Genomic DNA, 57,671 nt, shown 5'->3' with positions numbered 1-57,671 from the left:
ACGCACACCGGCACGCCGCGTGCGTGGCACGGTCATCAATCGGTCGATGGCTGAGAGAAACGCAGCCAATGTTTTGCCGGAACCGGTAGGGGCGATGACCAAGACATTGCGACCGGAATGGATTGCCGGCCATGTCTGAGCCTGTGCCTCGGTCGGCTGACCGAAGGCATGCTCGAACCACATCTTGGTGGGTTCGGAAAACAGGCTCAGGCTTTCGTACATATGTACGATTATAGGTCAGCTGAAGTAGGCGATGACTTCTTCGGCGGTACCGTAGGCACTTTGGGCACCAAGCTTGGTGGCCGCATAGGCGGAGACGTAGGAGCCGATTTGCGCGGATTGCAGCAGCGTATGACCGGCGGCCAAGCCAGCCAGCACGGTCCCCATGAACGAGTCGCCGCAACCGGTGGTGTCCACTGCATTGACTTGCGCGGCGGATACGCGATGCCAACGTCCGTTCTCGATCACCACCGATCCCGACGCACCAAGCGTCACTATCGCCCGGTCGAATCCGTAATCGGTGAATCGTTCGGCGACCTCATACCAGTCGAGTGATTCCACGTCATCATCCGGCAGGCCCAGCAGTTGAGCCACTTCATGCTGGTTGACCAGCAGAATATCCGTGGCTTCCACCAGTTCGTGAGGCAGCTCGTCCATAAATGGCGAGTCGTTGAGCAGCACGGTCACGCCAGCGTCATGCGCGGTCTGCGCGGCGGCGATAACGGTGGCAATCGGGCTCTCCAGACACAGTCCCAATACCGCGTATTCGGCGATGGTCGTGCGATGTGATTGCACATAGCCGGCACTTGCCTTGGCATTGGAACCCGGCGAATAGACGATGGTGTTCTCGCCCTCAGCGCTCACGGTGATTACCGTGGCGCCGCTGGGGCCTTCGACATGCAGGATATCGGCGGTGTCGACGCCGGCCTCATCCAGCTTGCTTAATAGGAAGTCCGCGTTGGAGTCCTCGCCCACCGCGCCCAGCAACTGGACATTGACACCGAGACGAGCGGCGGCAGACGCCTGATTCGCGCCCTTGCCGCCCGGCAGCACTTTCATGGCACCACCATTGACGGTTTCACCTGGCTTGGGTAGTCGTTTAGTGGTTACGGTGTAATCGGCGTTCATCGAGCCGACCACGATTACCGAGCCCGGCGCATCCTTCAGCGCTTCCAATCGTTCCCGTACGGGCTCGGGCATCTGTTCATGTTCTTCTTCACTTATCACCATGGGCTCCAAGCATAGTAGGCGTCGGGCCCAAATGCGCATATGATCAGCCGCGCAACTTGCGAAGACGCTCGTGCATGGCCACCATCAGCACCAAGAGCACCAGCAAATACCACGGGTAGAGACTGATTGTCACATATTGCGCGATGATGCCGAACAGTGGCGGCATGAGCAGTGAGCCCACATAGGCGCAGGCCATCTGCACGCCGACGATGGCCTGCGATTTGTCTTCGCCGAAGTAGGCCGGCGTCGAGTGGATGACGCACGGATAAATCGGCGCGCACCCGAAGCCGATGACCACCAGCCCAACGACCACGCCAAGGTGGTGAGGCAATGGCACGAACATGGTGAGGATGCCGGCGAACACCAGCACTTGGCCGAGGCGAATCATGACCGGGTCCTTGAATCGCATGGTCAGGAAGCCGGAAAGCGCACGGCCCACGGTGATGCCTACGTAGAATAGGCTGGCCCAGCTGGCGGCGGTGATCTTGTCGATGCCGCTGTGCATCACCATATAGCTGGAGGCCCACAGGCCCGCCGTAGATTCGACGGCGCAGTAGCAGAAGAACATCACGAGGATTTCCTTGGCACCGCGAATGGCGAGCACGCCGGCCACGCCGAGCGGTTTGCGTTCGGCAACAGACACCCCTTCAGCAGTGCCAAATCTCTCGGCATTGCCGTCAGATGATGCGGTGTCATCGGTCGATTCGCCGACCGCAATTGCGCCACGTTTCTTCCACAGCGGCAGGCTCAGCACCAGGATGACGGTCAGCATCACCTGCAGGATCGCGATGTACCGATAGCCCCACGGCCAACCTTGGCCTTGAGAGAGCGCATAGCCCATGATGTAGGGGCCGACCGATGCGCCGACGCCCCACATGCAGTGCAGCCAGCTCATATGCCGGCTTTCGTAGTGAATGGCTACGTAGTTATTGAGCGCCGCATCCACTCCGCCCGCGCCAAGGCCGTATGGTATGGCGATGGCCAACAGCACCCAGTAATTCGAGGTAACGGAGAAACCGGCCAAGGCCGCCGCAGTCAACGCCACCGAAACGGCGGTGACCTTGCCTGCCCCGAATTTCAATGTCATTCGGTCCGAAAGCAGCGCCGAGACGATCGTGAACATGGAAATCACCGCGGAGATGCCGCCGGCCCACGCCACCGGCACGTTCAGATCCTGGCTCATGGTGGGCCATGCGGATCCGAGTAGCGAATCCGGCAATCCCAGACTGATAAACGCCACATAGATGACGGCAAGCAACAGACTGGCCATGTCCCATCTCCCATTCACAGTACGGCACCGGTTGTGATAACGATGTCATCAGTCTATCGAATGACTCATGGGCAACACGCATAAAACATATGACAACGTGCTCACCTCAAACGCCAATTACGGAAATTCTCGGTAAGCACGATGTCATTATCAGCGACGTCTTCGATCAGGTATCGATCTTGGAGCGGTCGAAATCGTCGGCGTTGTCGACGATGAACTGCTTGCGCGGCGGCACGTCGTCGCCCATCAGCAGGCTGAAGATCTCGGATGCCTGGGCGGCGTCCTCCATGCGGATGCGGCGCAGCATACGCGTGCGCGGGTCCATGGTGGTGTCCGCCAGCTGGTCGGCATCCATCTCGCCCAGACCCTTGTATCGCTGGATGTCGTCGTTGTAACCGATGTGCTTCTTGTCGAGGTCGGCCAGTTTGCCGGCCAGCTCGTCATCGGAATACGTGTAGATGTATTCGCCCTTGTGCGAGCCGGTCAACGCGATGCGGTGCAGCGGCGGCACTGCGGCATACACGTAGCCGTGTTCGATAAGCGGCCGCATGTACCGGTAGAACAGCGTCAGCAACAGGATACGGATGTGCGCGCCGTCCACATCGGCATCGGTCATCATGATGATCTTGTGGTAGCGCGACTGTTCGATGTCAAAGCTCTGGCCTGAGCCGGCGCCCACCACCTGGATGATGGCCGCGCATTCCTTGTTGGAGAGCATCTGCGTAATCGACGCCTTCTGCACGTTCAGAATCTTGCCTCGAATCGGCAGCAGCGCTTGGAAACCGGCGTTGCGGGCGGCCTTGGCGGTACCGAGTGCGGAATCACCCTCGACGATGAACAGTTCGGCCACGTCGTCATTGCCCGGCTGGCAGTCGGAGAGTTTGGCCGGCATCGAGGCGGATTCGAGCGCGTTCTTGCGGCGCGTGACCTCCTTGGCCTTGCGCGACTGGATGCGTGCGTGCATTTCGCCGACGATCTTCTCCAGCACGCGGCCGGATTGTTCCTTGTATCCGCGTTTGGAGCCGGTGATCATCTCGCCGAATTGCTTGTCGGTGAGCCGGGTGACGATCGGCTTGACCTGCGCGGTGCCAAGCACGTCCTTGGTCTGGCCTTGGAACTGAGGTTCGGCCACGCGTGCGGTGACCACGGCCACGAGTCCGGCTTGGATGTCGTCGCGCTCCACCTTCATGGCGGAGTCCTTCATGTTCACCTTGAGCTTGCGGGCGTTGTCTTCCACCGCCTTGCGAATCTGCTTGGTGATGGCGTTCATGAAACCGTCCACGTGAGTACCGCCGCCGGGCGTCTCCACGATGTTCACGAAGCTCATGATTGTGGTGTCGTAGCCGTTGACCCATCGCAGGGCGATGTCCACGCCGCAGGTGCGTTCGATTTCCTGGGCGTGCAGTTCACCGCCTTCGCCCACGGCCTGGGTCTCCTCCTTATAGGTGCCCTCGCCTTGGATGCGCCAGATGTCGGAGATCGGCTCGCCTTTGGATAGGAAGTCGACGAAGTCCTTGACGCCGCCGGTGTGCAGGAATTCCACGACGCGCGGGTGCGCGGGCTGCTCGCCGAACGCGCCATCGACGACCTGGTCGCCGGCCGTCAGCGAGAAGTCCTCCTCGGACAGGCTCTCGGTACTGTCGGCTTGAGCCTCGGTGGAGTCGTCGAAGAGTTCGGCATCGTTGGACGAGACGTCCAAAGCCGGGGCCTGGTCTTGCGCAGGTTCGACTGCGTCGGCATCAATGGCTTCGGCGGTGTCAGTCGCCGTTTCCGGTACGTTTTCGTCAACAATGGTGATTTTGAGGCCGGGCACCAGGAAGCTGGTCTGGCGCACGCGGTCGATGAGCTGTTCGTATGAGAATTCGGCGGTTTTGTTGAAAATCTCCGGATCATACCAGTAGCGAATACGGGTACCAGTGGTTTTGGGAGATACCTTGCCGATGATTTCCAGCTCGGTGGGTCGGTTCTTGCGAGTGCGCTTGAACGGGGAATCGGGAGACGGATTGGCCGGGTCGGCATCCGTGTATACGCCAGGGTGACCTTGGTGGAAGGTCATGTGGTGCGTCTTGCCGTCACGATCCACTTCGACGTCCAGTCGGGAGCTCAGGGCATTGACCACGGAGGAGCCCACGCCGTGCAGGCCACCGACGGCGTTATAAGACGAGTTGCCGAACTTGGCACCGGCATGCAGTTTGGTCAGTACGACCTCCACGCCGGACAGGCCGGTTTTCGGTTCCTTATCCACCGGAATGCCTCGGCCATTGTCCGCGACTTCCACGGAACCGTCGGTGTGCAGGGTGACCACGATATCGTTGCAGAAGCCGGCCAAGGCCTCATCCACAGAGTTATCGATGATCTCCCACAGGCAGTGCATAAGACCCTGCGAGTCGGTGGTGCCGATGTACATGCCCGGACGCTTGCGCACCGCATCCAAGCCCTCAAGAACAGCTAGGTCCTTGGCGCCGTATTCTTCTTTGGGCATACAGTCCTATTTTTCTCTTCAAATGCTTGGCTCCCCTCACAGAGGGGAGCCAGATGATCATTGATCCAGGAAGTCGCGCAGGGTCTGCGAACGGGACGGGTGGCGCAGCTTGGACATGGTCTTGGACTCGATCTGACGGATGCGTTCACGGGTCACGCCATACACACGGCCGATGTCGTCCAGCGTCTTCGGCTGGCCGTCTTCAAGGCCATAGCGCATCTTGATGACGCCGGCCTCACGCGGAGACAGGGTTTCCAGCACCTGCTTGAACTGTTCCTGCAGCAGGGAGAAGGCCACGGCGTCGGACGGAGCGATGGCGTCGGTATCCTCAATGAGGTCACCGAACTCGGAATCGCCATCCTCGCCAAGCGGGGTGTGCAGGGAAATCGGCTCGCGGCCGTACTTCTGCACTTCCTGCACCTTCTCAACCGGCATATCCAGCTCGCGGGCCAGCTCGTCCGGCGTAGGTTCACGCCCCAGATCCTGCAGCATCTGGCGCTGTACACGGGACAGCTTGTTAATCACTTCGACCATGTGCACAGGCACGCGAATGGTGCGGGCCTGATCGGCCATGGCACGGGTGATGGCCTGACGAATCCACCACGTGGCGTAGGTGGAGAACTTGAAGCCCTTCTTCCAGTCGAACTTCTCGACGGCACGAATCAGACCAAGGTTGCCTTCCTGGATCAAATCAAGGAAGAGCATGCCGCGACCCGTGTAGCGCTTGGCGAGCGAGACCACAAGTCGTAGGTTGGCTTCCAGCAGATGGTCCTTAGCCTTCTTGCCGTCGGCGGCGGCCCACTTGAGTTCACGCTTGCGCTTGAACTCCATGCCTTCGCTTTCGGTGTCGAGCAGGTGCTGGGCGTACAGGCCGGCCTCGATGCGCTCGGACAGGTCGACTTCCTGCTCGGCATTCAGCAGGCTCACACGGCCGATCTGCTTCAGGTAGTCCTTGACCGGGTCGGCGGTTGCGCCGGCCGCAATCACACGACGCTTCGGATTGCCCGAGGGGATGATGTTCTCTTCCTCATCATCCGTGTCGGAGACCACGTAGGCACCCTTTTCCTTGGGCTGCTCGGGTGCCTTGGACTTGGCTTCTTCCTCGTCCTCGTCGTCTTCCACATCATCGTCGTCGGCATCGTCCTCATCGAGGTCTTCGTCGTCGGCATCGTCTTCGTCAACGTCGTCAAGATCCTCGTCGAGGTCGTCAACGTCCAAATCGTCGTCGTTGACCTCGGCATCGTCATCAAGCTCGTCATCGACCTGAGTGTCCTCGTCTTTGACGAGCTCATCGTCCTTGGCCTTCTTCGCGGTTTTCTTCGCAGCGGACTTGCGCGTGGTCTTTTTCGAGGGCTCTGCGGACTTGGACTTCTTGGCGGAAGTCTTGCGTGCGGTGGTCGTAGAGCTGGCCTTCTTCTTGGTCTCGGTCTCCTCGCTGGACTCGGCTGTCTGCTTGGTTGCCGTCGTTTCCTTCGTGGCCAAAACTGCTCCTCCTGATCTCTCGCCGTGAAGTGCATATACCACATGGGCCCACTTCTGGCAAGGGCAAATCGTCAACTATGTGAGTAAACCACCCTCCACGGACGATTATTCCCACATCGTTGCCCGACGTGTTGCCGATCACCACACGCTTTCCTTCCGCGCATCGCGCGTAAAACCTCGGAAATCCGCCGTTTCTGTTCACTCAGCCCGAGCACCATGCCGGTGCCACGCCTCGATCGGCGGCTGAGAATATCATCGCCGCCAGCGAACAATCCTCATCGAGCAGCAGGCATCGCAAGGCGAACACCATTGCTCGCGGATCGCCCAGCCACCATAAGGTGTAGGCGATTACGGCCAATGGCTGTATGCAGTACGGCACCGGTGAGGCTTCGGCGATATCGAGCAACATACCGATGCCGGCATGGCAACGCTCCTTATCCGGCATCATGCCTTCATCCTCGAATGCGCAAGTCAGCAGCTCGCCCATTCGTGTTCTCGTACGCGCCAGATGCGGTCGCGCCGCGAATTCCATAAGCCATGACTTGGGGCAACGGCTTTCATCAATAACCAACGAGAGAATCAGCGCATCACGAATCGATAAGGTCTCACGCATGCCCACCGCAAACGCGGCCATCGTCTCTCGGCCTAGGTCGGTGTTCCCGGCATCAAGACAAGACAGCCATTCGTCCAATGGTTCGGCCACCCAGTCGGCATTAGCCTGTTGCGCGCCTCGAAGTCGTCGATCATTGCGAAATTCCTGTGATCTCGTCTCCAACTCGTCAAAGCCAAAGGGCTCCGTCTGCTCGGCGGCGTGCCGTTTGGCGTGTCGGCTCTTACGCGGCTTGTGCGGCGTGTTGTTGTTCATCATGTCCTCCTTGACTAATGGTGTGCAATCTATTGGTGTTGTGGTGCGCGCCGAGCCGGATAGCTCATGCGCCGAGGGGGTGTGTGCCCACTATGGCTGAAAACGCCGTATGACGCAGGAAAAAACGACCATTGTGGTTCTAGCTTCAAAACCCTTGATTCCCAACGTTCTTGTGTTCTTCAAACCCTGTGGATAAGTTATTAGGCATGTGCACAACTGCTAACAACCGCGAAATCATCGAGCCACGCATCATTCAGTTGGTGCGGGAACTGACTGCCGCCCCCGCCACCGACGAGGTTGCCGACGCCCTGAAACCGGTGATGGAACAGGTTGTGGACCAAGCCGCCTCCTCCAGCCAAGGAGGCAAACGACTGCGTGCGCTGCTCGCATTGGACGCCTTCGATATTCTTGCCGGCGACGTGACGCCTGATCGGCGTGACGCCATGATCGACCTGGCCTGCGCCATTGAAGTGTTTCAGACGGCCGCACTGGTGCATGACGACATCATCGACGAATCCGATCTGCGCCGGGGCAAGCCTTCCGCACATCATGCCTTGGAACAGGCCGTACACAGCGGTGCCATAGGCCGTGGCTTGGGCCTGATGCTCGGCGACATTCTGGCCACCGCCTGCATTGAAATCACACGCCGATCCGCCAGCCGTCTTCCCAACACCGATGCCCTGAACGAGGCGTTTCTTACCATGCAACGCGAGGTGGAAATCGGCCAGGTACTGGACTTGGCCGTCGAGATGACCCCACTGTCCAATCCCGAAGCTCTGGCGAACGCCTCATTGAACGTATTCCGCTGGAAGACAGCCAGTTACACCACCATCGCTCCACTGCTGCTTGCACTGCTGGCCGCAGGAGAGAGCCCGGATCAGGCCAGGCATTGCGCGTTGGCCGTCGGCCGGCCGCTCGGACTGGCGTTCCAACTGGCGGATGACCTGTTGGATGTCGTCGGATCAAGCCGCAATACCGGAAAACCAGTTGGCGGAGACATCCGAGAAGGCAAACGCACAGTGCTGTTGGCTGATGCTCTGTCTGCGGCAGATACGGCGGATAAGGCCGATCTGATTGCCATCTTCGAAGAAGATTGTCGCAATGACAACCAGGTGGCCCGCACCATTGAACTGTTCACGTCGACCGGTGCTCTTGATCGATCCCGCGAGCGCATCGCTGCCCTATGGGGTGAGTCCCGTAAGGCGATTGCCGGTCTTGAGCTGAATTCCGAAGCGCAACGCCGTCTGACCGAGGCTTGTGCGCGATTCGTCCCCGAATCCTTGCGATAGTCCACAATGCGAGCCGCCGGACCATGAGACCATGAACACCGGTGAAAACCCGTGAAAACTATGCGCTGATGCTCCGGCCGCGTAACCGGGGCCATGTACACTGAACATGTTTAGTCGTGATTAAAGGAACCGTACGATACAACATGAGTGAGAACGAGCCCGCACAGATGATTGAGGGACGCTACCGCATCGTGCGCAATATCGCCGAGGGTGGTATGGCCACCGTGTATGAGGCCATCGATGAGCGTCTGGGGCGCACCGTGGCGATTAAGGTCATGCACACACAACTCGCCAAAGGCCCGCATCGGGAGCAGTTCGTCGAACGGTTCCGCCGCGAGGCCAATTCGGCCGCGTCCATCGCCAACCCGCACATCGTTCAGGTGTATGACACCGGCGAGTTCAATGGACTTGATTTTCTGGTCATGGAATATGTGCATGGCGTCAATCTGCGGCATGAGATGAACGCCCAAGGCACATTCTCCGTACGTGAGACGCTGCGCGTGGTCGCGGAGACGCTGGATGGTCTGGCTTCCGCACATCGCGCCGGCGTGGTTCACCGTGACATCAAGCCCGAGAACATTTTGATCAATGATCGCGGCCATGTGCAGATCACTGATTTCGGTCTGGCCAAGGCCGCCAGCCAGGCCACATTGAGCTCCACCGGCATGCTATTGGGCACCGCCGCTTATCTGGCTCCCGAAATGATCGAGAACAATCAGGCCACCGCGCAAGGCGACCTGTATTCGGTGGGCATCATGGCATGGGAGATGCTGACCGGCAAGGTGCCGTTCGATTCGGATAATCCGGTGACGCTTGTTTTCAAGCATGTTCATGAGGACGTGCCGTCCGTGGCCACGGTCTGTCAGGGCATTGATCCGTCCGTGGCGGCGTTCATCGCCCATCTGACCGCGCGTCAGGTGGATGCTCGCCCCGCCGATGGCGCGGCAGCAGCTGAGGAATTGAGCCAGTTGGCCGCCAAATTGCCGCTGGAGGCGTGGCAATACCGTTTGCATGCCGAACCCATCGGAGGTGATCATACCGATGCCACCGCTGCAGCGCTGGTAGGCAATATCGCCGAGCAGGCCCCGCTGACCGGCGTACCTGCCGGTGCAGCAACGTTCAAGCCGTCCGTACCAGCGTTTTTGGCCGATGATGTCGCAAGCAATACCGTCGATACCGGTGGCGCCGCAGACGTCAATCCTCCGGCTCCTCCGGTCGCCCCCACCACGGCACTTGATTCGTCGACGCCAGCCGATGCTTCGGCTCCCCATAAGACGCAAATCATGGCACAGTCCGGCAGCGAGACACAAGTGCTGCCTCAGGCCGGCGATGCCTTCACCCGAGCGCTTGCCTTTTCCGATGAGCCGGACGTCGCTTCCAACGGCACCGGGCCAAAGAAGCAGCGCAGCAAAAAACCGCTCATCATCGTACTGGTGATCGTGCTGGTACTGGCTGCAATCGGCGGAACCGCCGGCTGGTGGTGGTTTGCCGGACCGGGCAGCTATTGGAGTGTGCCCAAGCCGGATGACGTGACCTGCGATGCGAATGCAAGCACCGAATGCTCGTTGGCCGGCGCGGATTGGGCCACGTATGAGAGCACGTTGAAGGCTCTCGGCATCCCCTACAAGACGCACAAGGAATACAGCGACGACGTGGCGGAAGGCAAGATCATCTCTTCTTCCGTGAACAAGACCAAGGCCGTTGTGAACAGCCGCATAAGCAAGCGAGCCAATCAGGAGCTTACGGTGGTGGTGTCCAAGGGCGTGCGGATGACCACCATCCCGAAGGATATTCTCGACGCGAATTCGGCCAATGGCAAGGACCCGTTGAACGCGCTCAAGAAGGCCGGCTTCGATAATGTCAAGCATGACGAGTCGAAGGATGAGTATTCGATGGACACGCCGCAGGGTGTGGCATTGACGATCTCCCCTGATCCCGGTACCACGGCCAAGCACAACGATGAGGTGACGGTTACTTTGAGCAAGGGACCGATGCCGGTGACCATGCCTAACATCGTCGGTAAGACCCAGGATGAGATGCAAGCCGCGCTCGGCGAGTTGAAACTCACGGCCAATGTCACCGAACAGTACGATGACAAGGTCGAGGCCGGTCAAGTCATTTCCGCGTCTCAGGAAGCCGGAGCCCAGCTGAAGTGGGGCGATAGCGTGGACGTGGTGATTTCCAAGGGTCCGGAGATGGCGACGATACCGTCCGGCCTTGTCGGCAAACAGGAAAGCGCCGTAACCAAGACACTTGAAGGTCTCGGGTTCGAGGTGAAAACCGACAAGGTGCTCGGTGGCCTGTTCGGCACGGTACGTACCGTGAAAAGCGGCGATACGGACCTATCCAACGGCGGCAAGATTCGCTTGCGCGACGCCAACGGCAACCCCACCGTCATCACCCTCACCATCGTGTGAGATTTGAATGAGGCTCCCTCTGTCTTCAGATGAGGGAGCCTCATTTGTTAATTACTTTTCGGCTTCTTCAGCGGCCTGCTGGGCCTTGAGCTCGGCCTTGACCTTCTGGGCGTATTCGTTCACGAATTCCTGACCGCTCATTTTCTGGATTGCGGTGGAAACACGATCGGTCAGCGAACGCAAATCATCATGTGTAATTTCATCAGCCGGCTTCTTCGCAACCTCAATCGGCTTGCCATACAACACCTTGGTCTTGCCCTTCTTGGGAATCGACGTGCCAATCGGCTGCAGCTTGTCCGAGCCGATGATGGCGGTCGGAACAATCGGGCAACCGGTCTCGAGCGCAAGTCGTGCGGCACCGGTGTGTCCCTTGTACAGTCGACCGTCTGGGCTGCGCGTGCCTTCAATGTGGATACCGAACAGGTGCCCATCCTCGATAATCTCGCGTGCATGCTCGAGTGCGCCAAGCGACTTGCTGCCACCGGAACGATCAACCGGGAACACGCCCACGGACGTGAACCACCACTTCTTGAACTTGCCCTTCAATCCCTTGCCCTCGAAGTATTCGGCTTTGCCCATGAAGTGCACCATGCGCGGGCAGGTAATCGGAATCAAAGCATCGTCAATCACCGCCAGATGGTTGGCTGCGATAATCGCGCCACCCTCTCGAGGCACGTTATTCAGTCCGCTGACAGCAGGGCTCAAACGATGATGAGCAATAGGGCCGAGACCTTTGACGAAGAACCAGTAGAGCACTTGGCATTCCTCCCGCAGACGAACTAGCCATTGGCCGGTCGCCTGATTAGAGTGACAGTTATGACTGAGAACCAGAATAGCAATGCCGACGGAGAGCGGCCAACCCCCACGCCGGGCAACGGACAGGATTCCGATACTTCGTCCAAGTCGTCGACTCCCGGTGCCGCCGGACCGGCCACGAATGGTGCCGATACACCGCAATCGCATGACATGAACGATTTGGATGCGGCGTGGGCCGCGTTCGAAGCCGAGCATCAGGCCGACTTGCATGACGTGGCTTCCTCCAGGCAGGCCAAAAAGTTCGAGAAGCAGGCCAAGAAACGCGAGAAGGAAGCACTGCTTTCCGTAGATGACTTGGATATCGGCTCGTTCACCGATGATGCTCGCCCGAGCCGTGGCGGCAAAAAAGGCAAGCAGTCAGGCCCCCGTGATTTCACCGGCTCCAGCTGGCTGGATACCGATAATGTGATGGACGCCTATGATGATGGCGGCTTCACTCCCCCGAACCCTGATCTTGGTCCGGTCAAAGCATCTACGGTACTGCTGACGGCGTTGCTCATCATCGGTCTCGCAGGCGAAACGGTGATGATATTCGTTCCCGGCTTGAACGCGATTCCTCTCTTAGGCGCGCTGCTCAATATTCTCTTCGGGCTGGGCGTCATTTTGGGTCTGGGCGGATTGGTGGCCAAAATCCTCAACCGCAAAGACCGCCCCGGTGATCAGGGTGGCTATTACGACGACGGCGCGAGGGTGTAGTTCGCGTAGGTTGTGTAGTCCTTGGCTCCCCTCTCTGAGGCCGAGCCGTTAAGCAAACAGCCCAGTGGGCTGTTTGTAGGCGAGGTGTGAGCGATAGCGAACCAATGTATCACAGGCGTAGCTCGTCCGTAATTGCGGCCGAGCCAAGATAGGTCACGAATTGAAGTCGATGGACTCCTGTAACTCGGCAATCATGGCCTTGATGCGGGCGTCGCCTCCCCACCAGTTGAGACGGATCGTCACGTCCCCTTTGGCCGGCACAACCGGCACATCAGCGGCACCAACCGAAGTGCCGCGCGTCGCAGTCACGCACAAGGCCACGGCCGCCATAACAGTCGCCATATAGACACATAAGCCCCCCTCATCAGAGGAGGCTGAGTACGGTGTATCACGCCTTGGACTTGGCGGTTTCGATCCACTTGTCGAACAGGGCTTCGGCCTTGCCGGAATCGACGGTTTCCTCGGCCAGCTTGTAGGCTTCGGCGAAACGCTCGGCCAGTGTGCCGTTGCCGACCAGATTGCCGTCGGCCACGATGGCGGAGGCGGCGTTGAGCAGTGCGGTGGTGCGGGACGGAATGTCCTTGCCGGCCAGGAAGTCCTTGAATGCGTTGGCGTTGACGTCCGGAACGCCGCCCTTGAGCTGTTCGACGGTAATCTTGGCCAAGCCCAGATCCACGGTCGGGTCGAACTCGGTTTCGGTGACCTTGCCGTCGCGAATCTCCCAGACGGAAACCGGGCCGGTGGGGGCGAGCTCATCCATGCCCTCATGCGAAGTGTAGACCAAGCCGGACTGACCACGGCTGGCGTAGACGGCAGCCATGATCGGGCTCACCTTGCGGTTGGCGCAGCCGATGGCCACGTGTGCCGGGTTGGCGGGGTTGGTCAACGGTCCCAGGATGTTGAAGACGCACGGAATGCCGAGCGCGGCACGAATCGGGCCCACGAAGCGCATGGCCGGGTGGAAGGTGCGGGCGAACGCGAAGGTGATGCCCACCTCGTCGCCCACTTCGCCGACGGCCTCCGGCTTCAAATCCAGCGGCAGGCCGAGGTCTTCGAGCACATCGGCGGCACCGCACTTCGAGGATGCAGCGCGGTTGCCGTGCTTGACGATCTTCACGCCGGCTGCAGCGGCGGCCACGGAGCCCATGGTGGACAGGTTCACGGTGGCGAAGCCGTCACCACCGGTGCCCACGATGTCGGTGGTCCCACCGGAAACGTTCAGCGGCACGGCGTGGGAGACCATGGCCTTGGCGGCACCACGCACCTCGTCGGCGGTCAGTCCCAGCTGCTGCTGCATAGCGAGCGCGGCACCCACGGCGGCCGGATTGGCGTTACCTTGCATCAGGTCGTCCACGAACCACTCCGATTCCTCAGCAGTAAGGTGGTCTCCCCCGACCAGCTTGGTGAGAATCGACTTCCATGTGATCTCGGCCATGATGCCCTCCTTGGCGTTTCCTACGCCGTGTGATGTATGTTCGCCGCTCATTGTAATGGTTCGTCATTTCAAGGCCCTGAATCTTCCATATTGCAAAATATGGCGCTATTGCTGTTTTCGTGGATGTCGGTTCGTCGTCGAGCCGTTGGTTTCGTAAGCGTGAGGGGCGTTCCCGCGTATTCTGTTTTCCGACCAAAGAAATGAATCACGAAGAACGCCTGAGCAAAAGCCCATTCACCGGATTGCCGAACGTCAAAGGCACGGTTGCAGAGGATGCGCGGATCACGGATTCGCCGCCGCGTTCCGAACCCGTGCTCGAGATCCGGGTGCGTCCACGTGCGGGTATGCTCCGATGCTCCCGATGCGGAAGGAGGCGCCGCGGGCATGACCAGGGCGGCGGCGTGCGGCGTCGTGGTCGCTTCCGTGCCGTGGGCCGAGCCGGGCAGCCGGTCCACACGCGATTTCGAATCGGAACGCGCGTGGCCGATGAGCGTCGCGAACCAGAAGACCGTAAGCGGTTTTCCGCACGTCGCGTGGCGCGCCGCCGGAAGACGCCGCCCATAGGGTCGCCGAACGGTTGAAAGCGTCGATGCCGTCTCCGTTCGGCGGCCTCACGTCGATCGGCGTGGACGAGACCGGCTACCGCAAAGGCCACACGTGCATCACCGTGGTCGTCGACCACGAACGGCATCGGGCGATATAGGCGCACGACGGGTACGGCAGGGACGTGTTCGGCCTGTTCTTCCAAACGTTGACGCCCGAACAGCGCGCCTCCATCAGGGTCGTCGCCGGGGACGGGGCCCGGTGGATCGACTCATGCGTGCATGAGTGGTGCCCGAACGCCGAACGCGCGCCCGACGGGTTCCACATCGTCAGTTGGACGAGCGACGCGCCCGACAACCCACGAAAACAGCAGAAGCCTCTTTTTTGTGCTATCCCGTAAAACTGCGGGACGGCAGCTCATTTTCGCCGTTTGAGCCGTGCCGTCCCACATCACCCTTTGCGGACCGTGACACCATAACACCGAGAATGGCGGAATTTCAACGATTCCGTAATTCGTACTGCGGGACGCCACGCTAGTCAATCGATTGACACTCGTGCCATCCCGCAACAGTGTGGGATACGACGTCAAAATCCGCGAAAATCGCGTGCCGTCCCGCGCGTACGGCACCGCACGAATACATGCTGATGAACCGCATAGAAAATGGCTCCCCGTGTGGGGAGCCATGAGCTAGTTACTAACTAGCGATGCGTCACTTCTCGTTCTGGCCGTGGCACATCTTGTACTTGCGGCCGGAACCGCACGGGCACGGGGCGTTCTTGCCAGTGCCAGGGAAGGTGCGGCCGTCGGCCCACGGCGTCTTGAGCTCTTCGCTCTTCGGACGCTTGGAAACCGGGACCTTGCCTTCGGCGTGGCTGATCGGAGCCGGTCCGGCAACAGGCAGCGTGGACTCGCCGGCCCCGGAGGCGGCTGCGGATTCGGCGATCGCCTGCTTGGCGTCCGTATCCTCGTCCTCTTCCTCGACTTCGCCCTCGGCGGCCTCGACCACGGATTCGCCGTTCTCGTCGGGGCCGGAGGCCACGGCGATGGTGTCGGCGCTTTCGGCGGTCTCCTCGACCTCGTCAACGGCCTCGTCGGTGGTGGCGACCTGCTTGATGTCGATGTGGAACAGCAGCTGGACGGTCTCCTCCTTAATGGCCTCGATCATGGAGTTGTACATCTGGTAGCCTTCGCGCTGGTATTCGACCAGCGGGTCGCGCTGGCCCATGCCACGCAGGCCGATGCCGTCCTTGAGGTAATCCATCTCGTAAAGGTGCTCGCGCCACTTGCGGTCGAGCACGGCGAGCACCACGCGGCGTTCGAGATCGCGCAAGCCGGTCTCGCCGATGGTCTCCTCCATTTCGCCGTACTGCTGCCTGGCGTCCTCGACGATCAGGTCGCGCACGGCCTCGACGGCCTTCGCACCCTTGAGGCCGCCGACGATCTTCCTGACCTCGTCTTCGTCGACCTTGGTGGGGATCACGGTGTTGAGCGCCTTGAACAGGCCCTCCCAATCCCAGTCCTTCGGTTTCTCGGATCCCTTGTTGGCACCCTTGATGTAGGACTCGACGGTGTCGGAAATGAAACGCAGGATGTCCTTGTGGATGTCTTCGCCCTTGAGCACGGCCTGGCGCTCGGAGTAGATGACGGTACGCTGCTTGTTCATCACGTCGTCGTACTTCAGCACGTTCTTACGAATCTCGTAGTTGCGGGATTCGACGGCCTTCTGTGCGGTGCGCACGCCCTTGGTCACGGACTTGGCCTCGATCGGCTGGCCTTCCTCCATGCCCTTGGCCATGACCTGGGCCACCAGCTGGGTGTTGAACAGACGCATCAGATCGTCTTCCAGCGACAGGTAGAAGCGGGACTCGCCTGGATCGCCCTGACGGCCGGAACGACCGCGCAGCTGGTTGTCGATTCGACGGGACTCGTGGCGCTCGGTGCCGAGCACGTACAGGCCGCCCAGCTCCTTGACTTCCTCGTGCTCGTCCTTGACCTGGGCCTTGATCTCGTTCAGGGTGCCCGGCCAACGCTTCTCGTACTCTTCCGGGGTGTCTTCCGGAGAGTAGCCCTCGGACTTCAGCTTGGCGTCGGCAAGGAACTCGACGTTACCGCCGAGCATGATGTCGGTACCACGGCCGGCCATGTTGGTGGCCACGGTGACGGCTCCCTTGCGGCCGGCGACGGCGACCACGGCGGCTTCCTTCTCATGCTGCTTGGCGTTCAGGACCTGGTGAGGGATCTTGGCCACGTCGAGCAGGGTGGAGACCACTTCGGAGCTTTCCACGGAAGCGGTACCGAGCAGCACCGGCTGACCCTTGGCGTGACGCTTGGCCACGTCCTTGACGATGGCGGCCAGCTTCTCCTTCTTGGTGCGGTAGATGAGGTCGTCCTGGTCCTTGCGGATCATCGGCTTGTTGGTCTTGATCGGCAGCACGCCCAGCTTGTAGGTGTTCATGAACTCGGCGGCCTCGGTTTCGGCCGTACCGGTCATGCCCGCGAGCTTGTCGTACATACGGAAGTAGTTCTGCAGGGTGATGGTGGCGAAGGTCTGGTTCTCGGCCTTGACCTCCACGCCTTCCTTGGCCTCGATGGCCTGGTGCAGACCCTCGTTGTAGCGGCGGCCCGGCAGGATACGGCCGGTGTGCTCGTCGACGATGAGCACCTCGCCCTGGGTGACGACGTAGTCCTTGTCACGCAGGAACAGTTCCTTGGCCTTGATGGCGTTGTTGAGGTAGCCGATCAGGGCGGTGTTGGCCGGCTCATACAGGTTGTCGATGCCGAGGAAGTCCTCGACCTTGGTGATGCCCGGGTCCAGGATGCCGACGACCTTCTTCTTCTCGTCGACGTCGTAGTCCTCGTCGCGGGTGAGCTTCAGCACCAGCTTGGCGAACTGACGGTACCAGCGGGTCACGTCGCCTTCGGCCGGGCCGGAGATGATAAGCGGGGTACGGGCCTCATCGATGAGGATGGAATCGACCTCATCGACGATGGCGTAGTGGTGACCGCGCTGCACGAGGTCGGCCTTCTCCCATGCCATGTTGTCACGCAGGTAGTCGAAGCCGAACTCGTTGTTGGTGCCGTAGGTGATGTCAGCGTTGTACTGCTTGCGGCGCTCCGGCGGCTTCTGCTCGGTGATGATGCAGCCGACGTTCATGCCGAGGAAACGGTAGATACGGCCCATCAGCTCGCTCTGGTAGCTGGCGAGGTAGTCGTTGACGGTGACCACGTGCACGCCCTTGCCTTCGAGAGCGTTCAGATAGGTGGGCAGGGTGGCGACCAGGGTCTTGCCTTCACCGGTCTTCATTTCGGCGATGTTGCCCCAGTGCAGGGCAGCACCGCCCATGAGCTGCACGTCGAAGTGACGCTGGCCAAGGGTGCGCTTGGAGACCTCGCGCACGGTGGCGAACGCCTCGGGCATGATCTCGTCCAGGCTCTTGCCGTTTTCGATTTCCTGCTTGAACTTCGGGGTTTGGGCCTTCAGATCCTCGTCAGAGAGGGCGGAGATCTCGTCCTCAAGAGCGTTCACGGCCTTGGCCACGTTCTCCAGCTTCTTGAGCTGGTGGCCTTCACCCATTCGCAGGGCTTTGTCAACAATATCGACCACTGGGTTCTCCCTTGACTGATAAGTGGTGGTGTCCGCGTACCAGAATAGCGCCTCGCACCGTCAGCAGTCGAATTTTTCGACCTTCTTACGAAAAAATGGACCGCCTCCATATTGGAAGCGGTCCATGCGGTATCAGCTGATCGTGTCAGCAGCCCTTACCCTCAGGCTTTCTTGACATTCTCCGGAGTATCGATTTCGAACACGCCGTAGCTCCAACCGTGACGGTGGTAGACGACGGACGGGCGTCCGGTCTCCTTGTTCACGAACAGGAAGAAGTCGTGTCCGATCAGTTCCATCTCGTACAGCGCCTCGTCGATGCTCATAGGCTCGGCGATGTGCAGCTTGCGACGGATGACAATCGGCGTATCCCCAACCTGGACCTCCACGGATTCGCCAGGGCCAAGATCGGAGGCGACCGCAGCCTGCGGGCTGTTGTTCGGCTCTTCCTCCGACACCTCCGGCTCGGGCTCCGGGGCGATAACACCCAGATCCACCGGGACCGGGTTCGCGTAACCACGACGGTGATCCTTGCGACGGTCACGAGTACGACGCAGACGCAGCGTCAACTTATCCAGCGCCATGTCCAGCGCACTGAATTCATCGGTGCTGGAAGCCTCCGCACGCACCACGGTACGTCCGGCGATAACGGTGATTTCCACGCGCTTGGCGGTATCGGCCTGACGCGGGTTGCCCTCATGGGTCAGCACGATCTGCGCGCGCTGAGCATCCGGGGCGATAGCGGTCACACGATTCATCTTGGTCTCGACCACATCACGGAACCTTTGCTTGACCTGCGTGTGGCGTCCGGTAACGACGATTTCCATGTTGACCTCCTCTAACTCAAGCGGTGTAACCCGCTATATGTGTTCCGAACGGCATCATCACCGACCGGGTATGTTTCATTGTAGACGAACAATGGGTGAACGGCCGGAAACTCGCCCAGAGAATATATGTTTATTCCCGGGCTTTTCTCTGCAATGAAACGATGTATATACTGGGGTTTTGGCAGCAGTCTCCTATAAGAAGATTTGATACCGGTTTATCAGGCTGGCTCGTTTGTTCGTCATGGTAAATACTGCAATGGATAGGCAGCGTTTTCTTGCTCTTTCTCGCACATACCAAGCTCTTACAGATTTGATTCGTCTCCATACGACACGCCACAACACGCCCGACACGCCCCATCCGATATTCGGCGCGTCGTTCACGAATCGCCCAACTATGCCCAACTATGGAGAAAACAGGATAACCGGGCAACGTCATGGCCTCACCGCAGGGCGGGATGCCGCCTTTTCCGCACCTTATGTATAATTGCAAGCTTGAGACCTCTTGATGGCCGCGGCCGTGATCTTCATTGGGATCGGCTGAGGAACTTCCGGGCTCCATAGAGCACGATGGCGGATAACGTCCGCCCAGGGTGACCTGAGAGATAGCGCAACAGAGAACAGACCGCCCGTCCTCGACGGGTAAGGGTGAAACGGCGGTGTAAGAGACCACCGGGCCTCTGGTAACAGTAGGTCGCATGGCAAGCCTCATCGGGAGCAAGGCCAAGCAGATGGCGGTAAGGGCTGCTCGCCCGTGTCATCGGGTAGGCTGCTAGAGCCTGGCGGTAACGTCAGGTCGAGATGGATGGCCATCCGTGCCGTGCGTTCGCGCACGGCACGACAGAACCCGGGGTATAAGAGGTCTCATTTTTTTCTTGGCTACACCAACAATGCGGTGGCGACTCGACGGAGGGTTTCGGGGCTGTGGCCTTTGCGGCCGCCGGCGGACCAAAGCCGACGCTGACGGACCCGACGATCGAGGCCATGGGTTTTGCGGGCTATTTGGCGGCCCAATTCCCATGCGGCATCTTCAAAGATGCCATTTTGTTCAGCTTCGTCACACACCTGTTCAGCCAGCTTGCGGTCCACACCTTTGCGAGCAAGTTCCATGACCGTACCACGACGGCCCATCATGCGACCGGCACAATAGCGTACGGCCGATTCGGCATAAGCGCCGTCGTCAATCAGTTGCACGCGAATCAGCCGTTCGATGACCTCGTCCACGATCGCCTCGCCGTACCCTTTGGCAAGCAATCGTTCGCGTAACGCACCGGATGCACGCGGGGCCGCGTCCAGCAAACGCAATGCAGCCTCGCGGCAAGCGTCCAAATCATTGGGATCTTCGACAACGGCAGCGTCTCTCCCCCGTCGAGAAAAACGTCCCGACGGTTTCGACTGAACATGCTGCTCGGCAATGGGCATGTCTTGCGACGCAACAGGATTGCGCCGCAAGAACGCTTCGGCACTAATCATGTTCAGGCCTTAGCTGTGCCGGCCTTGGCACGGGTCGTTTTGGCAGCAGGCGCCGCTGCGGCCTTGCTGTCCTTGGCCACGTCAGCCGCAGCAGCCTCGCTGACGGCGGCCGCTGCTGCGGCTTCGCCATCTTCCGCGAACTGATCGGCGGAACCGATCAGACCGAACTCGGCCTTGACCTTGTTCTCAATCTCCTCGGTGATGGCCGGGTTGTCCTTAAGGAACTGACGGACCTTCTCTCGTCCCTGACCGAGCTGATCACCCTCATAGGTGAACCACGAACCGGACTTCTTGACCACGCCAACCTGCTGGGCCATGTCGATCACCGAGCCCTCACGGGAAATGCCTTCACCGTAGAGCATGTCGAATTCGGCGGACTTGAAAGGCGGGGCCATCTTGTTCTTGACCACCTTGACGCGCGTGCGGTTGCCCACCGCTTCGTCGCCGTTCTTCAAGGTCTGGATGCGGCGGATGTCGAGACGCACGGAGGCGTAGAACTTCAGAGCTTTACCACCGGTGGTGGTTTCAGGGTTGCCGAAGAACACGCCGATCTTCTCACGCAGCTGGTTGATGAAGATGGCGGTGGTGCCGGCCTGAGCCAACGCGCCGGTCATCTTGCGCAGCGCCTGACTCATGAGTCGGGCCTGCAAACCAACATGGCTGTCTCCCATTTCGCCTTCGATTTCGGCCTTCGGCACCAAAGCGGCGACCGAGTCGATGACGATGACGTCAAGCGCACCGGAGCGAATCAGCATGTCAGCGATTTCGAGGGCCTGCTCGCCGTTATCCGGCTGGGAGACGATGAGTGAGTCGGTGTCCACGCCGAGCTTGCGGGCGTAGGCCGGGTCGAGCGCGTGTTCGGCATCGATGTAGGCCGCCACGCCGCCCTTCTTCTGGGCATTGGCCACCACATGCAATGCGAGCGTGGTCTTACCGGATGATTCGGGGCCGTAGATCTCCACGATGCGGCCCTTGGGTAGGCCGCCGATGCCGAGCGCCATATCGAGAGCCAACGAACCGGTGGGAATCACCTCGACGTTCTGCTCGGGCTGGTCGCCCAGTCGCATTGCGGAACCTTTGCCAAAACTCTTCTCGACCTGCGCCAGCGCGGTGTCCAGCGCCGCCTTGCGCTTGGGATCGAGCTCGTGCTTGTCCTCGGCTGCCGGGTCCTTGGCCGGCTTGGTCTCAAGTGCCATGATCTTCTCCTTGTCGAAGTCGTGTGCGAATCGGATGCCTCCACCGTATGACGGACATGCCATGTGAGGCAATCCAAACCAACCATTGTGGTTCCAGCTTGCCCGAGCTTGGCCACCTGGCCTCCTTAAGCCCTACTGCGGTAAGGATTATGGCAGATGGCAAGCACCCTGTGCACACGTATGCGGCTTCTTGTCACTGTGGATAACTATAACCACACACACGAACATTTGTTCGAATTTGGCGTGCAACACGCCGAAATCGCCAATTTCACGATTCAGCGACTCCGTAATCCCGCAGTGTCAGACGGCGGGCATGGGCGGCGCGTTATGATCGTGGCCCCAACGCTTGGAGTCCGGAACCTCCATTTGGTCGCAGAGCACATTCCAGACCACGCGTGGCTCCTCCCCCGCGTCCAGCGCCTCGACCACGGTCATATTCGCCAGTTTGGGCATCCGTTGATCACGCGACAGCGAACGACCGTAGGTCCGACCGAACACCTCTTCAAGTAATTCCCAGAATTCCCGTTCACGCATACACGCCAGTGTGCCACCAACCGCAGGACAGCAAAAACCCGCATCGCCACAAGCGATACGGGTTCACAGCTAGACATAGATTACGGGACGCGGCTTCACACCGCCAACCGATCAGCCCTCGACCGAGTCGAGATAATCAGCCACCATGCGCAGCATGCGCGAAGTGGAGACTCCGAGCGCATCGGCGATGGAGCTCAGCAGTTCGGAGCTGGCTTCCTTCTGTCCACGTTCGACTTCGGAAAGGTAGCCTAGCGAAACGCCTGCCTTCTCGGAGACTTCACGCAACGTGCGGCGATCGCGCGTGCGCAGCTCGCGCAGCACATGACCGATAGCACCACGCAGCGAAAACTCGCGAGGCTCCTCCTCAGCCACCACGGGCTCGGCGGCGGCAGTCGGCTTGTACGACGGCGAATCCTCATCCCACATACGTTCACGAACGGCTTGACGCTGATCCTTGGCCTTCTTGGCGGCCTGTGCCTTGAGCACCTGCTGCTGGGCGAACATCACCGCACGGCGCTGGGCCGGAGTCAGTTCACGCATACGGGCGACACCCGGCTGCACAGCCATCGGCTTCTTGGCGGCCACATCCATCTGTTCGTTCACTCGGGTCATCGTTTCCATCGCCATCGCCCCTTCCCAGGTCGGTTCAGTGTTTCCACTATGTACAACACGACAACCCAACGGTTTTATTCCTTAAAACTTGCTGTGAATAGACTCAAGTTTTGCAGAACGTGGAATACGGTGAGGCGACGAACCTCTTCGCGCATGCCATCAAGATGGAGTTCGACGGCTTTGAGCACTTCGGCATGGTCCGCGGTGAGGCTTGCGGGGATGCGCAGGCCCACATACACCAGTCCGGCCGGCTTATCACCGTCCGGACCGGGGCCGGCCACGCCGGTGGTGGAAAGGCCGATGATTCGGTCGCCGTATTCCGGCTGGCTGTATAGGCGAGCGGTACCGATGGCCATCTGCCGGGCGACTTCGGGGTGTACGGCACCTTCTCGATCCAATAGGGCCTTGTCCACGTGCAGGATCGAGGCCTTGGCATTGATGTCGTAGGTGACAGCGGAGCCCAACAACACGTTGGAGGCGCCGGGAATACGCACGAACGCATCGGCAAGCAGGCCACCGGTCAGGGATTCAGCGCAGGCGATTTTCGTATTGTTCGCCTCGCAAATCTTGAGGATGCCGGCCGCGAGACTGTCGCACAATTCCCGCATTGGAATATCCGTCACTTCCGCTTCGGGGCGACGAACGTGTTGTACAGGTACACGGCACCCGAGTAGAGGCACAAGACCAATGCCACGTAGATGATGGCGTAGGTCAGGAAGTAGTAAGCGGTCATCCAGAACGGCGTGGCTTGTCCGTTACCCAGAGACCAGAACGGCAGCAGCAGCATGGACAGACCCACGCACTGGAATACGGTCTTGAGCTTGCCGGGCCATGCGGCGGCGATGACTTTGCCGCCCGGACGCTCCATGACGAAGAAACGCATAACGGTGATACCAATTTCGCGAATCAGGAACAGGATGGTTACCCACCAGCCGAGCTCGCCGAACGCGGAGCATACAATCATTGCGCCGCAAGTAAGCAGCTTATCCGCGATCGGATCCATGAGCTTGCCCATTTCGGTGACCTGATTGTATTTGCGGGCCATCCAACCGTCGATTTTATCGGTGGACGCGGCGATGATGAACAGCACCGCGGCGACCCAGCGCATGGTCAGGTTGTTCTCACCCCAGGCACCGGCGAGAATGTCGAGTGTCAGGAAAAACACCACGAGTACGATGCGCGAGTAGGTGACCAGGTTCGGCGGCGCGTTCCATCCGTCGAACAGCGATGATTTGGGCGATGACTGCTTGTCCATTGTGTTCTCATCCATAGTGTTCACGTTACCCCCACACTTCTACCTTGAGTGAGTATTGGCTGGATATTGACTGCCATTATTCGGGAATCAGGTTGCGTGCTGATGGCCGCGTGGCCGCGCTTCTCTCTCCGCCCCTTCGGGGCACCTCCCTCATCAGAGGAAGGTCGATGGGTGAATTATTCGCCGAGTTCGGGCTGTTGCGGGGCGGTGGCTTCGAGCGAGCTGGTTTCGCCTCGGATGAAGGCGAGCACCTGCGGCAGGTCCTGCGGCTGGACGAGCACTTCGCGGGCCTTCGAGCCTTCGGACGGCCCGACCACGCCACGCGATTCGAGCAGGTCCATGAGTCGGCCGGCCTTGGCGAAGCCGACCCTGAGCTTGCGCTGCAGCATCGAGGTGGAGCCGAATTGGCTGGTGACCACGAGTTCGGCGGCCTGCAGCAGCACGTCCATGTCGTCGCCGATCTCCTCGTCGGGCTCCATGCTGTCTTTCTTTTCGGCTTCCTTGGCCATCTGTTCGATGTCTTCGCGGTATTTCGGCTTGCGCTGGGTGCGCACGAACTCCACGGCCTTGCGAATCTCGGATTCGGACACCCACGAGCCCTGCACACGAATCGGCTTGGCGGAACCCATCGGCAGGAACAACGCATCGCCCTGACCAATCAGGGTCTCGGCACCGACCGTGTCAAGAATGACTCGCGAATCGGTGGCGGACGAGGTGGCGAACGCCAGTCGGGATGGAATGTTGGCCTTGATCAGACCGGTGACCACGTCCACGGACGGACGCTGGGTGGCGAGCACCAGATGCACACCGGCGGCTCGTGCCAGCTGGGTGATGCGCTGGATGGAGCTTTCCACATCGTTCTTGGCCACCATCATAAGGTCGGCCATCTCGTCGACCACCACGAGGATGTACGGATAGGGGGCCACCTTGCGCTGGGAGCCGGCGGGCGCATGTACCTTGCCGGCGCGCACGGCCTCGTTGAAGTCCTTGACGTGGCGGAATCCGAAGAATTCGAGGTCGGAGTAGCGTGCATCCATCTCTTTGACCACCCATTCGAGGGCCTGTGCGGCTTTCTTCGGATCGGTGATGATCGGGGTCAGCAGGTGCGGGATGCCTGCGTAGGCGGACAGTTCCACGCGCTTGGGATCCACCATGATCAGACGCACCTGTTCGGGCGTGGCACGCATGATGATCGAAGTGAGCATCGAGTTGATAAAACTCGACTTACCGGAACCGGTGGCACCGGCCACCAGCAGGTGCGGCATCTTGGTCAGGTCGGCGGTCACGAAGTGGCCTTCGACGTCCTTGCCGATGCCGGAGAGCATCGGGTTCGGGTCGCCCACGGCCTTGTCGGAGCGCAGTACGTCGCCCAAGTGCACGATTTCGCGATCCTCGTTCGGGATTTCGATGCCGATGGCGGATTTGCCGGGAATCGGTGAAAGGATACGCACATCCGAACTGGCCACCGCGTAGGCGATGTTGCGCTGCAGGTTGGTGACTTTCTCCACCTTGACGCCGGGGCCAAGCTCGACCTCATATTGGGTGACCGAGGGGCCACGCAGGAAGCCGACGACTTTGGCATCCACGTTGAACTGTTCGAAGGTGGAAGTCAGCGCCCGGATCACGCGATCGTTGGCCGGGGTGCGCATCGCATGGGGCTGGCCTTTGGTCAGCAGGTTCAGGTCGGGCAACTGATACGGCCTATTGGCGTCGTCGTCTGTATCGTTGCCGGCGGTGGCATTCGGCTGGCCGCCCGTATTGGGCACGCCCTGGCCGACTCCGCTGCCGTCCGCATCGGCACCCGCGTAGGCTCCGGTCGCGGCTGCCGCAGCCGCGGCACCGGCGGCTCCGGCCGCTCCCATCGCACCGGCTGCCCCTGCGAGCGCGACAGTACCGGCCTGGGCGGCACTGGGTGCCCACGGGTCGTCTACCGCTCCCCCACCGGGCATGGCGACGGTCTGGCCACTGGTGATGACGCGGGTTCGGGAAGCGTCGCCATCATCTGCATCGGCAGCAGGCACAGGGCTGGATAGGTGCGGACGGCCGTCGTACGAAGACGATGCAATGGTTCGCGCACCGATAATCTCGCCGGTCATCGGATCGACCACCGGGGTTTCGGCGGTGGCACCATGCTGGCTGGCGGCACGGTCGAATGGATCGTCGGCAGCATACTTGTCAAGAGTTTTGTCGTCTTCGGTCTTGGATTTGCGGCCGAACAGTCGTGCGAACAGGCTGGGCCGTGCATCGCCGGCCTGATCGTCGTCGTTGCCGTCATCGTCGCCGTCATGCGAGGGAACACCGTCGGCAAAGGCGAGAGTGGTATCTCCCACACGGACCTCGTTGGGAAACTGGCTGGCGCTCCCATCCGTCTCCTGGCCCATCGGCACATACGGTTTGCGCTGGATTTTAGCGGCGATTTTGCGCGCATCCTCCGGCAAATCGGTGACGTGGGTGCCGGTAATCATCAGCAAGGAGAACAGGCCGACGACCACGAAAATGATGATGGCGAACACGTTGGAAAGGCCCCAGGCGAGCGGTGAGCCGAGGAAGAAGCCGAACAGGCCGCCGGCGGATTGCAGAATCGTGATGTCGAATCCGGTGTGGTCGGCGGCGATCGCCACGTCGATGATCGAACAAATCGACCACATGAGCAGCACCCAACCGGTGACCACACGCGGGTTATTGGACCCTTTACCGGAATTGCGCATGAGTCGGAAGGCCACGGCGGCGAGCAACACCGGCAGCACGACGCTCATCAGACCAAGCACACCGGCCGCGATGGCGTGAAGCAGCTGGCCGAATGGACCGCTGACGCGGAACCATTCGGACGCGCAGAACAGTACGGCGAGCACGAGCAGCAGGAAGCACAAACCATCACGACGGTAGGCTGGATCGTATTCGCCGACGCCGGTGACGGCGCGTACGCCGGAGCCGAACGCGCGCGGAATCGCGAGCAGGATCTTCTTCCACAACGGCTCAGGTTCGAGGTCAAGCTCGGGCTGGACCTTGGTTTCGCCATCATGGGTAGACCCGTTGTCTTTGGATTTACGGGGTTTGGTGCTGTTGGAGGATGCTGTTCGTGCCATATCGGGTCTGATTCTACTAGTACGGGGGTGCATGGTTGGTGACGACACCGTGACGATATGGTCGATTGACGAATCCCGACAGCCGATTCGCCGCGTTCGTCTGAGTCGATTCCCCGCTGGGGCGCGAATATGCCTTATCATGGGTTGCATGACACCCGCAGAGCGTGCGAGCGCAGTCGCATTTGCACTCAAGAACTGCGCACTGGAAGCGATGACGCCGGGCGAGGCAACGATGCGCGCCGCGGCTGCCTACGAACGCGGCTTGAAGCCCGTGACCCATCTCATCGACGTGGCGGACGAACAGACCGCCATGCGTCTGCGCGCCGCCGCCGGCCCTGCCGGAAAGGATCGTCTGGCTGCCGGCAGTCTGGATGATCATGCCACGGATCGGGCGGATGCGGTGTTCGCACGTACCGTGTTGTTGGCGGAACGTCGATGGAATCCGTCTGGCGACTTGGATGAGCTGACCGCCATTCATAAGGGGCTGTTCGAAGGCGTGTTTGAGGATGCGGGCAAGTTGCGTACCTCAAACACCACACGTGAGGTGACGAACGACCGGGCTCGGGCCGCGAATCCTGAGGCGTTCTTCCCGGCTGGGCTCATTGAGACCGGCGCGCACAACATCGCGATGGAGTTGGCGGACAAGCGCAACCTGCATGCGTTGGATCGCGACGTGTTCGTTCACGCATTTGCTTCTATTTATGATGAGCTCGGTTATCTGCATCCGTTCCGTGGCGGCAATGCGATGGTGCTGCGTATATTCGGTTCACGCTTGGCGCATGACGCCGGCTGGGATCTCGACTGGGGCTCAGTGACGCGCGAAGAGTATCGCTCCGCCAAGCACTCGGCATATCGGGGCGACACGTCTGCACTGGAGACGATGTTCGACGCGATACTACGCCCGGCGAATCCGACGCGCGTGTTCTTGATCGCCGGCTGGAATCAGGGGCCTGCACACTGATTGCGGGTGATTGCATCGGCCTTTGGCTGATTCCTACGCCGTGATATCCCCCAGATGATGCTGGGTGTATTCGTCGGCTCGGGCGTCGATCGGGTCGTAGTCGCCGGCGTCGGCGTGCGCGATAATGGCCATCGCGTTGTCGACCAGTTTCGGGTTCAGGGCCTGCAGCCAGTGGATGCGCGGGTCACGGCCGAACCATCCCATCTGTTTGCGGGCGAGTCGCTTGGTTTTCTGTGCGATGTCCGCGAAGGCGTCGTTCACATCCCAGATGCCGTCCAGCAGGTCGATGATCTGCTGATAGCCGAGCGCACGTACGGCGGTGGCACCCAGATGCGGGCGCAACCGTTCGACTTCTTCGATGAACCCATCGTCATACATCTGCTTGGTGCGCAAATCGATGCGATGGTCCAAATCCGGGCGGTCCAGGTCGAGTCCGATCTGCACGGACGGAATCACGTACCGGTAGCGCGGCAGACTGGCCGAATACGGTTTGCCGGTAAGCTCGATGACCTCCAGCGCACGGATGGTGCGGCGTGGATTGCGTGGGTCCATGCGCGCGGCGGCCTCGGGGTCTTTGGCCCGCAACTCGTCGAACAAAGCACCGGCACCCTCGGTTTTCTCGCGTTCCTCAAGACGTGTGCGTACGTCGGGATCGGTGCCGGGGAAGGTGATGTCATCGATGGCCGCTCTGGCGTACAAGCCGGAGCCGCCGACGAGAATCGGCCGGATGCCACGTGATTGCAGGTCGGCGATGGTCTCGCGCGCAAGCTGCTGGAATCGGGCCACGCTCATCGTGTCTTCGGGGTCGATGATGTCGATGAGATGGTGCGGCACGGCCGCCTGTTCCTCGGCGGTGGGTTTGGCGGTGCCGATATCCATGCCACGGTACATCTGGTAGGCGTCCGCGTTCACGATTTCGGCCCGCTCCCCCGCTTCGGCCAGACGCCGGGCGATGGCGATGCCCAACCCCGTCTTGCCGGACGCGGTGGGACCGACGATGGAGACGACTCGTTGCGTCATATACGCCCCCCTCAGTGCCGCACGGAATAGGTCTGGCCGGCGGCCACGTCGGGGTCGGCAAGCAGATTATGGCGGCCGGCGTGTGTGACGGTGGCCGTGACGAAATCGCCGATTTCAGGTACCGGTTCGCCTTCAGGCACGCCGATGTGCACCAGCACGCCGGTTTTCTCGCGGCCGGTGACACGGTGGGTGTCGGTGTCCTTCTTGCCGAGTTTGCCGGTGATCATCACTTCGACGTCGCGGCCCTCGAATGTGGCGAGGTTCTCTTCGGTGATCTGCTCCTGCAACGCCACCAGACGGTCGAACCGGTCCTGCACCACGTCGCGCGGAATCTGTTCCATTGCGGCGGCCGGCGTGCCGGGGCGTGGCGAGTAGATGAACGTGAACGCCGAGGAGAAGCGCGCCTGGCGCACCACGTCCATGGTCTGCTGGAAGTCCTCTTCGGTTTCGCCGGGGAAGCCGACGATGATGTCGGTGGAGATCTGCGCGTCGGGCATGGCGGCGCGGATGCGGCCCAGTATGTCGAGGAACTTGGCGGAGCGGTAGGAGCGGCGCATCGCGCGCAGGATGCGGTCGGAGCCGGACTGCAGCGGGAAGTGCAGCTGGTGCATGATGTTCGGCGTTTCGGCCATCGCGGCGATGACGTCGTCGGTGAAGGCGGCCGGGTGCGGCGAGGTGAAGCGCACGCGTTCGAGACCGTCGATGGTGCCGCAGGCGCGCAACAGCTTGCTGAAAGCGTATCGATCGCCAATACCATAACCGAACGAATTCACGTTCTGGCCGAGAAGCGTAACCTCCTTGGCACCATCGGCCACACATTGGCGAATCTCATCAAGAATGTCACCGGGGCGGCGGTCCTTTTCCTTGCCTCGCGTGGTGGGCACAATACAGAACGTGCAGGTGTTATTGCAGCCCACGGAAATCGCCACCCACGAGCTGATGCGGGAGGCGCGGGCGGCGGGAAGCTGGCTCGGGAACTGCCGCAATTGTTCAGTGACCTGGACCTGCGCCTTGCCGGTCGCACGATTCTGATCCAACAGCTTGGGCAGATCTTCGATGTTCTTGGTACCGAACACCGCGGAAACCCATGGCGCAGTATCCGCGATCTTCTTGCGGTCAAGCTGGGCCATGCAGCCGCCAACGGCGATCTGCAGGTTCGGCCGAACCAGTTTGACGCGATTGAATCGGCCAATGGTGCCATACATGCGTTCGGCTGCGTTCTCGCGTACCGCACAGGTATTGAGCACCAGCAAATCGAGGTCATTGTCATTGATCTGGTCCTCGGTTGCAGGCACGTAGCCATTGGCCTCCAGCACGCCGGCGATGCGCTCGGAATCGTGCACGTTCATCTGGCAGCCGAGCGTATGGATATGGAACACGCCCTTGCCGCGTTTCCCCAGCAAACCATCGGTTCCATCGGCTGCAATCGAGGCGCGCTCCGCCTCGGTCATCATGTCTTCATTCATAACGACCGATTCTATCGACGGGGTTCGTCATGCTCCGGTCACGTATGCCATTGGTTGTCACGATGTCAAATTATGGGTTCTTGGAAAGATTCCCCGCGAACGTCCAGATTGGCTGGAATCCGCCGAGTATATTGGTGGACGTGATACTTGACCGACATAGCCGACTCAAAACCTCCGATCTGCAAGCCCGTCTCAAAGCGTTGGATCTTCCGGGAGGCACCTTCACTCCCGAACAGGTCGTTGAATTCGTTGACCTCATGCAGGTGTATGAAGGCGCGATGTACGAGATCAGCACCAAACTGGAGATTCTCGACGACGAGTTCCAGGTGCGGTTCAGCCATGACCCGATACATCATATGGAACGCCGTCTGAAGTCGGTGAGCTCGATCATCGGCAAACTGGAGCGCAAGGGTCTGCCGATCGGCGTCAATTCGATTAAGGACAATCTGTTCGATGTGGCCGGCATCCGCGTGATCTGTAATTACCGCGACGACGTGTATTCCGTGTCCAACTATCTGTCGTCGCAGTCCGATATTCAGGTGCTGCGCGTCAAGGATTACATCAAGAACCCGAAACAGAACGGGTATCGTTCATTGCACGTAATCTACGCGGTGCCCGTGTTCCTCTCCTCGGGCGCGCATTACACGCCGGTGGAGGTGCAGTTCCGCACCATCGCCATGGATTATTGGGCGTCGCTGGAGCATGCGCTGCGCTACAAGACCGATTTGCCGGACAACAAGCTCGCCGAGCATTCCCAGACGCTGCTCGACTGCGCGCGCTCATTGCAGAACATCGAGGTACAGATGCAGAACATCCACCGCGACATCAACGGCGCGCCGCAAGTGGGCGAAGCGCCTAAGACCTCGGACTGAGGTGCTATGGAATCGGCCTGCGGCCGATTCATTCACCGTTGCGGCCACTTCGGCAGCCTGGCCGGCGCTTGGGCCAGTAGGGTGCCGAGGAAGATGAGGGCGCAGCCGAGGTAGCCGCGCGGGGTCATCACTTCACCGAGAAGCAACGCACCGCCTACCGCCGAGAAGAACGATTCGAGGCTCATCAGCAGGCTGGCTCGCGTCGGTGGCACCCATTGCTGGCCGACCACCTGCAAGGTGTACGCGATGCCCACCGAGCCGATGCCGGCGTACAGAATCGGAATCCAGGAATGAGCAGCGCCGGCCCAGTCGACCGAGCCTTCGATCAGCGAACCCGCCCAGCTCAGCACGGCGGTGGTGCAGAACTGGCCGAATGAAAGCTTGATGGCGTCCACGGTGCCGCCCAAAGTATCGATCACCAGAATATGCACGGCGAACAGCACGGCCGTGAACACGAGCAGGATATCCGCCAGGCCGATCGAACCGAAACCATCGGTGATGCACAGCAGATAGAAGCCGGCGATGGACAGCGCCACGGCCACGAACACCAGCATGCCGATGCGCCGGCGCAGGAACACGAAGGCCAGCAACGGCACCATCACGATGTACATGGCGGTCAGGAATCCCGCACGGCCGGCCGATTTGCCGTACAGAATGCCATACTGCTGCAGGGTGCTGGCGGTGAACAGCACGATGCCGCAGATCACGGAAATGACCACCGGGTTGGCGAGCAATCGCGCCACGGCCGAATCGGGCTTGTTCGCATTCAGCTTGGCACCGGTGATGGTAACGACGTCGGATGCGCCGTTCGATGCGGCATCTGTGGAGACGGCCACGGATGCCTCGGTCCCAACGACATCGGCCCCGGCTGTATCGCCCTTATCCGCGCTCCCCCGGCCACGCATCCACAGCAGAATCGGCACCAAAGACAGTGCTCCCAGCGTGAAGCGCGCGGCGTTGAAGAACATCGGCGACATCGAATCCATGCCCTGGACCTGCGCCACGAACGCAAAACCCCAGATCAGCGCGGTCAACAACAGGCTCAGCATGCCTACGAGTTCTTGTCTTTTCACGGGGAGCCAGCCTAACGTGCGAATGTGACAGACATGAAAAAGCCCGGCCACAATGTGGTCGGGCTGTGACGTTTGACGGGCAGGCTACATGCCGCTCGCCAATCGGCTGTCGAGGCTAGTCCCTGTTGCCGAGCAGCTGCAGGATGTACAGGAACATGTTCACGAAGTCGAGGTACAGGTTCAGGGCGCACAGGATGGAGATCTTCTTGACCATTTCCGGGCCCTGGGCCTCGTATTCGGTCAGCAGCGCGCGCGTGGACTGCGCGTCGTAGATGGTCATGCCGGCGAACAGGATCAGGCCGATGGCGCAGACGATCTTGGTCATGCCGTCGACCTGCACGAAGGCGAGCACGATCTGCGAGATGATGAGCACAATCAGGCCGATCATCAGGATCGGGCCGGCCTTGAGCATGTTGAACTTGGTAGTCATGCCGAACATGGTCAGCGCAAAGAAGAACGCGGCGGTGACACCGAGTGCCACGCCGATCGAGCCGAGGTCGTAGACCATGAAGATCGAGCTCAAGGTGAAGCCCATCAATGCGGCGTACACATAGAACATGACGCGCGCGGTGGCCGACTTCATCTTGGTGACGCGCATGCCGAGCACCACGGCCAGGGCAATCTGCACCACGCACAGGCCGATGAGGCCCACCATGCCGGTGGCCATGAGGAAGCTGTAGTAGGCTCCAGTGATCTGGCCGAGCACGGCGACCACGGCGGTGACGAGGATGCCGATGGTCATCTCGCCGTACACCTTGGTCACTGAGACTCGGCGGGCTTCCTCATAGTTGTAGGTCATCGTCGTGTTGATGGTGGCCGCACCCGCGCCGGCACCGGCCGCATCCTGCGGCGCGTACTGGTAGGTGGGGGCGCCCTGCGGCTGGGCATAGTAGTTCTGGCCGTAACCGGACTGTGCGTATTGCTGGCCATATCCAGACTGTTGGGCGGCGTTGTAATCAGGCGTGTTGTATCGCGGGTTGTATTGCCCGTTGTTCTGGGGCTGCTGACCGAATGTCATAATCGCTCCTTTAGCGTTTGTTCCAGTACCAATCTTAGAGGAACAAAGCTGAACATTCCATGAATAGGATCGATCGGCTCGTTCTGCTCATCTCAAAGCGTAACGGGCGTTTCCACCATGCGCGTGGCATGCACTTGAGATTCGATTGGCATTCGACCGCAGCTTGGACCGCCGCGCGATTCACTGCAACGTGAAGGCATGCGTCACCTTGGTGTCTTGATCCGTTGATAGGAACGAAGTGACATACACCGTAATCGGTGAATCGTCTTGCAGCACATAGCCCAACGCCGAAATCGCCTCCCGTATGTTTATCTCGGAGCGTACGGCCAAGGCGCATCTCTCCTCCGCGGCGGACAAGCTCAATATGGGCCGCGTACAGATGGCGAGGCTGGTGGAGCGGGCCGATTTGCCGGCGCGACTGTAACACGTCCGGTTATCGAGCCATATCAGTCATAATGGAGAACATGAGTGAAGCGATTATTCGAACGTTACGTAAAGACGATTATCCGGCGCTGATCGACCTGGTGCGCCGCACTTGGTACGCCGAATATGATGAGCGGACCGGCTTGCTGGCAGCCGAGGCCGATTGGGAGAACTGTCTGGCACGTGTGACCACGGCCTTTGTCGCGGAGCTGGAAGATAAACCCGTCGCATTGATTGTGGGGCGTATCGACGAGCTCGACCATCGCAGCCCGCTGAACATGCACCGGCGTCATTCGTTGCGCAAGCTATTGCAACTGGCGTTTGCCCACGACGGCATGGCAGCTGCGAGCGAGATTCTCGGGACTCTTCATGTCGATAGGCAACTGCGTAAGCAGGCGGCGAACATTGGCCATGAGTATTCGGCTGAAGTGGTGCTGTTCGTACTTGATCCGGCGGCGCGCGGTCACGGTCTGGGCCGGCGCATGTTCGAGACGATGATGAGCGCATTCCACGCAGCCGGCATACGTCAGTACTTCCTATTCACGGATACCACGTGCGATGTCGGATTCTATGTACATCGCGGCCTGACGCAGGTGTGCGAGCAGTCACTGCCCGCATCCGGGCCGGGAGAAAACCCGTCTTCGTTCTACTTGTACGAGGGGTCGGTGCCCGAGCCAGCGTGATGCGCCCGCCGCCGGGCGAACACTGGTAGGCTTGAGCACAGTCGGCACGTCGGCATACCGTCCAAAGGCCGGCGACGAAGGGATTGACATGGCAATCAGCGCGAAGGAACTACCACTCGGGAAAGTGTTCACCCCGGATTTCCGGTTCACAATCCCCTCATTCCAGCGGGCCTACATATGGAAGGCCGAGAACATCCTGCAACTGGTAAGCGACTTGGATGACGCCTGCAAGTCACCCGGTACCCCGTACTTTCTCGGCTCGCTGATTCTGGTGCGCGAGGGCGATAACCGTTATGACGTGATCGACGGGCAGCAGCGGCTGGTATCCCTGTCGATCATCATCGCCGTGCTGCGCGATCTGGAGCGAGACCCGGACCTCATGTGCCAACTCGACGCGCTGCTGGTGGAGCCCGGCGACAAGCTGCGCGGCATCGTCACCGAGCCTCGCCTCACGTTGCGCGAGCGCGACGCGGCGTTCTTCCGCGAACACGTGCAGGAGGACAACCTCGAATCCGTGTTCGACATGAACGATGACGATCTGGCGACCGCTGCGCAACGCAATATCGTCGCCAACATCCGCAAGACGTACGACGAGATCTCCAATTGGTCGGCATCCGAACGCCAGCAATTCGCGCAGTATCTGGTCAACGAGGTGACGCTCGTCATCGTGACCACCGACGATCTCGACGGCGCGCATCGCATCTTCGACGTGATGAACATGCGCGGCCTGCCGCTCACCCCGTCCGACGTGTTCAAGGCGCGCGCCACGGCCAGCCTGTCGACCGCCGAACTTGACGTGTACGCAGCCCGTTGGGATGACATCATTGACCCGATCGGCGACGATCCGCATGACTGTGAGGAATTCTTCGCCTATCTGCATCTCGTGCTCACGCACAAGCCAGCCACCGACAAGCTCATCGAGGATTTTCTGGCCGACGTGCTGCAACCGTACATCGACAAAGGCACAGTGCCCACGTTCATCAACCAAGTACTGGCACCCTATGCGATGGCATGGCGGATCATCGCACGCCCCAGCGATACCGTACTGCCCGCCGAGGTGCGTAGCCGGCTTGAGGGATTGGATGATTACCGCAGCCACGAGTGGAAGCCCGTGGCCATGTGGGCGTTGGTCAATTCGTATCGCGGGCTGGGCGACGCCGATTTGTCGCCGTTTGTGGTTCGTGCCTCGCGTATCGCCAGAACCACGGCCACGCTGGAATCGTTGGGTGCCCATGACGAGCGTCGGCTGCTGGAAATTCTGACCGCATTGGAACAGGTGACCGGCATCCGCACGCTGAATCGCACTGGAGCGTTGGAGCGGCGCGGTTATGCGAACGCCGCCATCCGTGATCTTGACAAGGGCTATTTGGTCCAGCGCGTGAACGGGTTGCATGTCTCGGACGGCGACCGTGAAGGCGCATTGGTCCGTTTGCATGGCGAGATGCAGGGTGACGGCGATTTGGTCCGTCTGCTGCTGATTCGCGCCAACGAGCAGAAGGCCGGCATGCAGTTGGATCGACCACGCCGGTTCAGTGCGCTGCCGATTATGCCGTTGGATATCGAACGGTCGAAATCGTTTGCGGACTGGCCGCAGGATCAGCATGATTTCTGGATGTACCGACTCGGCAATATGGCGCTGGTGCAGGGCCCTGAGGATCAGTTGGACAGGTTGAGTGAATATCCGGCACGTCGCGACCGCATGCTGCTGCGCGCGGATTCGCGTCGTTTCCCGCTGACCAATCAGTTGAAGGATTTCGCTGACTGCACACCCGCATTGCTGGAAGCGCGGCAGGAAGAGGCGGTCCGACTCATCGTGGAATACTGGGGCATCCGGTATGACAAGGACGCCCGCGATCTGACCAAGCAGAATGTCGATGAGTTGTCGAAGACTTCTCCACGGCCGTCTCATAGTTCGCGGCGCGTCACGATCCGGCAGGTGATTGACGCGGGTCTTCTGGTGCCGGGCGAACGTCTGGTGTGGGAGCGGCCGCGCAAGGGCGAGCGCTGGTTTGCCACGGTCACCGAAAACGGTCGTCTCCGTCTGGATGACGGCTCCGAATATCCGACTCCGACCGCCGCGGCCCGTGCCGCCGCCGGAGGACGTCGCGGCGGCGGTCTGGACGTGTGGAAGCGCACGCGTAACGGCCAGAAGCTCAGTGACATCTGGAAGCAGTTCCGTCTGCAGGCGCAGTAGGCTACAGTAAGCCGGCACGTCATTGGTGGCTCCCCCTCCGTGAGGGGAGCCACACGCTCATTTATTCCAGCGCCGCCACGATTTCAGCCGGTGTTTTGCAATATTCGGGAAAATGACTGATTAATTCGGCATCCGATGTGACCACACAGTTGGCACCGGATTGTTGCGCGGCAACGATGATCAGATCATCTTCAAAATCCCGATGCCGTTTTTGCAGGGAAAAAGCCTTATCACATGTCGACTCATCGACAGCGACGATGTCACACATCTCCTTCACCTGCTCGATACAACGCCATGGCACCCGTGACGACAGAAAGCCGCGAGTGAAATTCTCCACTTCCGATTCATTCGGTTTGAATTCCCTACGAATCGCCGATGATGATAGGTATGCGATATCCTTCAGCGACAATGACGCGCACAACAACGTAATGTTGTTCTTCGCGCCAAGTTCCATAACCGCTTCCGCCATCTTGGCGTGATCATCGCGATGGAGCAAATAGTCCAACAGTACGTTGGTATCGAGCAAAATACGCTGCATGGAAACGTCGGTCATCAATCGGCCCTCTTCATGTTGTAATACGCATCAAGTTGCTCGTCGTACATTTTGTCGCGGAACTGCTTGTAGGTAAGGCCTTCCATGAGGTCGGTGTCTTCTGAGATCAGTCCGGCCTTGACCAGTTCCTTGTGTACGTATCCGGCACCTTCTCGAATCAGTTTCAGCTTGCGCTGCTTTTCCTCCTCGCGGGCTTGCTCTTCGGCGGTCGTTTCCAATGCCGGCACTTCCTTGCGGTCGGCGATGTACAACCACAGCGACCGGATTACGTCACTCACCGATACGCCTTTGCCCTTGAGGACTTCTTCGACCTCGTTCTTCAGTTTCGCATCAATGCGAACGTTCATTTGGACCATGGTCATGGCAACCTCCATTTCGAAGATGCTATACAGTATAGCATTTTGGCATGCGTGGAAAAGGCCGGTATCCGTTGGCGGATACCGGCCTTGCTCTCCTCAGTCAGCTTCGCTGACAGCTCCCCTCAAGAGAGGGGAGCCAAGAAGGTGGTTACTTCATGAGGTTGCGCAGCACGTACTGGAGGATGCCGCCGTTACGGTAGTAGTCGGCCTCACCGGGCGTGTCGATGCGGACCACCGCGTCGAACTCGGTCTTGGAGCCGTCCTCGTGGGTGGCGGTGACGTGGACCGTCTTGGGGGTCACGCCCTCGTTAAGCTTCTCGACGCCGGCGATATCGTAGGTCTCGGTGCCGTTGAGGCCCAGGGACTCATAGGATTCGCCTGCCGGGAACTGCAGCGGCAGCACGCCCATGCCGATCAGGTTGGAGCGGTGGATGCGCTCGAAGCTTTCGGTGATCACGGCCTTGACGCCGAGCATCACCGTGCCCTTGGCGGCCCAGTCGCGCGAGGAGCCGGTGCCGTATTCCTTGCCGGCGAGCACCACGAGCGGCACCTTGTTGTCGATGTAGTCGCGGGAGGCTTCGAAGATCGTGGTCGGCTTCTTGGCGAGGAAGTCGTAGGTGAAGCCGCCAGGCGTCACCTCCTCGCCCACGGAGGCGAGCAGCTGGTTGCGCAGACGGATGTTGCCGAACGTGCCGCGCACCATGATCTCGTGGTTGCCTCGGCGAGAACCGTAAGAGTTGAAGTTCTTCGGCTCCACGCCGCGCTCGGTCAGATACTTGCCGGCCGGGCTGGAGGCCTTGAACGCGCCTGCCGGGGAGATGTGGTCGGTGGTGACCGAGTCGCCCAGGAGGGCCAGCACACGGGCGCCGTGGATATCGGCGACCGGGTCCGGCGTGGCCTTCATGCCGTCGAAGAAGGTTTGCTTGCGCACATAGGTGGACTTGTCGTTCCACGCGAACAGCTCGCCTTCCGGCACGTCGAGGCCCTTCCAGCGGTGGTCGCCGTCGAACACGGAGGCGTAGTCCTTGAGGAACATCTCGCGGCTCACGCTGCCGTCGACCACGGCGGCGACCTCGGCATTGGTGGGCCAGATGTCCTTCAAGTACACGTCGTTGCCGTCCGCGTCGGTGCCGAGCGGCTGGGTCTCGAAGTCGAAGTCCATCGTGCCGGCGAGCGCGTAGGCGATGACCAGCGGCGGGGAGGCCAGGTAGTTCATCTTGACGTCCGGGCTGATGCGGCCTTCGAAGTTGCGGTTGCCGGAAAGCACGGCGGTGACGGTCAGGTCGTTGGCGTTGATCGCCTCGGAAATCTCGGGCAGCAGCGGGCCGGAGTTGCCGATGCAGGTGGCGCAGCCGAAGCCGACGAGCTGGTAGCCGAGTGCATCGAGGTCGTCCTGCAGCCCCGCGGCCTTGAGGTAGTCGGCCACGACCTGCGAGCCGGGAGCCAGCGAGGTCTTGACCCAGGGCTTGGGCTTAAGGCCCTTGGCATGTGCGTTGCGGGCGATCAGGCCGGCGGCGATCATCACGGACGGGTTGGAGGTGTTGGTGCATGAGGTGATCGAGGCGATGGCCACGTCGCCGTTTTCGATGTCGAAATCGCCACGGAAGTCGGTGGACACGGCCACCGGATCCTTGACGGTCTTCTCGGTCTCGTAGGCGGGGGCGGTCTTCTCGAACATGCTCTTGGCTTCGGACAGCAGAATGCGGTCCTGCGGGCGCTTCGGGCCAGCGATGGACGGCACCACGGTACCGAGGTCGAGTTCCTCGTATTCGGAGTACTGCGGTTCCACGTAATCCGGGTCGGAAGCGTCGCCCCACAGCTTGTTGGCCTTGGCGTAGGCTTCGACCAACGCGACCTGCTCTTCGGAGCGGCCGGTCAGGCGCAGGTAGTCGAGCGTGACATTGTCAATCGGGAAGATGCCGCAGGTGGAGCCGAACTCGGGGCCCATGTTGCCGATGGTGGCGCGGTTGGCCAGCGGCACGGAGGCGATGCCTTCGCCGTAGAATTCCACGAACTTACCGACCACGCCGTGCTTGCGGAGCATGTCGGTGATGGTCAGGACCACATCGGTGGCGGTAACGCCCTCCGGGATGGAGCCGGTGAGCTTGAAGCCGACCACGCGCGGCACGAGCATGGAGATCGGCTGGCCGAGCATGGCGGCCTCGGCCTCGATGCCGCCGACGCCCCAGCCGAGCACGCCCAGACCGTTTTCGGTGGTGGTGTGCGAGTCGGTGCCCACGCAGGAGTCGAGGTAGGCGAGCGCGTTGCCGTTGGCCTCGGCCTTGCTCATGACCACCTTGGCCAAGTATTCGATGTTGACCTGGTGGATAATGCCGGTTCCCGGCGGCACCACGCGGAAGTTCTTGAATGCCTGCTGACCCCAGCGCAGGAACTGGTAGCGTTCGCCGTTGCGCTGGTACTCGATGTCCATGTTTTGCTGGACCGCGTCGGCGATGCCGTACTTGTCGATCTGCACGGAGTGGTCGATGACCATGTCGGACTGGACCTGCGGGTTGATGACCTCCGGGTCGCCGCCGAGGTCCTTGACCGCGTCACGCATGGTGGCGAGGTCCACGATGCAGGGCACGCCGGTGAAGTCCTGCATGATCACGCGGGACGGCGTGAACTGGATTTCGTGGCTGGGTTCGGCGTTCGGATCCCAGTCGAGCAGGGTCTTGACGTGCTCGTCGGTGATGTTGGCACCGTCGATGTTGCGCACCAGATTCTCGACCAGTACCTTCAGCGAGTACGGCAGATGATCGATGCCGTCGAGATTGGCGATGTTGTAGTAATCGAAGTCCTTGCCGGCTGCCTTGAGGGTAGCCAGCTGGTCGTCGCGTAAGGACATGCTTCCTCCGAAATCATGAATCGGCTTATGATGCCGCTGATTATCCGCTACACATGGTACGGGCACGTTACCGAGGCTCTGGCGTGTCGGCTTGAAGTATGAGACAATCGCGCCGCCGTCTCAATGCCGACGCGAGAGCTTGCCCGTCAGTCCGCGCACGAGCGGCGCCAGCCACAGGCACAGCGCGAAGATCAGCGCGGAACCGGCCAACGCGATCAGCGTGGCCACCATCGTGGCGCCGGTCGGCAGAATCAGGGCGAAGAAGTTCGCCACGAACGGGACGAACGCGCCGATTACGCCCGCCGCCGCGAACACCGCCACCAGCACGCCACGCCAACCGTTGAGTGGTCTGGCCACGCGGGCCAGCACGAACACGCCCATCGCGAACAGGATGATGGCGCTGGTGGCGCGCAGGGCGGACAGGTCCGCGGCATCGCCGGTCACGTTCCAGCCCATGACCGGCGGCAGCACCCAAGCGGCCAGCAGCACCGACAGCGCGGTGGCGATGCCGCCCGGCAGCGCGAACGTGACCACGCGCTTGAGGAATCCCGGAATATAGCGGCGCGTGTTCGGCGCGAGCGCCAGAATGAACGCGGGCATGCCGATGGTGAGAGCGCCGATATACGTGATATGGCGCGGCAGGTATGGGTATGGGATTTGCGTCAGCACTACGCCGAGCGAGATCAGCGCGGAGTACACGGTTTTGACGAGGAACAGGCTGGCCACGCGCTCCATATTGGCCATGACCTGACGGCCCCGCGCCACGACGTCCGGCAGGTGCGAGAACTTCGAATCCACCAGCACCACCTGGGCCACGGCCTTGGTGGCGGGCGCCGCATTGCCCATGGCGATGCCGAGGTCCGCCTCCTTGATGGCGAGCGCGTCGTTGACGCCGTCGCCGGTCATGGCAACCACGTGGTTCTGCGTGTGCAACGCCTGCACGATGGCCTTCTTCTGGTCAGGCAGCACGCGGCCGAGCACATCGACGTTTTCGAGCACGCGGGCCAGTTCGTTCACGTCCTCGGGCAGTTCGCGCGCGTCCATCGCCACCGGCTCATGGTCGCCTGTCAGTTTCACTCTGCGGGCGATGGCACCCACGGTCACTGGATTGTCACCGGAAATCACACGACAGCGCACACCCTGCTCACGGAACCAAGCGAGCGTCCGCTCGGCGTCCTCGCGAATCTTCTCAGAGCACAACACCAACGCCACCGGCTCAGCCTGCACATCCAGTTGCCGGCCGTCCGAGACATTGGCTCCCTCAACTGCTCCCCTCAGTCGCTTTTGGCGACAGCTCCCCTCGGAGAGGGGAGCTGTAGACCGCGCAACCAGCAACACACGGTTGCCGTCATTGGCATACTCGTTAACCTGCTGCAACACCGACGAATAGTCACCCTCAAGCGCAGAAATAATCACCTCCGGCGCTCCCATGTACCAGGTCTCGCCGGATTTACGCACCGCACTCCATTTGCGCGCCGAAGAGAACGGGACACGAGACTCAACCGCACCTGCCCCATATCCTTGGGCCTTGAGCCCGGCGAGTACGGCTTGGCCGGTGCCGTTGGGCTGCTCTTCGTTGCAGCAGTCGTAGAGGGCCTGCGTGGCTGCCTGTTCCGCAGCCGCATTGGCGGAATCGAGCATCACGAGCCGGTTGAAGGCGATACCGCCATCGGTGATCGTGCCGGTTTTATCGAGGTTCAGCGCGTCCACGCGAGCCAGTGTCTCCACGGATTCAAGCTCCTGCACCAGCGTATTGTGACGGGCGAGACGCATGGCGGCCACCGCGAAGTTCAGCGAAGTCAGCAGCACCAAGCCTTCGGGAATCATGCCTACTACGCCGGCGACCGCGGAAACCACGGCTTGCCGCCATTCGCCGGTGGAGAGTGCCGTGCCCCAACCGCCGACCGTATGAATCTGCGAAAGAATCAGCAGAATGCACAGCGGTACCACGAGGAAGGTCATGAATTTCAGAATCGTGTTGATGCCCTTGTTCAGGTCGGACACGGTTTTCTTGTATACCTTGGCCTGCGCGGTGAGCGTGGCGGCGTAGGAATGGCTGCCGACCGCATTGACCTTGACCAATGCCATGCCGGAGACCGCGGTGGCGCCGGAATACACCTGCTCCCCCACCTTGTGGCGCACGGTACGCGATTCGCCGGTGAGCATGGACTCGTCAAGCTCCAGTCCCCAGGTCTGGATGATCTGCCCGTCGGCCGGCACCTGTTCGCCGGCACGGATCCACAGCAGGTCGTCGAGCACGATCTCGTTGTGGGGCACCTCCACGTCCCTGCCGTCACGATGCACGAGGAATTCGGAGGCCACAAGGATGGAAAGCCTGTCCAGCGTGCGCTTGGCCCTGAGTTCGGTGACGATGCCGATGCCCGTGTTGATGATGATGACGAAACCGAACACCGCGTCCCTCCAGGAACCGGTGATCAGCACCAGTACCATCGCGGCGAAGATGATGCCGTTGAACAGCGTGAATACGTTGGCTCGCACGATATCTTGAACCGAACGCGAGGTGGATGTTTTCACCGCATTCGATTGGCCACTTTCGATACGCTGCACCACTTCTTTGGGGGTAAGACCGGTCGCTCCGATCTCAGGCATTTCCACGGCTGTTGTTGCACTCATATTCTCCAGCCTACCGCGTCTTGTTTCGCAATCCGCTAAGGCTCAGGGATGATTCAGGGTGCTTTCTCAGCTTCAAGGGCCTGATTCGGCTCAGGAAACGGTGACTTTGATCTCGCGTTCGTGGGGTTCGTCGCGCGTGATGGTGAGCACGGCGTCAGTAATAGTCATTGGCTTGGTATCGGCAGTGTCGCCAGAATCGGCACTGTTGGTGTTGAGGTGAAGGATGACGGCGTACAGCAGTTCATCTTCGGGCGCATGCTTTGGATCAATGAGAGCGACTGGAATACCGGCTTCACGCGCATTGGTCAACGTCTGGTTCCAGCTCTCCCGGTTGGCGTCGGTAACGTCGATGCCGCTGATAACCACGATTTTGACCGCGCGAGCTACGAAATCGGCAACACCCTGCTGTGCGGTGACCGCATTCTTGTCGACGCCAGTATGAGCATCCATACTATCGGCACCGTTTTCGCTGGTAGTGCCGGCGTCAGAAGATTCGGTTTCACCGGATACACCATCAGTTGCGTTTGCCGAGCTTGCGGATGTTTCGAGCGAGGCATAGTAGACATTGAGTTTGTCATCAGACAGCGCATTGATGACGAACTCGTCTGCGGCGGTGTCAGTCGACCCCACAAAGCCGACTGTGACATCCGTGGGATGTGTGGAATCGTGGGCGACTTCCGGCATGCTGTCTTGGGTATCGCCGACCGCCCTACCGGCCGGCGTGCAGGCGGCCAGGGACAACACAGCCGCCATGCAGGCCAGCAATCCGAGAATTCGTCGTGTCATATGCTCACCTGTCAGCGGGTAAACAGGGCCACCGTCTCAACATGGTGGGTCATCGGGTAGATATCGAAGGCACGGATGTCTTTGAGCTCGTAGCCTTCGCCGATGAGTGTCGCGGTGTCGCGTGCGAGGCTGGTGGGATCACAGGCGATGTAGACCACGCTGGATGCGCCGGCCGCGGCAATCTGGCGGCAGACCTTGGCACGAGCACCGGCACGCGGCGGATCAAGCACTACGACATTCGGCTTGGCCAGATGCGCCGGCACATGGTCCAGCGTGCGCGAGACGTCACCCGCGCGGGCGTCCACGTCGTTCAGGTTCATGGCGCGCAGATTGCGCTGGGCGTTCTTGACGGCCACACGCGCGCCTTCAACGCTGAGCATGCGGGTGCGTTCACCGGTCATTGTGGCCAGCGGCAGGGTGAACAGGCCGGAACCGGAATACAAATCCCAGATTACGGCGTCCGCCGCTGACTGCAGCTGCCCGTTGACCAGGTTGATCACGTGCGTACCGAGGGCGATCGGCGCTTGGCGATGCACTTGCCAGAAACCGTTGGCGTCAACCTGATAGTCGAAGGTCGTGCCGTTGATGGTCACCTGTTCGGTGAGCAGCTGGGAGCCGGCGCGCAGTTCGCCGTCCACAAGTACGGCGTAATTGTCGTCTGCTGCCGCGGTATCGACGATCTCGCCGCGCGGTTCGGGCACGGAAAGACGAATCTGGGAGCCGGGTTCAAAGCCGCCTTCCCACACGTGTTCGCGCTTGGCGACGTCCAGCAGCGTGCGCGTGGCAAGCGGCATGGTGTCGATGGCCACGCGGTTGTGTGTGCCGCGCCGGCGCATGGATGGCATGCCGTTGTCGTCGGCAATCATTTCGATGCGGGTACGCCAATTGAGGCCGCCGGCTGCCTTGTCGCCGGGCATGCGCTCGATGGGAACGGCCACGTCGATATGGCCGAGTCGGCTCATCTGTTCGGAGACGGTGATGGCCTTCCACTTGAGCTGGCCGGGCAAAGAGACGTGCACGAGATCCGCGCCGCCCACTCCCCCGCCCATCGCCAAGGGACCGGCAAGTGGCCATGCCGGGGTGACTCGGTCTTCGGACGGCTCGAGAACCTCGACGACTTCGCCGGTCCAGAACCGGTCGTCCCGGTCGTGGGGCTCGTCAAGTTCGACTCGCACGAGTTCGTCGGGCAAGGCGAAGCGGACGAACACCACACGACCGTCGATATGGGCCACGCAGCGGCCTTGGTCGGCGTATCGTTCGATACGAACTTCAGCTTGCATCATCGTCCTTTCCGGTTGCGCTCGGTTCGAGTTCGGCATCAACAGCGACTTCAGTCTGTATCTTCCTAGCCGCGACCTTATGCCGGTGCATCGGCGTGGCAATAATGAGGTAACTCACCCAAATCGCCAATGCCCAGAACGGAATGCCCATGAGCAGGCGGGTCACGCCGAGTGCAGCTACATGGTTGGTCAGATACAGCGGCACCTGCACCACCAGCCGCAGCAGGAACAGACCGACCCACAGGCCGGTGACAATCATATAGGCGCGTTTCAGGGCCTTGTCGTCCATCCAGTCATGGAACCATGCCTTGAAATGCTCGGTGGGCAGGCTACGGATGAATTCGACGACCAAACCCAGTCCGGGCACGCGCGCAATCAGCGACACGGCAAGCAACGCGGCATAGCCAGCATTGGTAATGAATCCGAAGATGTAGTAATTGCGGGCCTCATGAGTCTGCCATGCCCAAATCAGGCAGATGCCTACCGCCACCAGACCAGAGACCGCGCCCATTACCGACTGGCGCTGAATCAGTCGCACAATAACCTGCAATACCGCCAACACGGCCGAAACCGCAATGGTGAGATTCAGATTGCTCGTGGCCACGAACAGTACGACGAACACCACGCCAGGCAGCATGGATTCGATGACGCCACGCGGGCCACCGATGGCGTCGATGACGGAGAAATCCTCGCCTTCATTGCCGGCGTCGGCTAGAGCGGACAGGCCGGTGCGTTTGTTGTCTGCCAAGTCTCTTCCTATAAATCAGCGAACTTCGGAGAACATCGGGCCGCGAGACAGCGTGGTCTTCACTTCGGTCTGCTGGTCCTGGCTCAACGGGCCCTTCGGCTTGTTGTCCGGAATGTCCTTGAAGTGTTCCTTGCCGTTCGCCTCGCCGGCTTCGGCCGCGGCCTTGGCGGCCTTACGCTCAGCGGGGGCGACCGGCGGATGTATCGGGATCAGATCGCGCGGCGCCAAAGGCTCCTCACCACGCTCGACGACGATGCCGGCGAAGAACTTGTTCAGCGCCTCGGTCTCCGGGCTGTCCGGATCGATAGCAGCCTTGCCGGAGAAGATGCCACGCAGCATCCAGCGCGGGCCGTCCACACCAACGATGCGCGTGTTCACGGTCTTGCCGCCCTTGACATTGACCGGCAGCTTCAGTTCGGTGCCGAACACACCGTCCACTTCAGAAGCGGCCTTGTTGGCTTCAAGCAGGTCACCGCGAACGTCATCCCACAGTCCCAGGGTCTTGGGTGCGGCAAAGGCTTCGATCTCCAGGCTGGAGGAGCCGAAGGTGATGGTGGAGCCAAGCACTTGCTGGATGGCGCGGTTGGCCTTGATGCGCAGCTGGATGCCCTGGAGGAAGGGCAGGTAGTAGGCGCCGAGATCCAGATAATCGTCATAATCGGGCACGTCCTCATCGTTGACGTCCCACGGGCCTCGCTCTTCTCCGCGGCCCTGGTATTCGCTGGATGGTTCCGCCAATACGGTTTCAGCGCTTTCCGCCTTTGCTGCGGCGTTTGCGGCCTCGGCGGCCACCTTGTCCTCATCGACAGGCTCAACGGCCGGCTCGGCTTCCTTCTTGCTCTTCTTCTTGCCGAATCCGAACAGTCCCATAATTCCTCGTTTCATGTAACGGTTGCAACCTTGCTAACACTAGCACTCAGGCTTAGAGAAAGCTGAGCATCGCGGCCGCCGATGTCCGGTTCGATTCGTAGGGAGGCCAAAATAGTATGGCCGCATGACCATCACCATTACCACGTCTAACGTCAACGGCATTCGTGCGGCCAAGCGCAAGGGCATCGAGGATTGGGCCGGCAAGCATGCGCCGGATGTCTGGTGCATACAGGAGGTTCGCGCGCCTCAAGACGATGTCGATTCTATTTTCGATGAATTTGGTTTCGAATACGCCACCGCCGGCAAGATCGAGGCACCGGCCAACCTCCATGCCATGAACGAGGTCTGCCGGGTGAAAGGCCGCGCGGGAGTCGGACTGCTCACCGACTTGGAAGTGCTTGACAAGCGATATGGGCTGCCAGGTCTGAGCGAGGATGTGGATTCAGGGCGTTGGATCGAAACCGATGTCAAAACGCCTGAGGGCTACGCGATCACCGTGGCATCCGTATATGTGCATGCTGGCAACACCGATTATCCGACCAAAATGGAACAGAAGTACCGTTTTCTGGACACGATGCTGAAGCGCATGGGCGCGTTGCGGGACGAGGCTGCGCATGGCGGCAAACAGGCCGTGCTCTGCGGCGATTTCAACATCGCGCACACGCCGCTTGATATCAAGAACGCCAAGGCCAATGAGAAGCACGCCGGATTTCTGCCCGAAGAACGTGCCTACGTGGACAAATGGCTGGACGAATACGAGTTCGTGGATGTGATGCGTTCGTTGGCCGGCGACATTCAGGGGCCATACACCTGGTGGAGCCAGCGAGGGCGCGCTTTCGACAACAATGTCGGCTGGAGAATCGACTACCAGTTCGCCACGCCCGAGTTGGCGGAGACCGCACGCGGATTCGTCATCGACAAGGCTCCCACGTATGACAAACGCTGGTCCGATCACGCCCCACTCACGATCACATACGAGGTATGACGTATTCCGTGGGACAACATCCGAAAATCGACGATTTTCGCGGGCCGTCCCACACCCCACAGCATGAGTAATTATCGACCACACTAAGAATGGCGTAATTCCGGACTTCGTGAGAAATCTGCTGTGGGACAACATTCATGTCCATCGATTGATGTTGATGTTGTCCCACAATTTGTGGGACAACATCGGGAAAACACCAATTTTTGCCTTTCGTCCCACGCGAACCATCATGCAAACCTGCGCATACGAATATTGGGTTCTTTCCACGGATGGAAAGAACCCAATACAATGCGCTCAAACGCAGATTATCAGTCCAGACCGAGTTGGAGCTTGCCGCCGGGGATGGCGTCGAGCAGGTCTCGGGTGTACTGCTTCTGCGGGTGGTCGAAGACCTCGTCGGTGGTGGCATGCTCCACGAGCTTGCCGTGCTGCATCACCACAACCTCGTCGGCGATCTGGCGGACTACGGCCAGATCGTGGGTGATGAACAGGTAGCTCAGGCCCTTTTCGGCCTGCAGATCGTTGAGCAGGCGCAACACCTGGTCCTGCACCAGCACGTCCAAAGCGGACACGGCCTCATCGCACACGATGACGTCCGGGTCCAGAGCCATGGCTCGTGCGATGGCGATGCGCTGGCGCTGGCCACCAGAGAGCTCGTTCGGGTAACGGCCCATCACGGAAGCCGGCATCTCGACCATGTCCAGCAGTTCCTTGACACGGTTGGCACGCCACTTCTTGTCGCCGATCTTGTGGATGCGCAGCGGCTCCTCAATGGAACGGAAGATGGAGTACATCGGGTCGAGCGAACCGTAGGGGTTCTGGAACACCGGCTGCACGTGGCGGCGGAAGCCCAGAAGGTCCTTGGACTTGAACGTGGAGGTGTCGCGACCTTCATAGAACACTTTGCCGGAGGTGGGCTTCAGGAGGTGAAGCACCATGTTCGCCACGGTGGACTTGCCGGAACCGGATTCGCCCACAATGGCCAGTGTGGTGCCGCGCTTGACGGAGAAGGACACGTCATCGACGGCCTTGAACATCTCCTTCTTGCGGGGCAGCTTGAATTCCTTGGTCAGGTGGTCGACGGTGATGATGTGCTCGCTCTTTTCGAGCGTGCTTTCGCCGGCGATGTGGTGATCGAGCAGAGCGTCCGCATCCTCACCACGCTCCTTGGCGGAGATGATGCGCTGGGAGGCCAGCGACGGGGCAGCGGCCACCAGTCGCTTGGTGTACGGGTGCTGCGGGTGCTGGAGCACTTCAAGGGATGGGCCGGATTCGACGACCTGACCCTTGTACATCACGACAATGTGCTGGGCGCGCTCAGCGGCAAGGCCCAGATCGTGGGTGATGAACAGCACGGCGGTGCCCAACGAGTCGGTGAGCATGTGCAGGTGGTCGAGGATGCGCTTCTGCACGGTCACGTCGAGGGCGGAGGTCGGCTCGTCGGCGATCAGCAGATCGGGGCGGCAGGCCAAGCCGATGGCGATGAGCGCGCGCTGGCGCATACCACCGGAGAACTCGTGCGGGAACTGACGGGCACGGGTAGCGGCGTCGGGCAGACCGGCCTCGGACAGCAGACCCGCGATACGGTCATCCATTGTGGAGCCGGTGACGTACTTCTTAGCCAGATACCAGGCCTGGTCGTCGGCCACGCCGGCCTTGATGAGGTCGTCGGCCACGCGCCAACGGGTTTCGGAGCCCGGAACCCATTCGTTGGTGAAGCGGGCGACGGCCTTGTCGAAGGCCTCGCCGGACACGCCGGCTTCGGTCAAAGCCTTCTTGGCCTCGGTCATGAGCTCGGGCAGTTCCTTGGCTCCGAGGAAGGTCTCGTCGTCGTTGCCCTTGACTTCGACCTCGTCGCCGGCCAGAGCCTTGGCAAGGGCGGAGCGCTTTTCGTGAGCCACGTCCATGTTGTTGGCCTTCAGTGCTTCCTTGACCTGGGTGCCGATACGCCACACCGGGTTGAGGTTGCTCATCGGGTCCTGAGGCACGAGACCCATCTTGGTGCCGCGCAGCTTGTCGAACTCGCTCTGCTTGGCGCCGGCGATTTCCTCGCCGTCGAGCTTGATGGAGCCGTTGACCACGTGACCGGTGCCGGGCAGCAGACCCAGCACGGCCATGGCGGAGGTGGACTTGCCGGAACCGGACTCGCCCACGATGGCCACCCACTGGCCAGGGTAGACGGTGAAGTTGGCATCGCGCACCGCGTGCACCGGCTTGCCGGTGTCAGTGGTGAAGTCGATGGCCAGATCCTTGACCTCGAGCAGCGGACCATGCTCTTTCTGCATAGCCAGCATCTTGGCGTTGGTGTTGTCAGTCATAATGTTTCTCCACTCCCCTCGCTCAGGCCGTACGGCTCTTCGGATCGAGGGCGTCCTTGACGGCGTCGCCCATCATGATGAACGCAAGCACGGTGATGGCCAGTGCGGCGGACGGGTAGAACAGCACCAGCGGATCAGTCTGCAGGTTGGTCTGTGCGCTGGAGATATCGCCACCCCAGCTCACCGTGGTGGTCGGCAGGCCGACGCCAAGGAAGCTTAGGGTTGCTTCGGCCACGATGTAGGAGGCCAGCGAAGTGGTGGCGATGACGATGATCGGGGCCAGGGAGTTCGGCAGGATGTGACGGAACAGGTTTCTGGCAGGCGTGGAGCCGAGGGCCGTGGAAGCGGTGTTGAATTCGAGGTTCTTCGATTCCAGCACGGCGCTTCGGGCGATACGGCATACGCCGACCCAGCCGAAGAGCGTCAGCACCAGCACGATCTTCCAGATGGACTTGGAGGTCTTGAACATCTGAAGCACCACGATGGCGCCAAGCAGCATAGGCAGCGCGAAGAAGATGTCGGTGATACGGCTCAGCACCGCGTCGACCCAACCGCCGAAGAAGCCGGCGACGGCACCGATCAGGGTACCGACAATCACGACCAGCAGCGTGGAGAGCACGCCGACGGACAGTGAGGTACGGGTGCCGTAGACCACGCGGGTGTACACGTCGCAGCCCTGCAGGTCGTAGCCGAAGGGGTGTCCGGCGGAGGCGGGGCTCAAGGAGTTGCCCAGATCGCAGGCGTTCGGATCCTGCTTGGTGAACAGACCGGGGGCGATGGCCACCACGATGATGAACAGGATCAGCAAGCCGGAGATGATGAACAACGGGTTGCGGCGCAGGGTTCGCCATGCGTCGGCCCACATGCTGGTGGCCGGTGCGGATTCGTCGACGGAATCGACGTCCTGCAACGGGGTCTCGTCGAGAGGAGCTACGTAACGGTCCTGACCGGGCAGGGTTTCCATGAAGTATTCGGTTCCTGGCTCGCCGGTCTGGTTGAGCTCGTTTTCAGTGGTTTCGTTTGCCATGTGACTCACTCCTCCCTATCACGCGTAACGGATACGCGGATCGAGGGCCGCGTACAGCATGTCGACAACGAGGTTGCACACTACGAAAATCAGCATGAGCAACGTGACGATGGACACCACCAGGTTTGCCTCGCCCTTCAGAATGGACTGGTAGGTGAGGAAGCCGATGCCGTGGATGTTGAAGATCTGCTCGGTGATCATGGCACCACCCATCAGGGCACCGATGTCCTGGCCGAGGTAGGTGACGACTGGAATCAGGGAGTTACGCAGCACGTGGCGCAGCATGACCTGACCGTTCGACATGCCCTTGGCGCGTGCGGTGCGCACGTAATCCTCGGCGATGTTGGAGGAGATTTCGGAGCGGGTCAGTCGGATGATATAGGCCATCGACACCGAACCGAGCACCATGGCCGGCATGAGCAGATCAAGGAAGCCGGGGTCGGCGCCTGCCGTCACCGGCAATATCGCCCACTGAATACCAAAGACATATTGCATGACGAAGCCGGTGACGAAGGTCGGCACGGAAATAAGCAGCAGAGAGACGATCAGGATGACGGTGTCGTACCACTTGCCCTTCTTGAGGCCCGAGATAATGCCGAAGACCACACCGAAAATCGCCTCGAACACGAACGCCATCAAGCCGAGCCTGATGGTGACCGGGAAGGCGCGGGTGATTTCGTCGAGAACGGGCTGGCCGGCGAAGGTATCGCCGAAGTTCAGGGTCAGTGCATTCTTCAGGTAGATGAAGTACTGAACGATGAACGGCTGGTCGAGATGGTATTCTGCGCGGATCTGGGCTGCGACGGCCTCATTGACAGGCTTGTCTCCGAACATGGCCTTGACGGGGTCGCCCGGCAGGGCGAATACAAGGGCATATACCAGAAGAGTCGTACCGAGAACCACGGGAATCATCTGCAGAATGCGTCGCAGAAGATACTTACCCATACGGTTGCTCCTTATTTCCTAGACCGGCCAGAAAGGGTATAGTACGCCCCCGCCGGTCGATAAATACTCCGACAGTTTACCGCATGCCCGGACTGTGATATGTAAATTTGCGTTAACGCAAGGTTTGAGATTGGGCAATGCTGGTGGATATGTCCATGGTTGCGGTCGGATAGTGGATACTTTAACTTGGTTCCCGATGGCGTGAGCAAGCACCCCGCACACAACAAAAAGGGCGGGGATCTTGCGATCCTCGCCCTTTATTTCCGAACTACCTAGCGGTATCCGTTCAGTGAGTCAGACTCACTTCTTGGACATCTCGGTGTAGGTCGGGAGGTTCTGCCAATCGAAGGCGTAGCCGGACTTCACGTTGAGGGAAGCCACACCGGAGGCGTTGGAGTAGTACAGCGGGATGGCCGGAAGGTCGTTGAGGAGGATTTCCTCAGCCTGCTGGTACAGCTTGTTGGCGTCATCAGTGCTGGAAGCGGCAGCAGCCTGCTTGCACAGGTCATCGAAGGCCGGGCTCTTGTAGTCACCATCGTTGGAGCCGTTGCCATCAGCAGCAGCGGTGGAGTACAGCTGCCACAGGTAGTTCTCGGCGGACGGGTAGTCAGGCTGCCAGCCGGTACGGAAGGCGCCCTTCATCTGACGGTTGGTGACCGCGTCACGGAATTCCTGGAAGGTCGGGATCGGGTTGGTGGCCGCGTCGATGCCCAAGTTGTTCTTGAGCTGGTTCACGACGGCGTCGTAAAGCGGCTTGGCACCACCATCGGCGTTGTAGGAGAAGGTGAGCTGGCCGTCGTACTTGGAGATGGCGTCAGCCTTGGCCCACAGTTCCTTGGCCTTGGAGGCGTTGAACTTCAGGTTGTCGGCACCCTTGAGGGAGTCAGAGTAGCCCGGGGTCTTCGGGGAGGTGAACTCGGTGGCGGCGGTGGCGTTGCCGTTGAGCACCTTGTCGATGAGCTGGTCACGGTTGAGGGCCATGGAGATGGCCTGGCGACGCAGCTGGCCTTCCTCGTCGTTCTTGAAGTGGTCAAGGGAGGACGGGATGGTGAAGGTCTGGATGACGGAGCCGGCCTCGGAGTAAGCCTGGACCTTCTTGTCGGTCTTGAAGGTCTTGGTGAAGGCGGCCGGGACGGACTCCATCACGTCGAGGTTGCCGGCCTGAATGTCGCGGTAGGCGGCGGAGTCGTCGGTGTAGACCTTGAAGGTCACGCCATCGTTCTTGACGTCCTCGTTGCCCTTGTAGTCAGGGTTCTTGACGAGGGCGATTTCCTTGTTGTGGTCCCACTTGGAGAACTTGTACGGGCCGTTGCCCACAGGAGCCTCGCCGAAGGCCTTCGGGTCCTTGTAGAAGGACTCAGGCAGCGGGGCGAAGGCCGAGTAGCCGACCTTAATCGGGAACACGGAGTCGGACTGGTTCAGGTCGACGGTGAAGGTGGTGTCGTCCACGACCTTGAGGCCGGAGAGCTGCTCGTCACCCTTGAGGCCATCCTTCTGCAGATCGTCATAGCCGGCGATGGCGGAGAAGAAGGAGGAGCACTTCTGGGCGTTCTTGGCGTTGGCCACGTAGGACCAGGCCTTGGTGAAGGACTCGGCGGTCACCGGAGTGCCGTCGGTGAACTTCCAGCCGGACTTGATCTTGATGGTGTACTGGGTGGCGTCATCGTTCGGGGTGATGGACTCGGCCACTTCGTTGGAAGCCTTGCCGTCCTTGTCGAAGGAGACCAGACGGGAGAACAGCAGGTCGACCGGCTTGCCGCCGCCGGTTTCGTTGGTGTTGCCCGGGATCAGCGGGTTCTGCGGTTCGGAGTTGTACGCAGTGATGATGTTGGAGCCAGCGGTGTCACCGGAGGCAGCGTTGCTGTTGGAGCCGCCGCAGGCGCTCAGCAGCATGGCCACGGAGCAAGCCATGGCAGCGAAAGCAAGAGCTTTCTTCTTCATATGTTTTCTCCTATTCATTAGGTTGCGAAGCGTTTCAGCCTCGCCTCATGCGAACGGGGTCGGATTTCCTCATCGTCGGGACACTTACGCTTCCCGCCGCTTCGGACACCCAACCCCGTTGCTGTTACCTGTCATTTTTGCGCACTTGGGAGACAAGCAGTGTATTTTTTGTTACACCCATGTAAAATTCAGGGGTTCTTGCCGGCTAGGTTCAGTCTTTGCTGAGTTTGTTAACCAATGTCCACATAGTGGTCATGCCCGCGGAAAGGCCTGTCCGTAACGGTTCTTGAGCTGCTCGATGGAGACGTGCGTATAGCGTTGTGTAGTTTTCAAGGAGGAATGCCCGAGCATCTCCTGCACCTCCCTCAAATCGGCGCCGCCATCCAGCATGTGCGTGGCCGCGGAATGCCGCAAGGCGTGGGGACTGATATCCGGCACTCCGGCCTCTCGGGCCGCTCTGTGCACGATGTCACGGGCCATGCGTTGGTCGATACGGCCGCCTCGTGCGCCGAGGAACAGGGCGTTGGCAGCACGGGACTTGACTGCATCCGTTGCCGTACGGGCCAGTACCGGCCGCCCCTGTTCCAGCCAAGTCTCCAGCGCACGCTGGGCGGGTAGTCCGAACGGCACCACGCGTTGCTTGTTGCCTTTGCCGGTGACTTTGATGGTGCGATTGGAGAAGTCGATGTCGGCGATATCCATCGACACCAGTTCGGCGACACGGATGCCGGTGGCATACAGCAGTTCGAGAATCGCGGCGTTGCGCTGCGATTCGGCGGTGACTCGGGCGTTGTCGCGCTTGTCTGCACGGGCGGGTGCCTCACTGCGGTTTACGGTATCGGCCGACTTATCAGCTGTCTTGCCAGCTGCCTTGCCGCTGCCGGGCGCGGCTGCCGCTCCCCCATCGTCCTTGTACTGGTTTGTTGCAACGGCATGTTCAGCGACATCCAATAATTGCTCGGCCTGGGATTCGGTGAGCACCGCGGGCAGCGTGCTGGGAATCGAGGGAGTCATCAGTGTGGCGGCCGGGTCGGTGGTGGTCAGCCCATGCTCATAGGCCCACGCGAAGAACCCGCGCACGGCCACGGTTTTGCGGGCCATGCTGCTGCGGGCGTGATCGCGCGATTCCACCGCCATCCAGCTGCGCAGATCATCCAGCGTGATCTCGTTCAGATCGGTCACGCCGCGCAGCTCGAACAGGTGCAGGCATGCCGTGAGATCCGCGCGATACGCTTTGAGCGTATTCGCTGACAGGCCGCGGTTGGACTTCAGATAGGAGACGAAGGAGTCGATATCGCCGTCGAACTGCGTAGATGACACTCTCGTTCTCCTCCGAATTCTTTATGGCCTTGGGTTACGGCCGGGGTGGCGTGTTACGCCGCTCCGGCACGGGTTTCAATGTGGCAATCTGTTCCTGATGGATGGTCACGTTCTGGGCCGGGCGCGAACCATTGGCGGCGGCGTCACGCACCATCTCCAACGTGTATCCATCCCAGGAAACCACATGCCCCACATAGTCGCGGAACTTCATACGGTGGTCGACCGGGTCAATGCCGTCGGTGATGCGCACCACCACGCGGGCACCGGCCGGAATCTGCCTTGGTAACGTCATACGTCATCATCCCCTTAACCATCCACCGCATCAACTTCGATGCGTTTCCCGAAAAACGGTACAGACTACCTTACTCCTTTGGGTCTTTCGAACAGCGGAGCCACACGGTCTTCTCACGAAAACAAGCGGGAACTTCATCCCCCTCGCGCGGCCTTCTTCGTGACAGGCGGCGAGGGGAACCTGCGCACGGGCCTACATGGCGGTACGCAGTTACATGGCGGGGCGCAGTTGGATGATGGCCTGACGTGGATGGACGAAGCCGGTGATGGCTTCTCCTCGGCGTGCGGAGAACAGCAGGGTCTGCTGCCAGCCGGCTTCGGGGACGGCGAGCTCGCGTTCCGGGAATCCGGCGGCAGTTGTGCCGGCTTGCGGCGCAGCGGTGGCCGTACCGTCTTGTGCAGCGGTGATGCCGGCATGTGTCACGGCGGCCTTGTACCGGCGGAAGGGGTCGCCTTCGGCGAAGAATCCCATCACATCCTGCTCGCCGGCGGCACCAGCGTGCAGTTGGTCGGCCATATCGGTCAGACGTGCCGCCATGCGGCGCAGCAGCGCTTCGACGTTCAGCGAGTCTTCCTCGACCATCGCGCGCGTGCGGTCCGGGTCGGTCAGGGACACGCGGGTCATGTCCCTCCAGCAGCCGGCGGCCAGCGCGGCGGCGATGTTGCGGTCCGGGTTGGCGACCAGTTCGTTGATCAGCGCGGTGGACACCACATGCGGCATGTGGGAGATCATCGCCGCGGCCTTGTCATGCGTTTCGTCGTCCACGACGATGACGCGGTTGCCGACGTCCTTGGTGATCATCGCGGCGACGTCGAGGAAGCGGCGGTAGTCCGTGGACTCGTCCACGGTGATGGCCCATAGGGCACCGTCGTACAGATGCGGGTCGGCGGCCTGCCAGCCGGACAGTTCGTTGCCGGCCATCGGATGGGCGCCGACGTAGCACTTCCCCAGCCCGGCAGCCTTGACCTGATCGCGGACCATGCCCTTGACCGAGCCCACGTCGGTGAGCGTGGTGTTCGGATGGTCGCCCATGAGCGGGGCCAGGGCGGCGAGGATTGCGGGCATCGCCTTGAGCGGATTGCACAGCACGACCACATCCGGCTCGGCATCCATGAGTTCGGAGAGCGTGCTCTTGCAGAAAATGCCATCGGCTTCGGCCTGGGCGTAGGGGTGCGGGCGATGGTTCCACGCGACGACGCGCACGCCGCGCTCGGTCAGGCGGCGTGCGAGCGAGCCGCCGATCAATCCGAGTCCGACGATTCCGACTGTATCTACCACAGCAGTTCCTTCCTTGCTTCCTCGGTGTACTGCCAGCCTTCCGGCGCGCGATTGGTGATGTGGACGCCGCCCTCGGGCAGCATCCAGGCGTCGACCGGCGGGTTCGGGCGTTCGCGGCGTGGGTAGACGGCCAGGGTTTTTGCCCAGTCGCCGTGTCCGGCGATCTCTTCCAGTGCGGTGCGGAATCTCGGCTCCCAGGGGGCGGCGTCAAGGGTGGCGATGAAGCTGTAGGTTCCGTCGTGGCCTTTGATCGGGCGCGAGATGAAGCTGGTCATGTTCAGTCCCGCATCGCGCAGGACGTCCAGCAGGTCGGCGAGTACGCCGGGGCCGGTGACCAGCGGGATGAAGGTGATGATGGTTTCGAAGTCGCCGGCGTCATTGCTGTGGGCGCGGGCGTTGAGTTCCTGGACCACATCACGCGGGGCGATGACAAGGAATTCGGTGTGCGCGCCATCGAAATCCTGCACATGTTCGGCGAGGGTGTCGAGATCGTAGAGTTCGCCGCAGATGCTGGGGCCGAGCGCCACGCGGCCGGGCTTCAGGTCGCGGCAGGCGGCGGCGTTGGAGGATGCGGGTTCGGGCTGCAAATGGTGTTCGGCGATGAACCGGGTGCATTGGGCCAGACCGTGCGGGTGGGCGCTGACGGGGTTGCCGGTGCAGTCGTAGATGC

47 protein-coding genes, 1 other RNA gene and 2 pseudogenes (2 of these 50 running past the window's edge) are annotated in these 57,671 nt (G+C 60.8%); 11 read left to right on the top strand and 39 right to left on the bottom strand.

Annotated elements, in window-relative coordinates; translation table 11 throughout:
- The 6 genes from AB5287_RS04600 to AB5287_RS04575 form a co-directional block, all read right to left on the bottom strand.
- Positions 1-222, bottom strand: the start of a protein-coding gene (locus tag AB5287_RS04600) for a DEAD/DEAH box helicase (RefSeq protein ID WP_368220763.1). The gene continues 4,512 nt to the left of window position 1, outside the view; only the first 222 of its 4,734 coding nucleotides appear in the window; its start codon is at positions 220-222; its stop codon lies beyond the left edge, outside the window.
- 15 nt (positions 223-237) lie between these two features.
- The gene (locus tag AB5287_RS04595; protein ID WP_368220762.1) at positions 238-1,230 is read right to left on the bottom strand and encodes a ribokinase; all 993 of its coding nucleotides are present in this window, start codon (positions 1,228-1,230) and stop codon (positions 238-240) included.
- Positions 1,231-1,273: 43 nt separating this feature from the next.
- Positions 1,274-2,500 (bottom strand): sugar MFS transporter, encoded by a 1,227-nt coding sequence (locus AB5287_RS04590; RefSeq protein ID WP_007052662.1) that lies wholly within the window; start codon positions 2,498-2,500, stop codon positions 1,274-1,276.
- A 166-nt stretch (positions 2,501-2,666) separates the two neighbouring features.
- On the bottom strand, positions 2,667-4,982 hold the full coding sequence (locus AB5287_RS04585; RefSeq protein ID WP_013140869.1) for a type IIA DNA topoisomerase subunit B: 2,316 nt from the start codon (positions 4,980-4,982) through the stop codon (positions 2,667-2,669).
- 57 nt (positions 4,983-5,039) lie between these two features.
- On the bottom strand, positions 5,040-6,464 hold the full coding sequence (locus tag AB5287_RS04580) for an RNA polymerase sigma factor (RefSeq protein WP_007055162.1): 1,425 nt from the start codon (positions 6,462-6,464) through the stop codon (positions 5,040-5,042).
- Positions 6,465-6,666: 202 nt separating this feature from the next.
- The gene (locus AB5287_RS04575) at positions 6,667-7,329 is read right to left on the bottom strand and encodes a DUF4192 family protein (protein WP_007052659.1); all 663 of its coding nucleotides are present in this window, start codon (positions 7,327-7,329) and stop codon (positions 6,667-6,669) included.
- Between the two features lie 206 nt (positions 7,330-7,535).
- On the opposite strand from AB5287_RS04575, the gene AB5287_RS04570 reads away from it, so the two are divergent.
- Together AB5287_RS04570 and AB5287_RS04565 are read left to right on the top strand one after the other, a co-directional pair.
- On the top strand, positions 7,536-8,618 hold the full coding sequence (locus AB5287_RS04570; RefSeq protein ID WP_013410788.1) for a polyprenyl synthetase family protein: 1,083 nt from the start codon (positions 7,536-7,538) through the stop codon (positions 8,616-8,618).
- 143 nt (positions 8,619-8,761) lie between these two features.
- The gene (locus AB5287_RS04565) at positions 8,762-11,035 is read left to right on the top strand and encodes a protein kinase (protein ID WP_101011234.1); all 2,274 of its coding nucleotides are present in this window, start codon (positions 8,762-8,764) and stop codon (positions 11,033-11,035) included.
- Positions 11,036-11,086: 51 nt separating this feature from the next.
- Here AB5287_RS04565 and AB5287_RS04560 read toward each other — a convergent pair whose 3' ends face one another.
- Entirely contained in the window at positions 11,087-11,791 is a 705-nt protein-coding gene (locus AB5287_RS04560) for a 1-acyl-sn-glycerol-3-phosphate acyltransferase (RefSeq protein WP_007058769.1), read from the bottom strand.
- A gap of 60 nt (positions 11,792-11,851) precedes the next feature.
- Here AB5287_RS04560 and AB5287_RS04555 point away from each other — a divergent pair, with 60 nt between their 5' ends.
- Positions 11,852-12,547: a hypothetical protein gene (locus tag AB5287_RS04555; protein WP_007058765.1), complete on the top strand. Its 696-nt coding sequence runs from the start codon at positions 11,852-11,854 to the stop codon at positions 12,545-12,547.
- Positions 12,548-12,700: 153 nt separating this feature from the next.
- Here AB5287_RS04555 and AB5287_RS04550 read toward each other — a convergent pair whose 3' ends face one another.
- Together AB5287_RS04550 and trpD are read right to left on the bottom strand one after the other, a co-directional pair.
- Positions 12,701-12,889, bottom strand: a complete 189-nt coding sequence (locus AB5287_RS04550; protein WP_007054484.1) for a hypothetical protein — start codon at positions 12,887-12,889, stop codon at positions 12,701-12,703.
- A gap of 46 nt (positions 12,890-12,935) precedes the next feature.
- Positions 12,936-13,982 (bottom strand): anthranilate phosphoribosyltransferase, encoded by a 1,047-nt coding sequence (gene trpD, locus AB5287_RS04545; RefSeq protein ID WP_013582794.1) that lies wholly within the window; start codon positions 13,980-13,982, stop codon positions 12,936-12,938.
- A gap of 727 nt (positions 13,983-14,709) precedes the next feature.
- On the opposite strand from trpD, the gene AB5287_RS04540 reads away from it, so the two are divergent.
- Complete coding sequence (locus tag AB5287_RS04540; protein ID WP_007055155.1) at positions 14,710-14,925, top strand: transposase; 216 nt, start codon at positions 14,710-14,712, stop codon at positions 14,923-14,925.
- Between the two features lie 310 nt (positions 14,926-15,235).
- Here AB5287_RS04540 and secA read toward each other — a convergent pair whose 3' ends face one another.
- Entirely contained in the window at positions 15,236-18,130 is a 2,895-nt protein-coding gene (gene secA / locus AB5287_RS04535; protein WP_007052649.1) for a preprotein translocase subunit SecA, read from the bottom strand.
- Positions 18,131-18,291: 161 nt separating this feature from the next.
- Positions 18,292-18,954 (bottom strand): ribosome-associated translation inhibitor RaiA, encoded by a 663-nt coding sequence (gene raiA / locus AB5287_RS04530; RefSeq protein WP_007052648.1) that lies wholly within the window; start codon positions 18,952-18,954, stop codon positions 18,292-18,294.
- 493 nt (positions 18,955-19,447) lie between these two features.
- Here raiA and rnpB point away from each other — a divergent pair.
- Positions 19,448-19,822: RNase P RNA component class A (gene rnpB, locus AB5287_RS04525), an RNA gene on the top strand.
- Between the two features lie 8 nt (positions 19,823-19,830).
- Here the strand turns inward: rnpB and AB5287_RS04520 are convergent.
- The 7 genes from AB5287_RS04520 to AB5287_RS04490 form a co-directional block, all read right to left on the bottom strand.
- Positions 19,831-20,424 carry a regulatory protein RecX gene (locus tag AB5287_RS04520; RefSeq protein WP_368220757.1) on the bottom strand — a complete coding sequence of 198 codons (594 nt, stop codon included), beginning with the start codon at positions 20,422-20,424 and terminating at the stop codon, positions 19,831-19,833.
- A gap of 2 nt (positions 20,425-20,426) precedes the next feature.
- Positions 20,427-21,620, bottom strand: coding sequence for a recombinase RecA (gene recA / locus AB5287_RS04515; protein ID WP_007052644.1), 1,194 nt, complete (start codon positions 21,618-21,620; stop codon positions 20,427-20,429).
- A 300-nt stretch (positions 21,621-21,920) separates the two neighbouring features.
- Positions 21,921-22,154 (bottom strand): DUF3046 domain-containing protein, encoded by a 234-nt coding sequence (locus AB5287_RS04510; protein WP_007052642.1) that lies wholly within the window; start codon positions 22,152-22,154, stop codon positions 21,921-21,923.
- 111 nt (positions 22,155-22,265) lie between these two features.
- Positions 22,266-22,781 (bottom strand): helix-turn-helix domain-containing protein, encoded by a 516-nt coding sequence (locus AB5287_RS04505; protein WP_007052641.1) that lies wholly within the window; start codon positions 22,779-22,781, stop codon positions 22,266-22,268.
- Between the two features lie 59 nt (positions 22,782-22,840).
- Positions 22,841-23,374, bottom strand: a complete 534-nt coding sequence (locus AB5287_RS04500) for a CinA family protein (protein WP_007054477.1) — start codon at positions 23,372-23,374, stop codon at positions 22,841-22,843.
- 11 nt (positions 23,375-23,385) lie between these two features.
- Positions 23,386-24,036: a CDP-diacylglycerol--glycerol-3-phosphate 3-phosphatidyltransferase gene (gene pgsA, locus AB5287_RS04495; RefSeq protein WP_007058588.1), complete on the bottom strand. Its 651-nt coding sequence runs from the start codon at positions 24,034-24,036 to the stop codon at positions 23,386-23,388.
- Between the two features lie 161 nt (positions 24,037-24,197).
- Positions 24,198-27,107 (bottom strand): DNA translocase FtsK, encoded by a 2,910-nt coding sequence (locus AB5287_RS04490; RefSeq protein WP_032684923.1) that lies wholly within the window; start codon positions 27,105-27,107, stop codon positions 24,198-24,200.
- Positions 27,108-27,318: 211 nt separating this feature from the next.
- Here AB5287_RS04490 and AB5287_RS04485 point away from each other — a divergent pair, with 211 nt between their 5' ends.
- Positions 27,319-28,068 (top strand): Fic family protein, encoded by a 750-nt coding sequence (locus tag AB5287_RS04485; protein ID WP_032684924.1) that lies wholly within the window; start codon positions 27,319-27,321, stop codon positions 28,066-28,068.
- A gap of 33 nt (positions 28,069-28,101) precedes the next feature.
- Here AB5287_RS04485 and miaA read toward each other — a convergent pair whose 3' ends face one another.
- Positions 28,102-29,088, bottom strand: a complete 987-nt coding sequence (gene miaA, locus AB5287_RS04480; protein ID WP_007052636.1) for a tRNA (adenosine(37)-N6)-dimethylallyltransferase MiaA — start codon at positions 29,086-29,088, stop codon at positions 28,102-28,104.
- Positions 29,089-29,099: 11 nt separating this feature from the next.
- A complete protein-coding gene (gene miaB, locus AB5287_RS04475) occupies positions 29,100-30,554 on the bottom strand; it encodes a tRNA (N6-isopentenyl adenosine(37)-C2)-methylthiotransferase MiaB (RefSeq protein ID WP_007052635.1) in 1,455 nt (484 codons plus the stop codon).
- Positions 30,555-30,685: 131 nt separating this feature from the next.
- Between miaB and AB5287_RS04470 the strand changes: the two genes are divergently transcribed.
- Positions 30,686-31,426, top strand: a complete 741-nt coding sequence (locus tag AB5287_RS04470) for a GTP pyrophosphokinase family protein (RefSeq protein WP_007056209.1) — start codon at positions 30,686-30,688, stop codon at positions 31,424-31,426.
- A 32-nt stretch (positions 31,427-31,458) separates the two neighbouring features.
- Here AB5287_RS04470 and AB5287_RS04465 read toward each other — a convergent pair whose 3' ends face one another.
- The 3 genes and pseudogenes from AB5287_RS04465 to AB5287_RS04455 form a co-directional block, all read right to left on the bottom strand.
- Positions 31,459-32,475 carry a DMT family transporter gene (locus AB5287_RS04465; RefSeq protein ID WP_007052632.1) on the bottom strand — a complete coding sequence of 339 codons (1,017 nt, stop codon included), beginning with the start codon at positions 32,473-32,475 and terminating at the stop codon, positions 31,459-31,461.
- A gap of 139 nt (positions 32,476-32,614) precedes the next feature.
- Positions 32,615-33,517, bottom strand: a complete 903-nt coding sequence (locus tag AB5287_RS04460; RefSeq protein ID WP_368220753.1) for a Bax inhibitor-1 family protein — start codon at positions 33,515-33,517, stop codon at positions 32,615-32,617.
- A 180-nt stretch (positions 33,518-33,697) separates the two neighbouring features.
- Positions 33,698-33,802: pseudogene (locus AB5287_RS04455) on the bottom strand (DUF5067 domain-containing protein); the annotation flags it as partial.
- Here AB5287_RS04455 and AB5287_RS04450 point away from each other — a divergent pair.
- The 3 genes and pseudogenes from AB5287_RS04450 to AB5287_RS04440 all read left to right on the top strand — a co-directional run.
- Positions 33,801-33,941: pseudogene (locus AB5287_RS04450) on the top strand (LuxR C-terminal-related transcriptional regulator); the annotation flags it as partial. The pseudogenes AB5287_RS04455 and AB5287_RS04450 sit on opposite strands and share 2 nt — an antisense overlap.
- Positions 33,942-33,981: 40 nt before the next feature.
- Positions 33,982-34,623 (top strand): GNAT family N-acetyltransferase, encoded by a 642-nt coding sequence (locus tag AB5287_RS04445; protein WP_029679476.1) that lies wholly within the window; start codon positions 33,982-33,984, stop codon positions 34,621-34,623.
- 88 nt (positions 34,624-34,711) lie between these two features.
- Complete coding sequence (locus AB5287_RS04440; RefSeq protein ID WP_368220751.1) at positions 34,712-36,817, top strand: DUF262 domain-containing protein; 2,106 nt, start codon at positions 34,712-34,714, stop codon at positions 36,815-36,817.
- Between the two features lie 61 nt (positions 36,818-36,878).
- Here the strand turns inward: AB5287_RS04440 and AB5287_RS04435 are convergent, their stop codons facing one another.
- The 8 genes from AB5287_RS04435 to AB5287_RS04400 all read right to left on the bottom strand — a co-directional run bounded on the left by AB5287_RS04435 (position 36,879) and on the right by AB5287_RS04400 (position 46,895).
- Positions 36,879-37,370, bottom strand: a complete 492-nt coding sequence (locus tag AB5287_RS04435) for a PIN domain-containing protein (RefSeq protein ID WP_007054468.1) — start codon at positions 37,368-37,370, stop codon at positions 36,879-36,881.
- Positions 37,370-37,732 carry a type II toxin-antitoxin system RelB/DinJ family antitoxin gene (locus tag AB5287_RS04430; protein ID WP_008783109.1) on the bottom strand — a complete coding sequence of 121 codons (363 nt, stop codon included), beginning with the start codon at positions 37,730-37,732 and terminating at the stop codon, positions 37,370-37,372. The genes AB5287_RS04435 and AB5287_RS04430 overlap by 1 nt, the downstream gene beginning before the upstream one ends.
- A gap of 145 nt (positions 37,733-37,877) precedes the next feature.
- Positions 37,878-40,577 (bottom strand): aconitate hydratase AcnA, encoded by a 2,700-nt coding sequence (gene acnA, locus AB5287_RS04425; RefSeq protein WP_007054466.1) that lies wholly within the window; start codon positions 40,575-40,577, stop codon positions 37,878-37,880.
- 120 nt (positions 40,578-40,697) lie between these two features.
- Complete coding sequence (locus AB5287_RS04420) at positions 40,698-43,211, bottom strand: HAD-IC family P-type ATPase (protein ID WP_008783111.1); 2,514 nt, start codon at positions 43,209-43,211, stop codon at positions 40,698-40,700.
- A 90-nt stretch (positions 43,212-43,301) separates the two neighbouring features.
- A complete protein-coding gene (locus AB5287_RS04415) occupies positions 43,302-43,997 on the bottom strand; it encodes a hypothetical protein (RefSeq protein ID WP_023658436.1) in 696 nt (231 codons plus the stop codon).
- 11 nt (positions 43,998-44,008) lie between these two features.
- Positions 44,009-45,277, bottom strand: coding sequence for a class I SAM-dependent RNA methyltransferase (locus AB5287_RS04410; RefSeq protein WP_007055251.1), 1,269 nt, complete (start codon positions 45,275-45,277; stop codon positions 44,009-44,011).
- Positions 45,267-46,025: a DUF3159 domain-containing protein gene (locus AB5287_RS04405; protein ID WP_008783114.1), complete on the bottom strand. Its 759-nt coding sequence runs from the start codon at positions 46,023-46,025 to the stop codon at positions 45,267-45,269. Before AB5287_RS04405 ends, AB5287_RS04410 begins: the two co-directional genes overlap by 11 nt.
- 15 nt (positions 46,026-46,040) lie before the next feature.
- Positions 46,041-46,895 carry a DUF3710 domain-containing protein gene (locus AB5287_RS04400; protein WP_368220747.1) on the bottom strand — a complete coding sequence of 285 codons (855 nt, stop codon included), beginning with the start codon at positions 46,893-46,895 and terminating at the stop codon, positions 46,041-46,043.
- A gap of 124 nt (positions 46,896-47,019) precedes the next feature.
- Here AB5287_RS04400 and AB5287_RS04395 point away from each other — a divergent pair, with 124 nt between their 5' ends.
- Complete coding sequence (locus tag AB5287_RS04395) at positions 47,020-47,880, top strand: exodeoxyribonuclease III (RefSeq protein WP_007052617.1); 861 nt, start codon at positions 47,020-47,022, stop codon at positions 47,878-47,880.
- Between the two features lie 308 nt (positions 47,881-48,188).
- Here AB5287_RS04395 and AB5287_RS04390 read toward each other — a convergent pair whose 3' ends face one another.
- From AB5287_RS04390 to AB5287_RS04355, 8 genes are all read right to left on the bottom strand, one after another.
- Positions 48,189-50,198 carry an ABC transporter ATP-binding protein gene (locus AB5287_RS04390; RefSeq protein WP_008783117.1) on the bottom strand — a complete coding sequence of 670 codons (2,010 nt, stop codon included), beginning with the start codon at positions 50,196-50,198 and terminating at the stop codon, positions 48,189-48,191.
- A 22-nt stretch (positions 50,199-50,220) separates the two neighbouring features.
- A complete protein-coding gene (locus tag AB5287_RS04385) occupies positions 50,221-51,225 on the bottom strand; it encodes an ABC transporter permease (RefSeq protein ID WP_007052615.1) in 1,005 nt (334 codons plus the stop codon).
- Between the two features lie 18 nt (positions 51,226-51,243).
- Positions 51,244-52,170 carry an ABC transporter permease gene (locus AB5287_RS04380; RefSeq protein ID WP_007052614.1) on the bottom strand — a complete coding sequence of 309 codons (927 nt, stop codon included), beginning with the start codon at positions 52,168-52,170 and terminating at the stop codon, positions 51,244-51,246.
- A 300-nt stretch (positions 52,171-52,470) separates the two neighbouring features.
- A complete protein-coding gene (locus AB5287_RS04375; RefSeq protein WP_131209046.1) occupies positions 52,471-54,111 on the bottom strand; it encodes an ABC transporter substrate-binding protein in 1,641 nt (546 codons plus the stop codon).
- A 252-nt stretch (positions 54,112-54,363) separates the two neighbouring features.
- Positions 54,364-55,431 carry a tyrosine recombinase XerC gene (locus AB5287_RS04370; RefSeq protein ID WP_077384342.1) on the bottom strand — a complete coding sequence of 356 codons (1,068 nt, stop codon included), beginning with the start codon at positions 55,429-55,431 and terminating at the stop codon, positions 54,364-54,366.
- Between the two features lie 34 nt (positions 55,432-55,465).
- Positions 55,466-55,723, bottom strand: coding sequence for a DUF6725 family protein (locus AB5287_RS04365; protein ID WP_007052610.1), 258 nt, complete (start codon positions 55,721-55,723; stop codon positions 55,466-55,468).
- A 210-nt stretch (positions 55,724-55,933) separates the two neighbouring features.
- Complete coding sequence (locus AB5287_RS04360; protein WP_011068024.1) at positions 55,934-57,001, bottom strand: prephenate dehydrogenase/arogenate dehydrogenase family protein; 1,068 nt, start codon at positions 56,999-57,001, stop codon at positions 55,934-55,936.
- Positions 56,995-57,671: the 3' portion of a prephenate dehydratase domain-containing protein gene (locus tag AB5287_RS04355; RefSeq protein WP_008783121.1), read on the bottom strand. It continues 301 nt past the right edge of the window; 677 of the gene's 978 nt are visible here — the last part of the coding sequence; its start codon lies beyond the right edge, outside the window; the stop codon is at positions 56,995-56,997. The genes AB5287_RS04360 and AB5287_RS04355 overlap by 7 nt, the downstream gene beginning before the upstream one ends.

Origin of the sequence: Bifidobacterium sp. RTP21102st3_E2_RTP21102_210122 (genome assembly GCF_040916945.1) — a bacterium.
Classification (GTDB): domain Bacteria; phylum Actinomycetota; class Actinomycetes; order Actinomycetales; family Bifidobacteriaceae; genus Bifidobacterium; species Bifidobacterium longum.
The sequence above is the reverse complement of the archived record's forward strand: the minus strand, read 5'-3'. Positions and strand labels throughout refer to the sequence as shown.

Excerpts from the sequence above, each read along its gene's own strand:
- AB5287_RS04595 (WP_368220762.1), bottom strand. The coding sequence starts at position 1,230 with ATGGTGATAAGTGAAGAAGAACATGAACAGATGCCCGAGCCCGTACGG.
- AB5287_RS04590 (WP_007052662.1), bottom strand. The coding sequence starts at position 2,500 with ATGGCCAGTCTGTTGCTTGCCGTCATCTATGTGGCGTTTATCAGTCTG.
- AB5287_RS04585 (WP_013140869.1), bottom strand. The coding sequence starts at position 4,982 with ATGCCCAAAGAAGAATACGGCGCCAAGGACCTAGCTGTTCTTGAGGGC.
- AB5287_RS04575 (WP_007052659.1), bottom strand. The coding sequence starts at position 7,329 with ATGAACAACAACACGCCGCACAAGCCGCGTAAGAGCCGACACGCCAAA.
- AB5287_RS04570 (WP_013410788.1), top strand. The coding sequence starts at position 7,536 with ATGTGCACAACTGCTAACAACCGCGAAATCATCGAGCCACGCATCATT.
- AB5287_RS04565 (WP_101011234.1), top strand. The coding sequence starts at position 8,762 with ATGAGTGAGAACGAGCCCGCACAGATGATTGAGGGACGCTACCGCATC.
- AB5287_RS04555 (WP_007058765.1), top strand. The coding sequence starts at position 11,852 with ATGACTGAGAACCAGAATAGCAATGCCGACGGAGAGCGGCCAACCCCC.
- AB5287_RS04550 (WP_007054484.1), bottom strand. The coding sequence starts at position 12,889 with ATGGCGACTGTTATGGCGGCCGTGGCCTTGTGCGTGACTGCGACGCGC.
- trpD (WP_013582794.1), bottom strand. The coding sequence starts at position 13,982 with ATGGCCGAGATCACATGGAAGTCGATTCTCACCAAGCTGGTCGGGGGA.
- raiA (WP_007052648.1), bottom strand. The coding sequence starts at position 18,954 with ATGGAAATCGTCGTTACCGGACGCCACACGCAGGTCAAGCAAAGGTTC.
- AB5287_RS04520 (WP_368220757.1), bottom strand. The coding sequence starts at position 20,424 with ATGATTAGTGCCGAAGCGTTCTTGCGGCGCAATCCTGTTGCGTCGCAA.
- recA (WP_007052644.1), bottom strand. The coding sequence starts at position 21,620 with ATGGCACTTGAGACCAAGCCGGCCAAGGACCCGGCAGCCGAGGACAAG.
- AB5287_RS04510 (WP_007052642.1), bottom strand. The coding sequence starts at position 22,154 with ATGCGTGAACGGGAATTCTGGGAATTACTTGAAGAGGTGTTCGGTCGG.
- AB5287_RS04505 (WP_007052641.1), bottom strand. The coding sequence starts at position 22,781 with ATGGCGATGGAAACGATGACCCGAGTGAACGAACAGATGGATGTGGCC.
- AB5287_RS04500 (WP_007054477.1), bottom strand. The coding sequence starts at position 23,374 with ATGCGGGAATTGTGCGACAGTCTCGCGGCCGGCATCCTCAAGATTTGC.
- pgsA (WP_007058588.1), bottom strand. The coding sequence starts at position 24,036 with ATGGATGAGAACACAATGGACAAGCAGTCATCGCCCAAATCATCGCTG.
- AB5287_RS04490 (WP_032684923.1), bottom strand. The coding sequence starts at position 27,107 with ATGGCACGAACAGCATCCTCCAACAGCACCAAACCCCGTAAATCCAAA.
- AB5287_RS04485 (WP_032684924.1), top strand. The coding sequence starts at position 27,319 with ATGACGCCGGGCGAGGCAACGATGCGCGCCGCGGCTGCCTACGAACGC.
- miaA (WP_007052636.1), bottom strand. The coding sequence starts at position 29,088 with ATGACGCAACGAGTCGTCTCCATCGTCGGTCCCACCGCGTCCGGCAAG.
- miaB (WP_007052635.1), bottom strand. The coding sequence starts at position 30,554 with ATGAATGAAGACATGATGACCGAGGCGGAGCGCGCCTCGATTGCAGCC.
- AB5287_RS04465 (WP_007052632.1), bottom strand. The coding sequence starts at position 32,475 with ATGCTGAGCCTGTTGTTGACCGCGCTGATCTGGGGTTTTGCGTTCGTG.
- AB5287_RS04460 (WP_368220753.1), bottom strand. The coding sequence starts at position 33,517 with ATGACATTCGGTCAGCAGCCCCAGAACAACGGGCAATACAACCCGCGA.
- AB5287_RS04445 (WP_029679476.1), top strand. The coding sequence starts at position 33,982 with ATGAGTGAAGCGATTATTCGAACGTTACGTAAAGACGATTATCCGGCG.
- AB5287_RS04440 (WP_368220751.1), top strand. The coding sequence starts at position 34,712 with ATGGCAATCAGCGCGAAGGAACTACCACTCGGGAAAGTGTTCACCCCG.
- AB5287_RS04435 (WP_007054468.1), bottom strand. The coding sequence starts at position 37,370 with ATGACCGACGTTTCCATGCAGCGTATTTTGCTCGATACCAACGTACTG.
- AB5287_RS04430 (WP_008783109.1), bottom strand. The coding sequence starts at position 37,732 with ATGACCATGGTCCAAATGAACGTTCGCATTGATGCGAAACTGAAGAAC.
- acnA (WP_007054466.1), bottom strand. The coding sequence starts at position 40,577 with ATGTCCTTACGCGACGACCAGCTGGCTACCCTCAAGGCAGCCGGCAAG.
- AB5287_RS04420 (WP_008783111.1), bottom strand. The coding sequence starts at position 43,211 with ATGAGTGCAACAACAGCCGTGGAAATGCCTGAGATCGGAGCGACCGGT.
- AB5287_RS04415 (WP_023658436.1), bottom strand. The coding sequence starts at position 43,997 with ATGACACGACGAATTCTCGGATTGCTGGCCTGCATGGCGGCTGTGTTG.
- AB5287_RS04410 (WP_007055251.1), bottom strand. The coding sequence starts at position 45,277 with ATGCAAGCTGAAGTTCGTATCGAACGATACGCCGACCAAGGCCGCTGC.
- AB5287_RS04400 (WP_368220747.1), bottom strand. The coding sequence starts at position 46,895 with ATGGGACTGTTCGGATTCGGCAAGAAGAAGAGCAAGAAGGAAGCCGAG.
- AB5287_RS04395 (WP_007052617.1), top strand. The coding sequence starts at position 47,020 with ATGACCATCACCATTACCACGTCTAACGTCAACGGCATTCGTGCGGCC.
- AB5287_RS04390 (WP_008783117.1), bottom strand. The coding sequence starts at position 50,198 with ATGACTGACAACACCAACGCCAAGATGCTGGCTATGCAGAAAGAGCAT.
- AB5287_RS04385 (WP_007052615.1), bottom strand. The coding sequence starts at position 51,225 with ATGGCAAACGAAACCACTGAAAACGAGCTCAACCAGACCGGCGAGCCA.
- AB5287_RS04380 (WP_007052614.1), bottom strand. The coding sequence starts at position 52,170 with ATGGGTAAGTATCTTCTGCGACGCATTCTGCAGATGATTCCCGTGGTT.
- AB5287_RS04375 (WP_131209046.1), bottom strand. The coding sequence starts at position 54,111 with ATGAAGAAGAAAGCTCTTGCTTTCGCTGCCATGGCTTGCTCCGTGGCC.
- AB5287_RS04365 (WP_007052610.1), bottom strand. The coding sequence starts at position 55,723 with ATGACGTTACCAAGGCAGATTCCGGCCGGTGCCCGCGTGGTGGTGCGC.